The sequence below is a fragment of the Halomonas sp. LES1 genome, assembly GCF_031846005.1.
Classification (GTDB): Bacteria; Pseudomonadota; Gammaproteobacteria; order Pseudomonadales; family Halomonadaceae; genus Halomonas.
On record NZ_JAVRGC010000004.1, the window covers coordinates 170,289 to 227,959 of the forward strand.

The following is a 57,671-nucleotide window of genomic DNA, read 5'->3' on the forward strand; positions in this document are numbered from 1 at the left end:
CGCCAACCGCATCAGTGGCGAGAGGCTGTTCGAGTGGGACCTGATCAGCCGTGATGGTGAGCCGGTAATCGCCTCCAACGGCATGACCCTGAACGTCAGCTACTCGCTTTACGAGGCACCGCTGCTGCCGAGCCTGACGGTATGCGCCAGCTTCGAGCCACAGAGCACCATCGACGACGAGCTGGTTGCCTGGCTTCGCAAGCGCGCGGCGACAGGCTGTGTGCTGGGGGGCATGGATACCGGTTGCTACATCCTGGCCGCCGCCGGCCTGCTCGACGACCAGACGGTGACCCTGCACTGGGAGTGCTTGCCCGACTTCCGCTCCCGCTTTCCCCGGGTCGATGCGGTCGAGTCGATCTACGAGGTGACCACCGAGGGCTTCTCGTGCGCCGGCGGCAGTGCCGCAATCGACATGAGCCTCGACCTGATCCTTCGCCGGCACGGCGAGGACCTGGCAACCCGGGTGCGTGACCAGTTGGTTCACGACCAGGGCCGTCGGCCTGCCAGCCGCCAGCGCGACCCCGTGATCCCCCAGGAGCCGCTGCTGCAACGCGCCATCGCGCTGATGGAGGCCAACCTCGAAACGCCCCTGGGCATCGGCGAGCTGGCCGACGAACTCGATATCTCGTGGCGCCGACTCGACCGGCTGTTCGCGCGTCACCTGGACACCTCCCCCCAGCAAGCCTATCTGGCCCGGCGCCTGGATCATGCCCACCGCCTGCTGCGCGTGACACCGCACAGCGTCATGCAGATCGCCCTGGCCTGCGGATTCGCCTCACCCTCGAGCTTCTCTCGCGCCTTCAGGCGACAGCATGGCCTCACCCCCAGTGAGCTGCGCCGGCAGGAACTGTCGAATCGTGCATAGTCAGTGTCGAACTCCGCCAGGCGTCACGGCCTCCCCACTGGCACTCTAGGCGGCGTTATGAATCCCCCGAGGAGGCCAAGATGACCACCGCACTTCCAGCGACACCCGATTACGACGCCTGGCCGATCGAGGCGCATCTCGAGACGCTAACCTTCTCGCCACGCCTGGTGACCGTGCGCTGGAGCGATGGCCGCGAGAGCCGCTACCACAGCATCTGGCTGCGTGAGAATGCCGCCGATGACTCCACCATCAATCCCGCCACCCGGGAGCGCATCCTCGATCTCTCCGCCCTGCCCGGATGGCCGGAGATCGCCGGCGCCGAGATCGATGCGGCCGGCGCACTATGCGTGGACTTTGCCCCGGAACAACTCCGCCTGCGCTTTCACCCAGGCTGGCTGCGTGCCCACGATTACGACAATGCCGAGGATCCCGAGGCGCCGCTGGTAGCGGTACAGCTCTGGCATGGCGGCCCCGAGGCGGCCCCGGAGAGTCTCGATGCCGGCGGCCTGCTCGACACCACGCCTGACAGCGAGGCCGAGGAGACGATCCTGGCCCCCGCCCTGGAAAGCGTGCTGGGCAAGGGGCTGGTGCGCCTGCGTGGCCTGCCCACCGAACCCGGCTCGCTGGAAGCCATCGCACGGCGCATCGGCCCGGTACGCCCCACCAACTTCGGCCTGCTGTTCGACGTCAAGGCCAAGCCGGACCCAGACTCCAACGCCTATACCTCCATCGCCCTGCCACCCCACACCGATCTGCCGACGCGCGAGTATCATCCGGGCCTGCAGATGCTGCACTGCCTGGAAAACAGCGTCGCCGGCGGCCAGGCGGTAATGCTCGACGGTTTCGCCGTGGCCGAGGCGCTGCGCCAGCGCGATCCCGAGGCCTTTGACACCCTGACCCGGGTTCACTGGTGCTTCGCCAACACCGCCCGGACCACCGACTACGTCTGGTACTCGCCGATGATCCGCCTGGATGATCGCGGCGAGCTGCTCGAGGTACGCATCGCCGACTTCCTGCGCGGCCCGCTACAGGCCGACTTCGATGAGGTCGAGTCCGCCTATGCGGCGCTGATGACCCTGCAGGCGATGCTGCGTGAGCCCGAGTTCGCCATCCGCTTCACCTATGCGCCGGGTGATCTGGTGATCTTCGACAACCGCCGCCTGCTGCATGCCCGCGACGCCTTCGAGGGCTCGAGCGGCCACCGCTGGCTGCAGGGCTGCTATATGGAGCGTGACGAGATCCGTTCGCGCTACCGCATGGTGGAGCGTCGTCGCCGTGAGCGTCGCGTGGCGGCCAAGGGGCAGCAGGAGTCGTGACAGGTCAATGATGCCCTTGGGCATGCCTGCACGACCTCCCGAAAAGCACAGCGCCTGGCAGAAGTTCTGCCAGGCGCTGAAGGATCGACTCGGCGCATAACGCCGTCGAGCTTACTGGTAGAGGGCGCGTACCGCCTCGATGGCGGGCGTGCCTCGACGCCTTCCAGCCAGCCGGCCCGCCAAGTGCGCCCGCTTACAGCAGGTAATAACCGCCATTGAGGGCATCGATCAGCAGCTCGAGATCGCCATGCCGTTCATGGTGAGCAGTGAGGCGCCACAGGGGTTTGCGAACGGTCTCGCAGCGTATCAACTCTAGCCCCGAGGCGCTTCGCCGTTTCAGCCGATGGCGGCGCACCTGCATCACATGCTGGCGCGCCTTGCGCTCGAGGGGTGGAATCTCGAGCTCGGGGGATGGCAGCGTGGCAGCGCTCAGGGGGGTACCGAACTCGACGCCCTCCACCGTCGTACTGACCCCCTGGCAACGATCGACCAGACAGCTCATCAGCTCCTGCCGCGACATGCCCCAGCGTCGAGTGTTCCAGCGATAGAGGCAGAGCAGATACGGGAAGCCGATCGGCTCGACCCTATCGATCGTGAGCTCGGCATCAATGGTAGCGACACGTCGTTCGAGGCCGTCGAGGGGAAGCCTGGCCTTGAGCCAGGCTTCCCGATCATCGGCGACGTCCACCACGGGACTCCCCGAGGGCTCGATCACGCCGGGCGCTCACTGAGCTTGAGCGTCAGCGCCTCATGTGCCATCTCGAAGCTTTGCTGCGCCTTCAGTGGCCTCGGCAGGGGGCGCAGTTCGGCGGTCTCCTCCATCGCCTGCAGGATATGCTCGGGAACGGGATGGCTGGTTTGCGTCAGCAGGCTGGCGACGACCATCGCCAGGCTGGAGAGCACCACACCGGCCAGCATGGGATGCAGGCCGGTCACCCCGTCCAGCGCCAGATACTGCCAGAAGAACGCCACCAGGCTACCGACAATCATCGAGGCCAGGGCACCGGGCGTATTGGCCTTTCGCCACCACACCGCGGCCACATACGCCGGCAGGAAGGCACTGCCCAGTACCGAGGTCGTGAAGACGACGATGGAGAAGATCGCCGGCGGCTCGAAGACGGCCACGACACCGCAGACGGTTCCCAGCAACAGAACGATCAGCTGGGACACTCTCACCATCTGTTTCTCCTCCATGTTCGGATTGATAAACCGCTCATAGAGGTCTCGCGCCGCAATGCTCCCGGTCTGAAGCAGGATCGAGTCGGCCGTGGACATGATGGCCGCCATGATGGCCGCCATCACGATACCCACCACGGCGGCAGGCAGCAGGTTCTGGGCCAGGGCGAAGATGGCCTGCTCTGGGTCGTCGAGATCGGGCAGCACCAGGATGGCCAGGGTGCCGAGAATATAGGGGGCACTGACGAACACCAGGTTCCACAGGGTGGAGTAGACGCCGGCGCGACGCGCATGGAAAGGGTTGCGCATTGCCATGTGACGCGTGACGACGTGGGGCCAACCCATATAGCCGATGGAGAAGATCAACAATGCCCCCAGCACGATCCCCCACTGCCCTTCATGGACGAGATCCCTGCCCCAGATGCTGAGTAGCGTCGGATCAATGGAAGCGATGGCCTGGTTGGCAGCCGTCAGGCCACCGACCTCCTGAAGCGTGGCGACCAGGATCCAGACGATGCCGATGATCATCACGAAGCTCTGCAGCAGGTCGGTGTAGGCCACCGCGCCATAGCCGCCCATCAGGGTATAGGCAAGAATGACGCCCACGGCTATCGCCAGCGCCACCTCGTAGGGCAGTCCTGTCACCAGTTCCAGGCCCTTGCCACCGGCGATGAACTGCGCCAGTACATAGGCGCCCAGCAGGGAGACCGACAGCACCGCCGCGATCAGGCGGACCCACTTGCTGGGATAGCGCTTCTCGAGATACTCGATGGAAGTTAGTGCCCCCATGATCTGGGAGAGCTTTCGCATCCGCCGTCCGAGAACCGAGAGGTTCACCACCCCGCCACCGATATCTCCCGCGGCATACCAGAATCCATAATACCCCTGGGTGTAGCCGAGAGACCCGGCCCCCAGGAACATGTAGCCACTCATGGATGTCGACTGCATCGTCATGGCGGTCACCAGAGGCCCCACATTGCGACCGCTAAGATAGTACCCCTCCATGCTGCTCGAGCCGCCTCGGCGCATGGAGATGACGCCTACGGCCAGCATGCCGATGAAGTACAGGGCAAGAAACAGCAATACCGTCGAGTTCACTCATTTTCTCCTGTCACGCGATTCTTGTTTTCATGACCAGCCGCCTCGACTCAGCGACCGGACTCCGAGTTCTTGAGTCCCGGCCAGCCTCGCGTTACCCAGAGGAAGCCCAGCGTGTAGAGCACCCAGAACACCGGCACACCGATGACCAGCCAGGTGGTGGATACGGGTAATCCGAACATCGTTATCTCCACTGCTTTTTGTTGATATTTTTGGCGTCTCAATCACGATGGCCCCGCCTAGGCGGAGCCACTTAGCCTCAACGAAACCACCGGGGCTCAGGAGGGGAAGGAGAACTGCGCCCCCTCGCGCACGCCGGCGGAAGGCCAGCGCTGGGTCACGGTCTTGCGACGCGTGTAGAAGCGCACTGCATCGGGGCCATAGGCGGAAAGGTCACCGAACAGCGAACGCTTCCAGCCGCCGAAGCTGTGATACGACACGGGCACCGGCAGCGGCACGTTGATTCCTACCATGCCGACCAGGATATTATCGCTGAAGTAGCGTGCCGCCTCACCATCGCGGGTGTAGATGCAGGTGCCATTGCCATACTCATGCTCATCGATCAGACGCATGGCCTCTTCCATGCTGTCGACCCGCATGACCAGCAGCACGGGACCGAAGATCTCTTCCCGATAGCAGGTCATCTCGGGCGTCACATTATCGATCAGGGTGCCGCCGACATAGAAGCCCCCCTCGTAACCCTCCACCTGGGCGTCGCGACCGTCGACCACCAGGGTAGCGCCCTGCTCCGCGGCACTGGCGATATAGCCGCAGACCTTTTCCTGATGCGCCTTAGTGATCACCGGACCGAAGTCGTTGCTCTTGTCGGAGAAGGGGCCGACCTTGAGGGTCGCCATCGACTCCTGCATCTTGGCGATCAGGGTATCGGCGGCCTCATCCCCCACGGCCACCGCCACGGATAGCGCCATGCAGCGCTCGCCGGAGGAACCGAAGGCGGCTCCGGTCAGCGAGTTGACCACATTCTCCATATCGGCATCGGGCATGACGATGGCGTGGTTCTTGGCGCCACCCAGTGCCTGACAACGCTTGCCGTTGGCGCTGGCCCGCGAGTAGATATACTCGGCGATCGGCGTGGAACCGACGAAGCTGACGGCCTGGACGCGCTCGTCGTCGAGCAGGGTGTCCACGGCCTCCTTGTCGCCATTGACCACATTGAGCACGCCCGCGGGCAGGCCCGCCTCCAGCGCCAGCTCGGCGATAAAGAGTGCCGAGGTCGGATCGCGTTCCGAGGGCTTGAGCACGAAGGTGTTACCGCAGGCGATGGCCATGGGGTACATCCACAGCGGCACCATCGCGGGGAAGTTGAACGGCGTGATCCCGGCCACCACCCCCAGAGGTTGATGCTCGCTCCAGGAGTCGATGCCCGGTCCGGTATTCTTGCTGTGCTCCCCCTTGAGCAGCTCGGGCGCGCCGCAGGCGTACTCGACATTCTCGATACCACGAGCCAGCTCCCCCTGGGCGTCGTGGGAAATCTTGCCATGCTCTTCACCGACCAGGCGAACGATCTCCTCGGCATGCTCCTCCAGCAACTGCTTGAAGCGGAACATGACCCGGGCCCGCTTGGCCGGGGGCGTATTGCGCCAGGCGGGGAAGGCCGCCTGAGCCGCGGCGATGGCCTCCTCGACGGTCGCCCTGCTGGCCAGGCTGACCTGGCCCTTCACCTCACCGGTGGAGGGATTGTAAAGATCCTGGCTGCGCCCTTGGCGGTCGACACGAGCGCCGTTGATCAGGTGGCCGAGTGCTGTCATGGATTACCTCTTGCTGTTGCGTTGTTGTGAAAAAAATCTGTCACGGGAAAGGCTCAATCCAGCTCGCCGATGACCTCGCCAAGCACATTGACGACCCGATCGATCTCCTCTTTCTCGACGATAAAGGGCAGGCCCAGCTGGATGGTGTCGGCGCCATAACGCACATAGAAGCCCTTCTCCCAGCACTTCATGGCGATCTCGAAGGGGCGGCGGGCTGGCTCGCCGGGGTAGTGTTCGATCTGCAGGGCACCGGCGAGGCCGTAATTGCGAATATCGCTGATATAGCGAGTCCCCTTGAGGCTATGCAGGGCGTCCTCGAAGAGCGGACTCATCTGGCGCACCCGCTCGACAAGGTTGTCCTGCTCCAGGATATCCAGTGAAGCCATGGCCGCGGCGCAGGCCACTGGATGACCGGAGTAGGTGTAGCCATGGGGCAGCTCGAGCATATAGTCGGGTCCACCCTGCTCCATGAAGGTGTTGTAGATCTCGCCGGTGACCATCACGCCGCCCATGGGCACCGCGCCATTGGTGAGCTGCTTGGCGAAGTTCATCATGTCGGGAACCACCCCGAAGGCGTCGGCACCGGTCATGGCTCCCATGCGCCCGAAGCCGGTGATCACCTCGTCGAAGATCAGCAGGATATCGTTGGCATCGCAGATCTCACGCAGGCGCTGCAGGTACCCCTGGGGAGGTGGAATCACGCCAGCCGAACCGGCCAGCGGCTCGACGATGACCGCGGCGATATTGGAGGCATCATGCAGGGCGATCAGCTCCAGCAGATCCTCGGCCTTCTCGGCGCCGCGCTCGGGCATGCCCCGAGTAAAGGCGTTCTCGGCCATCAGGGTATGGGGCAGGTGATCCGCGTCCACGCCCTGACCGAACAGCGCGCGGTTGGCACCGATGCCACCCAGGCTGATGCCGCCGAAGTTGACCCCGTGATAGCCCTTGGCCCGGCCGATCAACTTGGTCTTGGTGGGCTTGCCCTTCTTGCGCCAGTAGGCACGGGCGATCTTCAGGGAAGTGTCGGCGCTCTCGGAGCCTGAGCCGGTAAAGAAGGCGTGGTCCAGCCCCTCCGGCGTCAGCTCACGCAGGCGATGGGCCAGCTCGAAGGCCTTGGGGTGGCCAAACTGGAAGGCCGGGGCGTAGTCCAGCTCGCGCAGCTGACGGCTGACGGCATCGGCTATCTCGGGCCGCGAGTGACCGGCACCGCTGGTCCATAGTCCGGAAAGGCTATCGAAGACCCGACGGCCATCGGCATCGATCAGGTAGCTACCCTCGGCGCCGACGATGATCCGCGGGTCGCGCTTGAACTGACGGTTGCCGGTGTAGGGCATCCAGTAGGCATCCAGCTGCTCGGCGCTCAAGCCGGCGGCGTGGCGAAACTGCTGTGCGGTCATGATGTTGACCTCCCCTGTTGTAGCGATCTGCTGTAACGATCTGCCGTGCTGCCATGGCGATCTATTGTTGCTATCGGTTGTAAGTATCGGTTGTCGGTGCCGATGTGCATTACCACCCTCAAGCTAGCCCCTGGCTTGCATCAATTAAATCACAAGCTGTTTAATCACATGCAAGCGATCACTTACCTAACTAGGCGCCGAGACATTCGGCACCCGACACCCACGCCAACAAGACAAACAAGAGGAGGCGAGACGCCATGACACGGCGCAGGAGTACGCCCATGGGGCAGCCCGGAGACGCCGACCTGCGTCTGCTGCGGATCTACCGCAAGGTGGTGGAGTGCGGGGGATTTTCCGCCGCCGAGGTGGCACTCGGCATCAGCCGCGCCGCCATCAGCATGGCCATGAACGACCTGGAGACGCGGCTCGGCCTGCGCCTCTGCCAACGCGGACGCAGCGGCTTCGCCCTGACCGACGAGGGAGCCGAGGTCTACGAGTCGACCCTGCAGCTGCTCGCTGCCGTGGAGGGGTTTCGCACCCGGGTCAACGGCCTGCATGCCCAGCTGAAGGGAGAACTCAACATCGGCATCACCGACAACCTGGTGACGATGCCCGAGATGCATATCACCGATGCGCTCAGCGCGCTCAAGGAGCGCGGCCCCGAGGTGCGCATCAATATCCGCATGATTCCCCCCAGCGATATCGAGATGGCGGTGCTCGATGGGCGACTCCACACCGGGGTGATTCCCGACCTCAAGGTGCTACCGGGGCTGCATTACCTCTCTCTCTACGCCGAGGAGTCGCGTCTCTACTGCTCCAATGAGCATGCGCTGTTCGATAGGGAGAGCATCGACGAGGAGGCTCTGGCCGACCACGATGCCGTGGTCCCCGCCTACGCCCAGACCCCCGAGATCAAGGAAGTTCATGAGCCACTGAAAGAAGCAGCCTCGGCCAGCGACCGCGAAGGCATCGCCTTCCTGATCCTCTCCGGCCGCTTTATCGGCTATCTGCCGACCCACTACGCGGAAGGCTGGGTCCGCGAGGGTCGCATGCGCGCCCTGTGCCCCGAGAGGTGGCGTTACTGCACCCACTACAGCGCCATCACGCGCAAGGGCGCACCGCCCAACCTCGTGCTGGAGAGCTATCTCGAGGAGCTGACTCGTCTGGTTCAGACATAAGCGGAGGGCAATGCACTCTTGGGCAGGCAGGGTCACCACCCCATGTTCTGGCCGAGCGCGGCGGCGATGATGCAAGACTCGCCACACCGAGAGCCGACCGTCACGCCTGCAGCTCGGAGTCGGCGGCGGCATCCAGCAGATGGTTGACGAAGTGGCGAACCTTGGCCAGTTCGCCCAGGTGTTCCGGATAGACGAGATAGTAGGCGTTGGGACTGCCGAGTACCGCCGGCCAGGCGGGCACCAGGGCTCCCTGCTCCAGCTCGTTCAGGATCATGAAACGAGGAATCAGCGCCAGGCCGCCGCCGGCCATGACCGTTCCGATCAGGGTTTGAAAGGTCTCAAAGCGGATGCCGTGATAGCTCTTGTCGGTGCTGGTCCCCTGGCCGGCGAACCAGCGGTGCCAGGCGTCGGGGCGAGTCGACAGATGCAGCAGCCGGCAATCGGCCAGGTCGTCGGGGGAGGTCAGCCGTCGACGTGCCAGGTAGCCGGGAGCCCCCACCGCCACCACCTCTTCATCGAACAGCTTGTGACACTCGAGGTTGGGCCAGCTGCCGTGACCATGGAAGATCGCCACATCGATGCCGTCGTTCTCCAGGTCGAAGGTCTCGACGCGTTCGGTCAGGTGCAGGGTAATGCCGGGATGGGCCGTGAAGAAGGCCGGCAGATGCTGTGCCAGCCAGCGGGTGCCGAAGGTGGGCAGGGTGGTGACATTGAGCACCTCGCCATGACCACTGTAGGTCATGATGGCATTGGCCGACATCTCGAGATGCGCCAGAATCTTGCGCACCTCGGTCAGGTAGAGCGAGCCTTCCGGGGTCAGCACCAGGGTGCGCCGCAGTCGCCGGAACAGCTTGTGCTGCAGGAAGTCCTCGAGCTGCGCCACCTGCTTGCTGATGGCACTCTGGGTGATGCTCAGCTCGTCCGCCGCCCGGGTGAAACTCAGATGCCGGGCGGCGGCTTCGAAACACTGCAGAGTGGTGGTCGAGGGTAGATGACGAGCCTTCATGGACGCCGACTCCAGCGCAAAAAAGGTCATTCTACCCCAGACGGTCAACTCGAACAGACGCCCCGCGGCCGTAGCCGCGGGGCGTCTGCATCAGGCCAGTGCGCCGTCCCGGGGCTGCTCCGGGCGGCGTGACTGCCACCAGGCCAGCAGCGCCAGCGCCACCAGCCCCAGGGTGCTGGTGATTGGCTCCGGCGCCACCATGGCCAGGCCGGCCACCAGCAGCACCAGGCGCTCCCAGGCCAGGGTGTCGCGCACGAAGTGGCCCATCAGGGCCGCACTCACCCCGACCAGCCCCACCAAGAGGAAGCCCACCGCCGTCACCAGGCCGAGCGGCGTGGCGTCGATCATTACCAGCGCCGGATTGTAGATCAGCGCATAAGGAATGATGAAGGCGCCGATCGCCAGTTTCAGCGCGGTCACCCCGGTCTTCATCGGATTGGCGCCGGCGATGCCCGCCCCGGCGTAGGCGGCCAGGCATACCGGTGGGGTGATGTCGGCCACGATCCCGAAATAGAACACGAACAGGTGCACGGCCATGGGGGCCAGGCCGAACTCGTTGATCAGGGCCGGCGCTGCGATGGTGGCGGTCACCACGTAGTTGGCGGTGGTCGGCAGCCCCATGCCCAGCACGATGCAGGCCAGCATGGTGAAGATCAGCGCCAGGATCAGGGTGCCGTCGGCCAGGCTGATGATGCCGGCGGCGAACTTGGCGCCCAGCCCGGTCATGCCCACCACGCCAGCGATGATGCCGGCGGTGGCCACGGCGGCGATCACCGGCAGTGCCACCCGGGCGCCCTTGTCGAGCAGCCGCACCAGCTTGGCCGGCGAGGGGCGCGTCTCCTTGCGAATCAGGCTGACCGCCAGGGCGGCGGCGATGCCCAGCAGCGCGGCGCGCTGGGCGGTAAAGCCGACGCTGACCGTGGTCACGATCACCGCCAGTGGCAGCAGCATATAGCCCTGGCGCAGCAACAGCTTGCGCTTGCTGGGCAGCTGATCCTTGGGAATGCCGAGGATGCGGCTGCGCTTGGCCTCGAAGTGAACGCCGATGAAGATCCCGGTGAAGTACATCAATGCCGGAATCAGCGCCGCATACATGATCTCGCGGTAGGAGACGCCAACGTACTCCACCATGATGAAGGCGGCGGCGCCCATCAGCGGCGGCATGATCTGCCCGCCGGTGGAAGCCGAGGCTTCGGTGGCGGCAGCCATCTCGGGGCGGAAGCGGGCGTTCTTCATCATCGGGATGGTGAACGAGCCCGACGCCACGGTATTGCCCACCGAGCTGCCCGAGATCATGCCCTGCAGAGAGCTGGCGATCACCGCAGCCTTGGCGGTGCCCCCGGTGAAGCGGCCGGTGGCGGCGAAGGCCAGCTCGTTGAAGAAGCGACCGACCCCGGTCTGGATCAATACCACGCCGAAGAACAGGAACAGGAAGATGAACTTCGCCGAAATCTGCAGCGGCGTGCCGAATACCCCGCTTTCGCGAAACCACAGATAGGGCATGATATCGTGCAGGGCGAAGCCCGGATGCGACAGCAGCTGCGTGGGAATGTGGTTGCCAAGCAGCGCATAGGCCAGCGCCAGCAGTGCCACGATCACGATCGGCAGGCCCACGGTGCGGCGAGTCGCCTCCAGCACGAACAGCACACCCAGCCCCGCCACGATCAGGTCCAGGGTCGAGTAGCCGGTGATGCGGGCGCGCAGCACCTGATCGTAGAACAGGATCTTGTAGTAAGCGCCGAAGGTGGCGACAAAGGCCAGCACCACATCGTACCAGGGCACCCCCTGACGCGCGCCGGCACCGCGATGGGCGGGAAATAGCAGAAAGATCATCCCGAGCGCCAGGCCCAGATGGACCGCGCCCTGCTTCTGCGAGGGCAGGGTGCCGAAATAGCCGGTATAGAGGTGAAAGGTCGTCAGCGCGATGCCGAGCAGCGAGACCGCCCAGCCCCAGCGGCCGAGCGTCACTCTGACGCTTGACTCGCGGTCGTACTTCTCTAGTAGCGCCTGAGTGTCATCAGGACTTTTTTTTTAACTGCGGCGTCTTGAGTCACGACAGGGTCTCCGATGGCCCCGCGGCACCGCTGAAGGCGGCGCCGCGGCGGCGTGGGTTACTGAGCGAGGTCGTTCAGGTCGGTGATGCCGCTGGCGTCGCGGGTCACGATCTGAATGACTTCCGGATAGATATGGCCGATGAAGGCGACGTTGCCGATGGCGTTACCATCGAACTCGCCGCTGCCGGCCACCGCGTCCTGGGCCGGTGCATGCACGGTCATGCCCAGGTCCATGCGGTCATCTCGGATGCTGACCAGGTTCTCGATCGAGGCGCCTGTCTCGATGTTGGTGAAGTTGGCACCGTCCAGATAGTTGTTCCAGATGGTGGCCATCTCGCCGCCGAGGGGGTAGTAGGTGCCACCCTGGCTGCCGGTGCCCAGAATGAACTCGCCTTTCTCCTCGCTGATGTCGAGCTCGGCCACCGGATTGTCGACCTGAAGCCCCTGCTCCTCGTAGTAGCGCTTGGCGCCCGGATGGATCGGCAGACCCTCGGCGCCGTTCAGTGCATTGTCTAGGGTCATGAACGCGGACTGGGAGTGGGTGTTCTCGGCGGCCTTCTCGTGCATCAGGCGGGCCAGCTCGTAGCCCAGCTCCTCATCGATGCTGTGGGTGTTGCCCACCAGCACCGCGTAGGCGGTTACCGTGGTCACGTCCTCTGCAAGAAACTCATAGCTGTCCTTGGGGATCACGAAACGGCGGTAGGCACTGTTAGCCTCGATGTATTCCACCGCTTCATCATCCAGGCCGATCATGCGCACGTCGCCGGCGGCTGCCTGCAGATTCTCGATGCTGCCGGAAGGCAGGCCGAGAATGCCGATGGAGAGATCGATGTTGCCGTCCTGAACGCCGTCCAGGGCGGCGCCGAAGCCCTCCTGGTAGGCGCTGTAGTCGTCCTCGGTAACACCGTGGGCATCGAGAATCAGGCTGGACACCTGCTGGGTGGTGCTGGCCGGCGGACCGATCGCCACATTGGGGGTGGACGAGCCGGCATCGCTGCAGGCACCGAGCAGGGTCGCGGCGGCGATGGCCACGGCGACCGGCATCAGGGGATAGGGCATGGGGCGCTCCTGTCAGGGGGTTGGGGTGGCCTAAGGGCTCTTATGTGGGTAGTTCATCTATGTGGGTAGTTCATCGGGTGCTGTGCCAAAGCGGCCGGCATTGGTATCACGAGGGGGTGCCTTTGACAAAAGAAATAACGGCATTTACCAATTCTTTTTACTCATCTTGTATTCCAACCTTCCGCCTGAGCGTGCCGGCAGCGACTCGATGTGACATTCCTTCAAGGAATGGAATAAGCGCTTTTTTTCGTTTGCGACCGCCGTCCCACGCTGGTTACATCGGTGACACTCCCCTGATGAACCGACTGGAACCCGTACATGGACCTTCCTCACGTCAGCCGCTCGCTGAGCATCGTTCACCCGCTGTGCGTTGAGCGCGGCCGCAATGCCGAACTGTGGGACGAGCAGGGTCGGCACTATATCGACTTCGTCGGCGGTATCGGCGTGCTCAACCTGGGCCACGGCCACCCGGCGGTCGTCGAGGCGGTCAAGGCTCAGGTCGACAGGCTGATGCACTCGGCCTTCAACGCACTGCCGCACCGCGGTTACCTGGATGTCGTCGAAGCGCTCGACCGGTTCGTGCCGGTCTCCTACCCGCTGTCCTGCATGCTGACCAACAGCGGTGCCGAGGCCACCGAGAATGCGCTCAAGGTGGCCCGCGCCGCCACCGGGCGCCAGGCCGTGATCGCCTTCGATGACGGCTTCCACGGTCGCACCCTGGCGGCACTCAACCTCAACGGCAAGGTCAAGCCCTACAAGAGCGAGCTGGGCAGCCTGCCGGGGCCGGTCTACCACCTGCCATTTCCGAGCCGCGACAGCGGCGTCGACGCCGACGAGGCGATGCGCGCCCTGGACCGCCTGTTCGAGGTGGAGCTCCCCGCCGAGTCGGTGGCGGCAATCATCGTCGAGCCGGTACAGGGCGAGGGCGGTTTCAGGCTGCTCGACGCCGACTTCGCCGCTCGACTGCGCGAACGCTGCGATGCCCAGGGCATCGTGCTGATCTTCGACGAGATCCAGTCGGGCTTCGGCCGCAGCGGAACGCGCTTCGCCCTCACACACCTGGGCGTCGAGCCCGACCTTCTGCTGATGGGCAAGAGCATGGCGGCGGGCCTGCCGCTGGCGGCGGTCGCCGGCCGAGCCGAGCTGATGGACGCCCTGCCCAAGGGCGGGCTGGGCGGCACCTATTCGGGCAACCCGGTTGCCTGTGCCGCGGCACGCACGGTGATGGAGGTCATGAGCGACGCCAGGCTGTCTCGCTGGAGCGAGACGCAGGAGGCGCTGATCCTCGAGGCCCATACCCGCCTGGCGGAGCGCTTCCCGATGGTCGGTGCCCTGACCGGTATCGGCACCATGCGTGGCATCGTCTTCGAGGACACCAGCGGTGCCAGCGGCGGTGAACACCTCGCGGCGCTGCTCGACGCCGCCCGCGAGGCCGGGGTGCTGCTGATGCCCAGCGGACGGCGCCGCAATGTGCTGCGTCTGCTGCCACCCCTGACCGCCGAGCCCGAAGTTCTGCGGGAAGGGTTCAGGCGTCTCGAGCAGGCACTGGAGACGCTGCGCCCATGATCGCTCGGCTGGCACCGAAGGCCCCGCCGCAAGCGTCCTACCTGGGCTTTCTCGAGGCCCTGAAGGCCGCCGGCTTCGCGGGCGAGATCGCTCCGGACTACGCCAACCGTACGGTGCTGGCCACCGACAACTCCCTCTACCAGCGCCTGCCCCAGGCGGTGCTCTACCCCCGCCACGCCGAGGACCTGGTGCGCATCGCCCGGCTCGCCGGCCAGGAAGAACACCGCGGGGTGGTACTCACCCCCCGCGGCGGTGGCACCGGCACCAACGGCCAGTCGCTCACCGACGGCCTGGTGGTCGACGTCTCCCGGCACATGAATGCAATTCTCGAGATCGACGTCGAGCATCGACGGGTCCGCGTCCAGGCCGGGGTGGTCAAGGACCAGCTCAACGCCGCGCTCAAGCCCCACGGGCTCTTCTTCGCCCCGGAGCTCTCCACCTCCAACCGAGCCACGATCGGCGGCATGATCGCTACCGACGCCAGCGGCCAGGGCAGCTGCACCTACGGCAAGACCCGCGATCATGTGCTCGAGCTCGACAGCGTGCTGCTCGGCGGCGAGCGGCTGACCACCCGGCCGGTGGACGAGGCCGAGCTCGAGGTGCTGTGCGCCCGCGACGATGTGACAGGCCGCGCCTATCGCACCGCCCGGGAGATCATCGACACCCAGGACGAGCGGATCAAGGCCACCTTCCCGTCGCTCAACCGCTGCCTGACCGGCTACGACCTGGCGCACTTGAGAACGGCGGAAGGTAAGTTCGACCTCAACAGCCTGCTGTGCGGCGCCGAGGGCTCGCTGGCCTTCACCTGCGAGGCGGTGCTTAACGTCCTGCCGATCCCCAGGCACTCGACCCTGGTCAATGTGCGCTACTCAGGCTTTATGGACGCCCTGCGCGACGCCAGGGCGCTGATGGGCGGAGGCAGCGCTTCACAACAACAGCCCCAGGCCGGACCGACCTCCATCGAGACGGTGGACGACACCGTGCTGGACCTGGCCATGCAGGACTTCGTCTGGGACAGCGTCGCCGAGTTCTTCCACGACTCAGGGGGCACCCCGACCCACGGCATCAACCTGGTGGAGTTCAACGACGACGACCCCGCGCGCCTGGCTCGCCGGGTCGAGGCCTTCTGTCGACATCTGGAGCAGGACGCCAGCGTGCCTCGCCTCGGCTACACCCTGGCCGAGGGCCGCGCGGCGATCCAAAAGGTCTACGCCATGCGCAAGCGCGCCGTGGGCCTGCTCGGCAACGCCCAGGGCGAGCGTCGCCCCCTCCCCTTCGTCGAGGACACCGCGGTGCCGCCGGAGCACCTCGCCGACTTCATCGCCGAGTTCCGCGCCCTGCTCGACGCCCGCGGCCTCGACTACGGCATGTTCGGCCACGTCGACGCCGGGGTACTCCACGTGCGCCCGGCGCTGGACATGAAGGACCCGGCCGACGAACGGCTGGTACGCGAAATCTCCGACGCGGTCGCCGCGCTGACCCGGAAATACGATGGGTTGCTGTGGGGCGAGCACGGCAAGGGGGTGCGCTCGGAGTACGCCCCGGCCTTCTTTGGCGCGCTCTACCCCAGCCTGCAGCGAGTCAAGGCGGCCTTCGATCCCTACAACCAGCTCAATCCGGGCAAGATAGCGACGCCACTCTCCAGCCCGCCCGAAGCCGCGGACAGGGCTATCCCGCCCGATGATGCGGAGCCTTCTATCCCGCCCGAAGCCGCGGACAGGACTACCTCGCCCAATGACGCGGAACCCTTGAGCACGCCCAATAGCGCGGAGCCCTCTGCCTCAGCCGATAGCGACACAGACGAGCAGGCTATGAAATGGGTCGACCCGGGGCTGCTGGCCATCGACGGGGTGCCCACCCGGGGCCAGTACGACCGCTCCATTGACCCGCGGGTGTGGCAGGCCCATGCCGCCACGGTCTACTGCAACGGCAACGGTGCCTGCTACAACTACGACCCCGACGACGCCATGTGTCCGTCGTGGAAGGCCACCCGCGACCGCGTGCACTCGCCCAAGGGCCGCGCCAGCCTGGTACGCGAATGGCTGCGCCTGCAGGGGGCAGCCGGGGTCGATCTGATCGAGGAGGCGCGACGCCGTCGTCGCGAGGGCGTCTGGGGCGGCATCCGGCGCCTTCCTGCCCGCGCCTGGAACACGCTGTGTCGCCGCCGCGAGGCGGACTTCTCCCACGAGGTCTACGACGCCATGGCCGGCTGCCTGGCGTGCAAGTCCTGCGCCGGCCAGTGCCCCATCAAGGTCAATGTACCCGACTCCCGCGCCCAGTTTCTGGAGGTTTACCACGGCCGCTACCTGCGGCCGCTGCGCGACCACCTGGTCGGTAGCCTCGAGTTCCTGCTGCCGGCGCTGTCACGCATCGCCCCGCTCTACAACGCCGCCCTGGGCAACCGCCTGGTGGAGCGGCTGCTGGCCGGCTCGGTCGGTATGGTGGACAGCCCGCGGCTCTCCCGATCACGCCTGCAGAGGCGACTCGACGCCTGGGGCGTGGACGAGGCCACGCCGGCGTCACTGGGCCGACTCACCGCGGATGACAGAGCGCGCAGCGTGGTGCTGGTGCAGGACGCCTTTACCCGCCACTTCGAGGCCAGGCTGGTACTGGACGTCGTCGAGCTGCTCACCCGCCTCGGCGTGCGGGTATTCGTGGCGCCCTATGCCGCCAACGGCAAGCCGCTGCATGTCCAGGGTTTCCTCGGCGCCTTCGAACGTACGGCCGCCAAGCAGGCCAAGCGGCTACGCGCCCTGGCCGAGTTCGGAGTGCCACTGGTGGGCATCGACCCGGCCATGACCCTGACCTACCGCCAGGAGTACGTGAAGGCGCTGGGGCCCGAGGCCGTGCCCGAGGTGCGGCTACTCCAGGAGTGGCTGGCCACCCATGCCGACCGCCTGGCGAACCGGCTTGCCGACGGTCCCGCCCTGGCCGACCCCGGCTTTCGGCTGCTCGCCCACTGCACCGAGGCGACCACCGCCCCCGGCAGCCCCGGGGCCTGGCAGCGGGTGTTCGCCGCCTTCGGTCTCAAGCTGGAGCTGGTCAGCACCGGCTGCTGCGGCATGTCCGGCACCTACGGTCACGAGACCCGCAATCTGGCGACCTCGAGAACCCTCTATGCCCAGTCGTGGCAGCCGCTGGTGGAGGACCCGGCCAACGCCGGCAGGCTACTGGCCAGCGGCTACTCCTGTCGCAGCCAGACCCGACGCTTCTCCGACGCCGCGCTACCTCACCCGCTGCAGGGGCTGCTGGCGGTGCTCAAGCGCAGCGATCGGCGACCACTCCCTGCTGCCACTGCCCCTGTCGATAGCCGCACCCACTCCCCTGATCCACAACTCGAGAGACAGATTCCATGACCCAGGCATCCCTGATTTCCCCCGATGAGATCCGTCACCGTTTCGCCGCCGCCATGTCGGCCATGTACCAGAGCGAGGTGCCGCAGTACACCACCCTACTGGAGCTGGTGGAGCAGGTGAACCGCGAGACGCTGGAGGCGAACCCGGCGCTGGCCGAACGACTGGCCGAGGCCGATGAGCTGGCGCGGCTCGATGTCGAGCGTCACGGCGCCATCCGTGTCGGCAGCGCCGAGGAGCTTGGCATGCTGCGCCGCCTGTTCGCGGTGATGGGCATGCACCCGGTGGGCTACTACGACCTTTCCGAGGCCGGCGTGCCGGTGCACTCCACGGCCTTTCGCCCGGTCGATGATGCGGCCCTTTCGCGCAACCCGTTTCGTATCTTCACCTCGCTGCTGCGCCTGGAGCTGATCGAGAGTCAGGCGCTGCGCGAGCGAGCGGCGGCCATCCTGGCCGAACGTGACATCTTCACCCCCGGCGCACGGGAGCTGATCGCCCTTAGCGAGGCCCAAGGCGGGCTCAACGATGAGCAGGCCGAGCGCTTCGTGGCCGAGGCGCTGGAGACCTTCCGCTGGCACCATGATGCCACCGTGGACCTGGACACCTACGAAGCCCTGCACGCCGAGCACCGGCTGATCGCCGACGTGGTCTGCTTCCGCGGGCCGCATATCAACCATCTGACGCCGCGCACCCTGGATATCGACGAGGTTCAGCGACGCATGCCGGCGGCAGGCATGACGCCCAAGGCCATCATCGAAGGACCGCCGCGCCGCGACTGCCCGATCCTGCTGCGTCAGACCAGCTTTACCGCGCTGGAGGAGACGATTCGCTTCGCCGGGGAGCAGGCCGGTACGCACACCGCCCGCTTCGGTGAGATAGAGCAGCGCGGTGTGGCGCTGACGCCTCGTGGCCGCGAGCTCTACGACCGCCTGCTGACCCATAGCCGCGAGCAAGGTACCGGCGGCGACAACGCGACTCACCAGCAGCGACTGGCGGAGGTGTTCGCCGACTTCCCCGACAGCGAGAGCGCGCTGCGCCGCCAGGGGCTGGCGTTCTTCGAATACCGCCTGACCGACGCCGGCCGTGCCGCGGACAAGGTCGCCGAGGCGGACCTCGAGACGCTGATCGAACGCGGACTGGTCAGCGCACGGCCGATCACCTACGAGGACTTCCTGCCGGTCAGCGCGGCGGGCATCTTCCAGTCCAACCTGGGTGGCGGGGATAACGGTGCCTACGCCGGCAACGCCAACCGTGCGGCCTTCGAGGCGGCACTGGGCGCCCCGGTGGCCGACGAGCTGGCGCTCTACGCCGAGCGGGAACGTGCCAGTCGCGACGCCGTGCTGCAGGCGCTGGCCTACTGAGCCAGGCCCGCCGGCAGCACGACGGTGCCAAGGATCAGCACTCGATGGCACTGACGGCGAGGCCGCCCTTCGAGGTCTCCTTGTACTTCTCCTGCATATCCGCACCGGTATCGCGCATGGTGCGGATCACCTTGTCCAGCGAGATGAAGTGCTCGCCATCGCCGCGCAGTGCCATCTGGGCGGCGTTGATCGCCTTCACCGAGGCGATGGCGTTGCGCTCGATGCAGGGCACCTGTACCAGACCGCCCACCGGGTCGCAGGTCAGTCCCAGGTTGTGCTCCAGGCCGATCTCGGCGGCATTCTCCACCTGGTCGACGCTGCCGCCCATCAATTCGGTGAGGCCGGCGGCGGCCATGGCGCAGGCCGAGCCCACCTCGCCCTGGCAGCCCACCTCGGCACCGGAGATGGAGGCGTTCTTCTTGCACAGGATGCCTACGGCGGCGGCGGCCAGCAGGAAGTCCACCACGTCGCGCTCGCAGGCGCCCTGGCGGAACTGCATATAGTACTGGAGCACCGCCGGGATAATCCCCGCCGCACCGTTGGTGGGCGCGGTGACCATGCGGCCTCCGGCGGCGTTCTCCTCGTTGACCGCCAGCGCATAGAGGTTGACCCAGTCCATGGCCGACATGGTGGAGGCGATCAACGAGTGGTCGTCCTTGCTGGCCAGCATGCGCTGGTGCAGATTCCTGGCGCGACGCTTGACGTTGAGCCCGCCGGGCAGCACGCCCTCGGCTTCCATGCCCTTCTCGATGCACGCCTGCATCGCCTTCCAGATGGTCAGCAGACCCTCACGGATCTCCGCCTCGCTGCGCCACGCCTTCTCGTTTTCAAGCATCAGCTCGCTGATGCGCAGGCCGCTGTCGCGACACATGCGCAGCAGCTCGTCACCGGTCTGGAAGTCGAAGGGGATCTCGGTATGGTCGGTATCCAGCACCCCCTCGGCAGACTGGGCCTCGTCGATGACGAAGCCGCCACCCACCGAGTAGTAGGTATTGCGGTAGAGCTCGCCCTCGTCGCCATAGGCGAGCAGCCGCATGGCGTTGGGGTGCTGGGGCAGGCTCTCCTCGAGCAGCCGCACGTCGCGCTGCCAGTCGAAGGCAACAGCGTGGCGGCTGGCCAGCTGCAGGGTACCCGAGGACTTCAGGGCCTCGATCCGCGGGGCGATGACATCCGGGTCGATCTGGTCGGGCCGCTCGCCCATCAGGCCCATGATCACCGCATGGTCGGTGCCATGGCCGATGCCGGTGGCGGAGAGCGAGCCATAGAGCTCGACCTCGAGGCGCCGGGTGTGCTCAACCAGCTCCCTGGCCTCGAGTTCGGAGACAAAGTTGCAGGCGGCCTGCATCGGGCCCACGGTGTGCGAGCTGGACGGCCCGACGCCGACCTTGAAAAGATCGAAGACACTGATTGGCATGGCTGTTGTCCTTGCAGAGTAATCGTTGTACGTCAGGGCTTATCGCCTCGGAACAGCAGCGTGCGTGGCGGTGCCACGTCGTGCTGCCCCCGGCGCCCTTGCTATGAAGGCCTGCAGTGAACTGACTGGTGACTGGCGGTGTCGTTAACGGTCGAAGACCACGGTGCGCCTGGCGTGCAGGAAGACTCGGCGCTCCACATGCAGGGCCACGGCGCGTGCCAGGGTGAGGCATTCGACGTCGCGCCCCTTGGCCACCAGATCCTCGGGATAGTCGGCGTGGCTCACCGGCTCCACTCCCTGGGTGATGATCGGGCCCTCATCGAGGTCATCGTTGATGTAGTGGGCGGTAGCGCCGACCAGCTTGACGCCCTTCTCATAGGCCTGGTGATAGGGCCTGGCCCCCTTGAAGCCCGGCAGCAGCGAGTGATGGATATTGATGGCGCGGCCGCTGAGCTTCTCGCACAGATCGCTCGAGAGCACTTGCATGTAGCGGGCCAGGATCACCAGTTCCGCCCCCGTCTCCTCGACCACCTGCCACACCTGGGCCTCCTGCTCGGGCTTGGTATCCGGCGTGATCGGGAAGTGGTGGTAGGGAATGCCGTGCCACTCCGCCAGATTGGCCAGATCCGGATGATTGGAGACGATGGCGCGAATATCGATGGGCAACTGGCCGATACGGTAGCGATAAAGCAGATCGTTCAGGCAGTGATCGGCCTTGGAAACCATGATCACTACCGGCATCCGCCGGTCTGGCGGTGTCAGTTCGAACGTCATGCCAAACTCGGCGGCACGCTCGGCAAAGCCGGTCTCGAAGCTTGCGGCCTCGAATCCTTCTGCCTCCGGCCTGAACTCCGTGCGGATAAAGAAGCGTCCGCTCAGCCGATCATCGAAGGAGTGCTGCTCGGTAATGTAGCAAGCATTCTCCTTGAGAAAGCGTGTGACCACGTCCACGGTACCCAACCGACTCGGGCACTGCGCGGTCATGATCCAGTTATCTGAATGACGCCCCATGAGCCTGACTCCTGTGATGGCGAAAAGCCGGGTGGGGGAAACATCCCGCCCCCGGCCTGACCCTGACGAGTAGTACAGCGGCTGGCATCAACCGCCAATACACCGCCATATCAACTCGATGCGAAAGATTGATTCAGGCAAAAACAAAATACTTGCGTACCGTTTCAACCACTTCCCAGGTGCCTTTGAACCCCGGCTCGACGATAAAGATATCACCCGCCTTCAGGTGAATCGGCTCGCCATTTTCCGGGGTGAGAATGCAGTACCCTTCTCGGAAGTCACAGTATTCCCACTTGTCGTAGTTCACTGCCCACCTTCCCGGGGTACAGATCCAGGTGCCCATGGTCTTGGTCCCGTCCTCCGACGCGTAGGCGTTGAGGTTGACGGTATGAGGATCGCCAGAGAGCTTTTCCCAGGAGCCGGTGTCCAGCAGCACATCCGGCTGTGCATCACGCAGTACCTTGATCTTGTCGGTCATTGTTCTTCCTTAACGATATTGTTGATCTTGTTGCATATCATGGTGATATGCCCCTATGCCGCTCCTCCGCTCGTGATGCAGCAAGCTCGAACAACAGGCATCCCTGCAGAACAAGCCTCCTTGCGGAACAAGCCATCCTGCAGAACAAACAAAGAAGCGGCCTTGCTCACCGCCCGGCTCCTAACGCTGCACACCAATGCCATACTCGGCGCCGGCGTCCAGGATCCAGCGATAGAGGTAGTCGGCGAAGCTTCTGCGCAGTACCAGCTCATAGCGCTCTTCGCCGGGACGGCGCAGGACAAGGCTGGACTTGCCGAACACCACACTGACCGCCTTGCCCACCGGGAAGTGGCTCGGGTGGACATCGTAGTTGGTCGACTTCATCAGCAGCTCGCGGACCTTTTCCCCCTCCAGGGAGACCAGGGTCTGACCGCCGCTGACATCGACGATGGCATAGTGGGCATCGCCCAGGGCGTCGCGCAGTCGCTGCTCGACGTCGAGCTCCTCGCCACCGGGCACGATCACCAGCCACTCATCCGGCGACAGCCACTGAACGCTGCGCTCGCCGCTTTCGTCCAGCGCCAGCCCCAGGGGCTGGCCGGGCAGGCTGATGCCCAGCACCTTGCGCACGGCTTCATCGAGAACGATGGCCCCGCCGCGCAGGATCAGATGGCCCAGGAAGGGCTGCTCCTTGAGCAGCACTCGGCTGCCGGATGTCGCGGCCGGCACACTGCCCGTGTTGTACGCCACGGACAGCGGTGACTCCTTGGGAATCGAGGCGTCCGGATGGGTGTTGAAGGTCGCAACCTTGCCGTAAGTGATATCAGACATGCTGACGCTCTCCCTTGGGATCGATGAATACGGGGCTGACGACCTCGACCTCATGGGCCTGACCGTCCGGCATCGGCACATGGAGCTTCTCGCCCATGCGGTCCCGACCGCCCTTGATCACTGCCAGAGCAAAACCGCTCTCCAGGTTCGGGCTGTAATAGCTCGAGGTCACATGACCCAGCATATCCATGGGAATGGGCTGGTCCTTGTCGACGACGATATGGGCGCCCTCCTCCAGCACCACCTTCGGGTCGACGGGCTTGAGCCCCACGAACTGCTTGCGATCCTTGCGCGCCGTATCCGGACGCGTCAGGGCGCGCTTGCCGATCCAGGAGAAGGGCTTGTCATAGCCGATCGCCCAGAACATGCCCAGATCCTCGGGGGTCACCGAGCCATCGGTATCCTGACCGGCGATGATCAGCCCCTTCTCGGCACGCAGCACGTGCATGGTCTCGGTGCCGTAGGGCGTCAGGTCATACTTCTTGCCGTGCTCGAACAGGGTCTTCCAGACATGCATGGCGTAGTTGGCCTGCACGTTGATCTCATAGGCCAGCTCCCCGGTGAAGGAGATGCGGAACACCCGCGCCGGGACATCGGCCACCTTGCCGTTGCGCCAGTCCATGAACTTGAACTGCTCGCGGTCGAGATCGATATCGGTGATCTCGGACAGCAGCTTGCGCGCATCCGGGCCGGTCACGGTCATGGTCGCCCAGTGATCGGTGACCGAGGTGAAGTACACCTGCAGCTCCGGCCACTCGGTCTGGTGCCACAACTCCAGCCACTCCATCACGCCAGCGGCGCCGCCGGTGGTGGTGGTCATCAGGAAGTGGTTCTCGCCCAGGCAGCTGGTGGTACCGTCGTCCATCAGCATGCCGTCGTCCTTGCACATCAGGCCGTAGCGTACCCGGCCAGGCGCCAGCTTGGCCCACTTGTTGGTATAGACGCGACCGAGGAACTCCCGGGCATCCGGCCCCTGGATATCGATCTTGCCCAGGGTGGAAGCATCGAGGATGCCGACGCCGGTACGCACCGCCAGGCTCTCGCGTGCCACGGCTTCATCCAGGGTCTCGAGCTTGCCGTTGACCTTGCGTGGGAAGTACCAGGGGCGCTTCCACTGGCCGACGTCCTCGAACTCGGCACCGTGCTCCACATGCCACTGATGCAGGGCGGTGTAGCGCTCGGGATCGAACAGCTCACGGCAGTGACGTCCGACGATGGCGCCGAAGGTGACCGGTGTGTAGTTGGGCCGGAACACCGTGGTACCCACCTCGGGAATCGACCTGCCGAGACAGCGCGCGGCGATGGCCATGCCGTTGATGTTGCCCAGCTTGCCCTGGTCGGTGCCGAAGCCCATGGCGGTGTAGCGCTTGACGTGCTCGATGGACTCGAAGCCCTCGCGGGTGGCCAGCTCGATGGCCGCCGCGGTGACGTCGTTCTGCATGTCGACGAACTGCTTGGGCGCACGCAGGGTCGGCTTCTCGTGGGGCACCTGATAGAGGGCACAGGCCTCGCCTTCGCGAATGGTCTCGGCTCGGGGCGGCTCGATGGCGCTGGCAGACTTGCCCAGCGCGGCAAGCGCCTCACTCGCCTTGGCCGCACCATCGACCAGGCCCTCGGCCAGGTCATGCACGCCGCGGGCGCTGCCGGCGGCGTGCACCCCCTTCACCAGGTTGGGCACGAAACCGAGGATCTCGTCGTCCCAGGTGGGCCGCGCACCGGTATGAGAGGCCAGGTGAATCACCGGGCTGTAGCCGCCGGAGCTGGCGATGGTGTCGCACTCCAAAAGCTCGGCCTGACCGGTGACCTTGAAGGCCGCGGCATCGATGGTCGCCACACGGGCGCCGCTGACACGCTTGTCGCCCTTGGCCTCGAGCACCGCCGAGCCTTCGATGATGCGGATGCCACGGGCCCGGGCCTGCTCGACCAGCTCACCATCCGGATGACGGCGCGCATCGACGATGGCCACCACGTCACGACCGGCTTCATCCCAGTCCAGGGCGGCACGATAGGCATGATCGTTGCTGACGGAGAGCACCAGCTTGTTGCCCGGTACCACGCCGTAGCGGCGGATATAGGTGGAGACCGCACCGGCCACCAGGTTGCCCGGCACATCATTGTTGCCATAGACCAGTGGGCGCTCATGGGCCCCCGTGGCCAGCAGCACCTGCCCCGCCCGCACGCGATGCATGCGTGAGCGCGAGAGCCGGTATCCATCGACCGTCGGCGCGGCTTCACCGAGATGCTCGGTGCACCGCTCGTGCAGGGTCACGAAGTGATGGTCATGGTAGCCGTTGGCCGTGGTGCGCGGCAGCAGGGTGACATTGTCGTTCTCGGCCAGCTCGCCGATCACCTGTTCGGCCCACTGGGCGGCCGGCTGATCGTCGAGCAGCTCACGGCTGGCAAGCAGCGAGCCACCCATCTCCTCCTGCTCATCGCAGAGGATCACGCGAGCGCCGGCACGGGCGGCGGTAAGCGCGGCTGCCAGACCCGCGGGGCCGGCACCGACCACCAGCAGGTCACAATGCTGGTTGAGATGGTCGTAGCGATCGGGGTCGTTCTCCATCGGGCTGCGACCCAGGCCCGCTCCCTTGCGGATGTATTTCTCATAGGTCATCCACATGGAGGCCGGTGCCATGAAGGTCTTGTAGTAGAAGCCCGGCGGCATGAAGCGCCCGCCCAGCTTGCCGACCAGGCTCATGACATCACGCTGCACGTTGGGCCAGCCGTTGGTGCTCTGTGCCGTGAGGCCCTCGAACAGCGCCTGCTGGGTGGCACGCACGTTGGGCACCTGGGCCGCCTCGGTGCTGCCCAGCTGGACCAGCGCATTGGGCTCCTCGGCACCGGCGGCGACGATGCCGCGCGGACGCGAGTACTTGAAGCTGCGGTTGACGAGATCCACCCCATTGGCCAGCAGTGCCGAAGCCAGGGTGTCACCGGCATGGCCCTGATAGCGCTTGCCGTTGAAGGTGAAGCTCAGGGTGCGGGCGCGATCGATGCGTCCCCCCTGGCGAAGACGATTCGGCTGACTCATGCCTTGACTCCTTCCTGACCTGCGACCATTCCCGCCTCGTCGGCGACGTTTACGGCAGCCCCCTGCTCGGCGGGCTTGCCCTCGGGGTGCTCGGCGCTGAAGCGAGGCTGCTCACCCATTCGATAGGTCTCGAGGATCTCGTAGCTCGCCGAATTACGTGTGATGTTGAAGAACTTGCGGCAGCCGATCGCATGCACCCACAGCTCGTGGTGGATACCTCGCGGGTTGTTACGAAAGAACAGGTAAGCACCCCACTGTTCATCGGTGCAGGACTCGGGGTCCTCGGGACGGGCGATATGCGCCTGGCCCTTGGGGGCGAACTCCTCTTCGTCGCGGCATTCGTCGCAGTAAGGGCAATGGATATAGAACATGTTGTTATCTCCTTAGTGCGCGACGCCGGCGGCGCCATGTTCGTCGACCAGGGCACCGGTGTTGAAGCGGTCGATGGAGAACGGCGCGGCGATTGGGTGCATCTCCCCCTTGGCGAGGCTCGCCGCAAAGACATGACCGGAACCCGGAGTGGCCTTGAAGCCGCCGGTGCCCCAGCCGCAGTTGAAGAACAGCCCCTTGACCTTGGTCTTCGAGAGGATCGGACAGGCATCCGCACAGGTGTCGACGATGCCGCCCCACTGACGGTTCATGCGCACCCGCGAGAAGATCGGGAACATCTCGACGATGGCCTGCAGGGTATGCTCCACGGTGGAGTAGCTGCCGCGCTGGCCGTAGCCCAGATAGCCGTCGATACCGGCGCCGATGACCAGATCACCCTTGTCGGTCTGGCTGATATAGCCATGCACGTGATTGGACATCACCACGGTGTCGAGCACCGGCTTGAGCGGCTCGGAGACCAGCGCCTGTAGTGGGTGCGACTCCAGCGGCAGCGTGAGGCCGGCCATCTTGGCCACCACGCCGGAGTTGCCCGCCGTGACGCAACCGATGGTCTTGGACTCGATATCGCCGCGATTGGTATGCACGCCATACACCTGGCCATCGCGAATCTTGAAGCCGGTGACCTCGGTGTTCTGCAAGATATCCACCCCCAGGGCGTCCGCGGCCCGGGCGAAGCCCCAGGCCACCGCGTCGTGGCGCGCGACGCCGGCGGTCTTCTGCCAGGAGGCGCCGAGGATCGGATAGCGGGCGCGCTTGGAGGTGTCGATGACCGGCACGATCTCCTTGATCTGATCGGGGGTGATCACCTCGCTGTCGACGCCGTTCAGCCGGTTGGCATGTACCCGGCGCTGGATATCGCGCATGTCCTGCAGGGTATGCCCCAGGTTCATCACGCCACGCTGGGAGAACATCACGTTGTAGTTGAGGTCCTGGGACAGCCCCTTCCACAGGTCCAGCGAGTGGTCATAGAGGCGTGCCGACTCGTCCCACAGATAGTTGGAGCGCACGATGGTGGTATTACGCGCGGTATTGCCACCCCCCAGCCAGCCCTTCTCCAGCACTGCCACGTTGGTGATGCCGTGGTTCTTGGCCAGGTAGTAGGCGGTGGCCAGGCCATGGCCGCCGCCGCCGACGACGATGACGTCGTACTTTTTCTTGGGGGTCGGGTTGCGCCACTGGCGCTGCCAGTTCTCGTGGTGGCTGAGCGCGTGCTTGGCCAGCCCGAAGCCTGAATAGCGTTGCATGTCTCTCTCCTGAATCCGCTGCTGATTCGTTAAGGCGATCAGACCGCTGACGCGGCATCGGCCTGGGTGGGAGTCTGGTGACCCGTGGCGGCAGCGTCGCCATAGACCGGGTGACGCCCACAGAGCTTGGCCACCCTCTCGCGCACCTGGGCCTCCACGGACTCCGTCGACTCCTGGTCGGCCAGCACGTCGAGGATGTCGCAGATCCAGCCGGCCAGTTCGGCGCACTCGGTCTCGTCGAAACCACGGCTGGTCACCGCCGGGGTGCCGATGCGCAGGCCGGAGGTAACGAAGGGGCTCTGGGGGTCGTTGGGCACGGCGTTCTTGTTGACGGTGATGTGGGCACGGCCGAGTGCCGCATCGGCGTCCTTGCCGGTGACGCCCTGCTTGATCAGCGAGACCAGGAAGAGGTGGTCATCGGTGCCGCCGGAGACGACGTCATAGCCACGCTCCAGGAACACGCCGGCCATGGCGCGGGCGTTGTCGATGACGCGCTGCTGGTACTGCACGAACTCCTGGCTCATGGCCTCCTTGAAGGCCACCGCCTTGGCGGCGATGACATGCATCAGCGGGCCGCCCTGCTGGCCCGGGAAGACCGCCCCGTTGAGCTTCTTGTAGAGATCCGCATCGCCGGTGGCGGAGAGGATCAGGCCACCGCGCGGGCCGCGGAGGGTCTTGTGGGTGGTGGTGGTGACCACATGGGCGTGGGGAACCGGGCTCGGATAATGACCCGCGGCAATCAGGCCGGCCACGTGGGCCATGTCGACCATGAACCAGGCGCCCACCTCGTCGGCGATGGCGCGGAAGCGGCGCCAGTCGACGACGCGCGCATAGGCGGAGAAGCCGGCGATGATCAGCTTGGGCTTGTGGCTGCGTGCCAGGCGCTCGACCTCCTCGTAGTCGATCTCGCCGGTCTCCGGATTCAGGCCATACTGCACGGCATGGTAGTGCTTGCCCGAGAAGTTCGGCGCGGCGCCGTGGGTGAGGTGGCCACCGTGGGCCAGGCTCATGCCGAGGATGGTGTCGCCCGGCTTGACCATCGCCATGAACGCCGCGGCATTGGCCTGGGCACCGGAGTGTGGCTGAACGTTGGCATAGTCGGCGCCGAACAGGTCACAGGCGCGGTCGATGGCCAGCTGCTCGACCACATCGACATGCTCGCAGCCGCCGTAGTAGCGCTTGCCGGGATAGCCTTCGGCATACTTGTTGGTCAGCTGGGTGCCCTGGGCTTCCATTACCGCACGGCTGGCATAGTTCTCGGAGGCGATCAGTTCGACATGAGCCTCCTGGCGGGCCACCTCATCGGCGATGGCGGCGGCGATCTGGGAATCGAAGTTGGCGAGACCTACCTGGTTCATGACTGGCTCCTGTTGTTATCGATGTCGGGCAGGGTGTACCTCGAATCTATCGCCTACCCATCAGAAGGAAAAATTTGAAATCCTTATGCGTGGATAACCACCACGCTGCGTGTCTGGCATACCACTCGATTAAAGACGACTGCGGCGAGGAGGGATTGAACAGATGCGACAGAATTCCTGAACGCCGAGGCAGACTGGCCACCGCTTGAGCGGCGGGAAACGGCAGGCTGCGGTGTGCTTACCGAAAGCGTGAGGGGGCGAAAAACCGGGAGGGTGGCCGAGGGCTCAAGGCACGGGCCGGCCGTCGATATGCAGGAAGAAGGGGTCGACCCGGTCACTACCCGGCTCACCGGCACGTTTGCGCATCTCCGATGGCGTCGCGTCGAAGGCGGTGCGGAAGTGGCGCGAGAAGTGGGCGGTATCGGCAAAGCCGCAGCGCTCGCCGATCTCGGTGATGCTCTTGCCGGTGTAGTGCAGCAGCCAGAGGCCGTAACGCAGACGCAGGTCTCGGGAGAATTTGAGCGGGCTGACGCCGAGCGTATCGCGAAACCGCCGCTCCAGGTTACGGCGCGAGGTGCCCACCCGCTCGGCCAGCGCCTCCATCGACAGCGCCTCCCCCAGGTGCTGCTCGAGCACCGCAATGGCGCGGCGAACCAGGCGATCCTCGATCTTGCCGAACACCACCGGCTGAGGCTGAGGGTGGGTCCCGGCTCGCGCCTCGTCGAGGAGCATGATATTCAGGCTCTTCATGGCCCAGGCCTTGCCCTGGTGACGCTCGATCAGATAGGCCGCCAGGTCGGCCGCCGCCGCACCGCCGGCACAGGTGAGCCGGTCTCCGTCATCGATGAACAGTCGGTCGGCCACCGGCTCGATGGCCGGAAAGCGCTGGACCAGGTCGCGGTGGTGATACCAGCTGACGCAGCAGCGCCGTCCCTTCATGAGGCCAGCCTGGATCAGCGCGAACACCCCGGTACACAGCCCCACCAGCGGAACCCCGGCACCGGCCGCCTCACGCAGGTAGGCCAGGGCAGCACTATCCTGCCGGTCGCCCTCCGCCTGAACGCCCCCCACGACCACGATATAGTCGAACTCTCTCGGGTCGCTGAAAGGCTCACAGGGCGAAATGGCCGCACCACTGCTGGAGAGCACCGCCTCGCTGTTGCTGGCCATGAAGGTCCAGCGACAGCGCAGCTGCCGGCTGCGGTCGCCCTCGTCGGCGGCCAGGCGAAGGCAGTCGACGAAGGCGGCGAAGGGCATCAGTGTAAAGCGGTGCAGCAGGACGAAGCCGATGGTGAGGGGCTCGCCTGCCAGGTGTGTGCTCATTGGCTGTGTCCAGGTCTGGGGGGCGAAACAAGCCGCCAGGATGATCAAGGCCCAGGCTCCACTCTACCCCGCCAGATCACGAGGCAACCATCCAGGCAGCCTTACCCGCATCTACATCACGAATACACCACAAACAGCGGCGCCCGCAGAATCTGCGGGCGCCGCCAGGACATGGGACAAACACGCTTAGATGCGAGCCATCGAACCATTCAGCCGGGCACGAGGCGTTATCAGCGACACACCCACGTAGCAGATCGAGGAGACCACGCAGCCCGTCAGCGGCCCGATCAGCCAGCCCACATCGGCGAACAGCATCATGTAGCCGCTGGTACCGAAGCCAGCCAGCATGGCGACCAGTGCGCCCCAGGCAGAGCCCTGCCAGAAGGTGGAGATGAACACCGGACCGATCATGCTCGCCAGCAGCGTGCCGGTGCCGAGGATCCCCAGCCAGGAGAGCATGAAGGGCGGCGCGTAGAGCATCATCAGCAGGGCGACGACACCGAGAGCCACGACGGCCAGGCGATTGACCCACAGCACCAGCCGCTGGCTATGGACAAGATCCTTGAACAGGGCAAGTCGCAGGTCATGGGAGGTCGCCGAGGCCACGGTATGCAGCAGCGAGTTCGCGGTGGACTTCATGGCGAACAGGATAAACAGGGTGATAAAGCCCTGAAGTGCCGGATGCATGAAGTGTTCGAGATAGGCCGGCATGGCATTGTCAGGATCGGCCAGTTCCGGCATCTGCGCCCGCATATAGAGACCCACGATTGGCACCAGGCTCAGCAGGGCCCCGATGATCGCCACATACACACCCGCCTTGTGCAGCTTGACCTCCGGCTTGAAGGCCAGGAAGCGTATCGCCATGAACGGGAGGACCGCGGCAAACAGGAAGGCATAGGGCAGTACCAGGAACACCGTCGCCGGGCTGTCGCCATAATGGGCCCCGGTGCTAGGATTCAGAAGCTCGGGGTCGATCGCATCGAGCGAGGCCTCCCAGGCGCCCAGGTCTATCGAGGTGAAGATCTGTATCATGATGATGACGGCGGCGACCGACATGCCGCAGACCATCACGGTATCGGTCCAGGCCACCGCGGCGAGGCCGCCCAGCATGGTGTAGAGGATGATGACGCCGACCATCAGCAGGGCGCTCTGGGTCAGCTCGATGCCCAGCCAGCTGGCTCCCAGCAGGCCAACGGCCTTGATCTGACTGGTCAGGAACACCAGCAGCAGCAGGATGGTGATAAGCGCCGCAACCCCCTGCACGAGCCGGCCCATGGTGCCGCCGCCGTGAATCTGGGCGATATACTCGGGAATGGTGTTGCTGCCCATGTCGATGGCCTTGCGCTGCAAAAAGCTCGCGAAATAGAGTACGGCGATCATCATCGCCGGGGCGAAGAAGAAGTTCCCCAGCACCTCGATGGCGCCGAACTGATAGGTAACACCCGGTGAACCCATGAATCCCCAGCCACTGAAGCCGGTGGCGACGATGGTACTGGCGCCGACGAAGGCCCCCAGTGAACGCCCGGCAACGAGAAAGCCTCCTTCATCGCCCTTCTTCATCATCCTGGACGAGAGAAACCCCAGGTAGATCATCAGGCCGAAGGTGAGGAACAGAAGTCCCCAGTTGAACAGCTTGTAGGAATCCATGATTACCGCCTCGCTGATCCATTGGTGGACTTTCTTTTCAGCTCTCTCCGCAGATAGGCGGCGCCGGCATGGACCAGCATGTAGAGTGTCAGTATCAGGAAGGTGGTCAACACCCAGGAATCCATATGCTTGTACCTCTTGTTGTTGGTGTGGCAGCAGCGTTGCGGTGTTTTCGTTTTTGCACCTTCAAGGTATTTTCCGTACATGGAAGGCGCCAATTTGTATACTCAATACACACATCAGATATCGAAATGGGCCAATAATGACTAATATACCCACCGACCTGTTGAGGACCTTCGTCACCATCAAGGATCTCGGTGGCTTTACCAGCGCTGGCGAGCTACTGGGCCGATCACAACCCGCCATCAGCCTCCAGATCAAGAAGCTGGAGGAGATCCTCGGCACCAAGATCTTCCTCAGAGGTTCCAGCCTGGAGCTCACCGAGGATGGGGAGTATCTCTACAAGGCAGCCAGGCAGATACTGGAGATAAATGACCAGGTCATCGCCAAGGTGAGGGGCGAGAATATCTCGGGCAAGGTCCGCCTGGGGATTCCCAACGACTTCGAGCTGGCCTTCCTGCCCAAGGCGCTACGAAAACTGTCGCGCGTCTATCCCAATATCATCGTCGAGGTCGACTGCGAGATCAGCAAGGTCATCCTCCAGCGCTACCAGAAGGGGCACTACGATATCGCCATGGCCATGGAGCGCGAGAAGGAGAATGAAGACAGGGATTCTCGTGACTACCGCCTGGAAAAGCTCGAGTGGGTCTTCAGGGAGGATCATCTGGTCAGCGGCGCCGATAGCCCTCTCCCCCTGATTGCCTACCCCCAAGGGTGCGTCTATCGCTCGATCATGGAAGAGTCACTGCAGAGCCAGGCACACCCCTATCGTTTCATGTATACCAGCACCAGCCTGCTGGGCATCTTCTCTGCCGTGGAGGAGGGACTCGGCATCACCGCGATGGCAAGCTCCGTCATTCCCGACCACCTCAAGCATGCCGTCAACACGGATTCGCTCCCTGACCTGGAGCGCGTCTGCATCGGCCTTTACTACAAGGAACCGGAGTTGAATATCGCCTCCCGCCATGTACTCGATTTCCTGAGGACGGGAATCGCCAATATCTAGTCCGCCACGAAACCACAGAAGGCAGGCGGCCCGACAGGCGATCGTTATCGCTGTCGGGCCACCTGCCTTCTGCTAAAGGCTACCCACCACCCTATCGCCAAGCGAGCTTATTGAGAGGTGTGATGGGTAGTCGGGTATCAGGAGCTCGACACCCCGGGTTTCATTTCGCCGGCGGATACCGTTCGGACATTCCCCTCCTCGCTGACCTTGAGCTCCACATTGGGATCGGGGTCGTTGACCACCTTCTCCAGCTCCCTGGTCGCCCTGTCGCGACTGCGCAGGCGACGTATGGTGTTCACGATCATCAGGATGATCACGATGGAGAAGGGGAAGGCACCGATGATGGTTCCGGTCTGGACCGTATCGACCACCCCACTGCCCCCGAGGGTGAGCAGTACCGTCGCCACCGCGCCAATGCTGAGCACCAGGACCACGCGAAACCAGGCGCCTGCACGCTTCGGTGCGGAAACGAAGTCCGCCAGAGCATAGGTGCCGGCATCCAGCGATGTCACGTAGTAGGTCGCCACCAGTACCGTCGCCACCACCAGCAGCAAGCTGCCGATCACCGGTATGGATTCCAGCATCGCGAACAGCCCGCTGGCGACATCCGCATTCACCGCATCGGAGATGCCACGGCCACTCTTGTCGTCGTAATAGATCGCTGCGGAACCGAGAACGCCGATCCAGAGCATGACGATAAAGGAGGGAATGATGGTGACACCGATGACGAACTCACGCAGCGTACGACCCCGCGAGATCCTGGCGATAAAGCCGGCCACGAAGGGGGAGAAGGCAATCACCCAGCACCAGATGAAGACGGTCCACCAGCCATTCCAGCTCTGCTGCCAGGAGGTCAGCGGCTCGGCCGTGCTCGGCGCATCGGTCCAGAAGCTCATGGAAACGAAGTTCGCGAAGTAGGAGCCGAAGGTCTGGGTGATATTGGAGATGATGAACAGCGTCGGGCCGAAGATGAAGGCGGCCACCACCAGCACGACACTCAGGATCGAGTTCGTCTCACTGATCAGGCGCATCCCCTTGCTGATGCCGAAGAAGGCCGAGATCGCCGCGGCGGTACCCAGGCCCACGATGACAAACAGCCAGATGGTGGGCCCCGAGGTCACACCGGTGAATGACGTGAGACCCGCGGTGAACTGCATTGCCGCAAAGGCAAAGGAGGTAGAGAGCCCCAGGATGGTTGCCATGATCGCCAGCAGCTCGACGACCACGCCGGCACCGCCACGCGCCCAGCGCGGCAGCAGATCCACCGTCGCCTCGCGGAAGGTCAGGGTCTTGCCCAGATTGTGGTGCGAGTAGGCGAGACATACCGCCACGACGCAGTACATGGCCCAGGCGGTGAAGCCCCAGTGGAAATAGGCCCAGACGATACCACCGCCCGCCACATTGCCTTCCATTGCCTCGAAGACGGGGCTGGAGTCACGCAGCATGATGGGCTCGGCCACCGACCAGAAGATCAGGCCGATCCCCTGACCACAGGCAAACAGCATCGAGTACCAGGCGAAGTTACTGTATTCGGGCTTTGCCTTGGGGCCGCCCAGCCTGACCCGGCTTCCGACCTTGCTGAACACCAGCCAGCCGCATACCGCGACGGCAAAGAGCGAATAGAGGATAAACAGCCAGGTGAAGCCACCCGTGACATAGGTCCTCATGTCGAAGATGACCGAAGCCACGCCATCGGGGTTACCCAGCACCATCAGGATCAACGCAATGATGGCGATGGGAGGCGCAAACTGGATGACCAGTCGCCCGAAGGGGGGAAGGTCTCGTCCCGTGAACCGTGGGATCGTGACCGGTTCTTTATCTGACATCTTGATACCTCGCTATTATTGTACTTGGCATCATCCCTGACATCTCAGGGCCCCGAGGGTAATTCGAAGCCCATGACAGTGAATCAGTTCAAGTGAGATACGATTCCCGATATACACTCCTCAAGGATCATTTCTCCCTTCTCCGGCGTCGAATTGAGCGGAGAAGACAGGGTCCCGGATGGTGCAACCCAGGAAGGGTCGGGGGGGAAGACATCGTAGGGAGGGAAGGTGGCCGGCTCCACGTCGACGGCCTTCGACATGTCGACGAGCTCGGGGTGAAGCTTGAGCATGATCGACGTCTCCAGCACACCGCCATGCTCAACGGCCCAGCCTGTGAAGCCGTCAGGGAACACCTTCTCGATGGTCTCCTCGCTGATGAAGTCCCAGTAGGAGAGCAGATAGATCTTGATCGAAATACCTTCGCCCTTGCACTTGTTGACCAGCCTGTCGGCGGCCTCGCAGAGGTACATGGAGTTCTCGAAGTGGCCATTTATCAGGATGAATTCTCGATTTCCATGGTTGACATAGGCCTGAAGCACATCGAAAACATAATTCTCAAGCGAAGCGCCCGACACGCAGGTCGTGCCGGGAAAAAAGTTGCCTCCCCCGGATTTCACCTGTGACTTGTATCCATAGCTGATGGCGGGCGCTACCAGCATATTGTTGCTTCTTTCCGCCACTTTCTCGCCAATATGACTGGGAATCAGCACATCGGGATTGAGCGACATATGAGGCCCATGCTGCTCGATGGCCCCCACCGGGAGAATGATTCTGCACTGACCATTTTCCGTCAGCGACTTGTAGGTTACCCAGTCAAGGTTCTCTATCTTGACACTGCTCATCTCGTCTCTCCCCGCACGCTATCGTCAAGAAGGGGGAGCAGAGCTCCCCCTTTTCGTTAAAACTTTACTTGATGATATTGTGCTCCGGGCCATACGGGAAGCCGGTAATATTGTCGGCCCCATGCTCGTTGACCACCAGGATGTCGTGCTCGCGATAGCCACCGGCACCCGGCAGACCCTCCGGTACGGTGATCATCGGCTCCATGGAGACCACCATGTTGGGCTCGATCACGGTCTCGATGTCCTCGCGCAGCTCCAGACCCGCCTCGCGGCCGTAGTAGTGGCTCAGGGTGCCGAAGGAGTGGCCGTAACCGAAGGTGCGGTACTTGAGCAGGTCGTGCTTGGCGAAGATCTCGTTGAGCTCATGGGCGATGTCACAGCAACGCACGCCGGGCTTGATCAGCTCCTGACCACGGCGATGAACCTCGCAGTTCACCTCCCACAGTCGCAGGTGCTCGTCGGAGGCATGGCCGAGGAACATGGTGCGCTCCAGGGCGGTGTAATAGCCGGAGATCATCGGGAAGGTGTTCAGGCTGAGGATATCGCCGGGCTGCACGCGGCGGCTGGTCACCGGGTTGTGGGCACCGTCGGTGTTGATACCGGACTGGAACCACACCCAGGTATCCATCAGCTCGCTGTTGGGATAGGTCTTGGCGATCTCGCGCACCATGGCGGCCTGACCGGCCAGCGACACCTCGTACTCCGGCACGCCGGCGTAGATGGCATCGCGCACGGCAACGCCGCCCACGTCGGCGACACGAGCGCCCTGGCGAATCAGCGCGATCTCCTCGTCGGACTTGACCATGCGCATCTGCATGGTGGGCACGCCGGCATCGACCAGCTCGACATCACCCAGCGCATCGACCAGCTTCTGCTTGTTCTGCAGCGTCATGTGATCGTACTCGACGCCGACGCGACGCTTGCCTTCGCAGAGCTGCTTGACGGCCTTGAAGAAGTTGTCCTTCTGCCAGTCGGTATAGACGATGTTGTCGCCCAGACGATTGCGGCGATAGGGTTGGCCACCGTCGATGTTGGCGGTCACGGTGGTGAAGCTGTCCTGGGTCACCACCAGGCCGTAGTCACGGCCGAACTTGCAGTAGACGAAGTCACTGAAGTAGTTGATGTTGTGATAGGAGGTCAGCACGACAGCCTCGACCTCGTTCTTCGCCATGTACTCGCGCAGGCGAGCGAGGCGCCCCTTCATCTCGTTATCGGAGAACGTCGGTACCACCTTCTCGCCGTTGGGGATCTCGATCAGTGACGGCAGTTGCATCTTGTTATCTCCTCTTGTGTCAACGGAATCGTCATACCAGCCAGGCGTTTCCGGCCTCTGATGCCGGTATCGGGACGCCCCTCGCTTGCCATGTAGTACGGGTTACTGCTGGTAGGAATGACTATGGCCAGACACCTTCCGTTGCACCAATGACTAGTGCAAATGCCCCCATTGGCGAGCGAAATACGTTTTATATTCAGATAGTTGACGAAAGAAAAGGGATCAGGGAACTGCTATTGAGAGCCCTGCCGGCGTGCCTCCCGCGGGGAGTGGCCATAGCGCTCGCTGAACGCCCGCGAAAAGCTGGATGCGGAGGAGAAGCCACAGGCCAGACCGATGGCGAGTACATCCATGTCGGTCTCGATCAGCAGGTGCTGGGCACGCTCCAGGCGCAGGCCCAGGTACCAGCTCCGCGGCGTGGTGGCGAGGTGGCGTTCGAAGAGGCGCTGCAGCTGTCGCAAGGAGACACCGCAGCGGTGGGCGATATCCGCCACCGACAGGGGAGCTTCCAGGTGACGCTCCATCAGCGCTACCGCCTCCACCAGGCGACGGTTATGGGTCCCCAGGCGTCGCGCCAGGGTCATCCGCTGCTGATCGCCGCGACTGCGCAACCGTTCGTGGATCAGCTGCTCGGAGACATCGATGGCCAGCCGCGTACCGTGGCGCCGGGCGATCACCGCCAGGGCCATGTCCATGGCCGCGGCCCCGCCGGCACAGGAGAAGCGCCGCTCGCCGAGCTCGAACAACTCATCGGAGGTGGGGATGGCGGGGAAGCGCTCATGGAAGACGGGCAGGCTCTCCCAGTGCAGGGTGACCCGCTCGCCCTTCAGCAGGCCGGCGGCGGCGAGCAGGAAACAGCCGGTATCCAGCCCCCCCAGGGCACCCCCGGCCTGGTCGAGCCGATGCAGCCATGCCATCAACGGACGACCGAGGTAGGCCTCGGGCTCGAAGCCGCTACATACCGCCAGGGAGGGAAGATGGTGAACCTCGTCGATGGCGCAGTCGACGAGCAGGGTCATGTCGTTACTGGCGGTGACCGGCTCGCCATCGACGCTGATCAGCGTCCAGTCGAACAGTGGCCGACCGCTGATGCGGTTGGCGATACGCAGCGGCTCCACCGCGGCGAAGAACGCCATCATCGAGAACTGCGGCAGCAGCAGAAACCCCACCTGCTCGGGCAACGGGCCCGTGTACTCCAGTCGCACGCTCTCCCCTCTCGTCAGCCGCCGATTCTCTCATTCGCCACCCCTCTCACCTGCCGCAATGCCTAGCCGCCCTTCTGGATTGGGCTTACTCGTCGACCACCATCAGATCGCGCATCTTCTGCTCATCGAGCACGGTCAGCCGCTGACGATCGATATTGATGGCGCCGCTGTCGCGCAGCTTGCCCAGCAGCCGAGAGAGGGTTTCCGGGGTCACCGCCAGCTGGGCGGCCAGCCAGCGCTTGGGAATGGTCAGGCGGACCACCCGCGGCTCATTGCTTCGCCCCGATGGTAGCTGGCGCAGGATATAGCTGACCAGCCGCGACATGGCATCGCCCTGGGTCAGCAGCGCCATGTCCTCGAGGCGGTCGGTAAGCTCCAGCGCCAGGCGACTCATGAACTCGGCGCGACATTCGGGGTGGCGATCCATGGCCTCGCGGCAGCGCTCGGCGGGGATCGACAGCACATGGGTTCGGCGCAGTGCCTCGGAGGAGTAGAGATAGACGCCCTCTCGGGAGACCATGCTCAGCTCACCCAGGGTGCCCCCTCGCTCCACGCAGCGGATGGTGGCCAACCGACCGTCGCCGGCACCGCGCACCAGCCGTACCGCCCCGCTGATCACGATATGCAGCCACTCGGCAGGGGTGTCCTGGCGAAACAGCCACTCGCGGCTGGCCAGGGTACGCGGCTCGCAATCCTCGAGCAGCGCCTCGACCTCCGCGTCGGAGAGCGCACCGAGCCACGGCACACCGCGGACCAGATCACGCAGCTGGCGCGGCTTGAACAGCAGGTCAGCGGCCGAACTGGGCGGCTGGGCAGTATCCATAGGCATGGTGTTCCTCCACATCGGTATCCGCGTCGACCAGCAGGTAGCCATGGGCCTGGCTGGCGGCACTCAGCATATGCGACCCCTGCCCACCGGCCAGCTGCGCCACCGGTGTGCCGGAACTCCAGTCGATCACGACACGCAGCAATTCGCGGCGCCCGCACGGGCCACGTCGTGTAAAGCCGGCCTTGACCGGGAAGCGTTGCAGCGGCGGCGGCGTCATGCCCTGGCGCCCCTGCAGCAGCGGCAGGGCGAGGAATTGCCACCCCACCAGCGAGGCCACGGGATTGCCCGGCAGGGCGACCAGCGGTGTGCCGGCGTCGAGAGATTCGCCAAGAAAGCCCAGGGCGAAGGGCTTGCCAGGCTTGATCCCCACCCCATGAAAGACGATGCCCCCCAGCCGCTCGATGGCCGGGCGCACATGATCCTCCTCGCCCACCGATACACCACCGCTACAGACTACCAGATCGGCCTCGTCGCGGGCCCGCTCCAGGGCTCGATGCAGCTCATGAGGATCATCCAGAACCACCCCGATATCGATCAGCTCGATGCCCTGGTGGGCCATCAGCGCCTTGAGCATCGCGCGGTTGCTGTCGAAGACCTGGCCCGGGGCACGCGGCTGGCCCGGCTCGATCAGCTCGTCGCCGGTGGAGAGCAGCGCGACCCTCACCCGGCGCCTCACCGTTACCTCGGCGATGCCATGACTGGCCAGCAGGGCTATCGCGGCGGCCTCGAGACGAGTGTTCGAGGCGAGCAGCGGTGTGCCGACACGACTCTCCTCGCCCTGGCGGCGGATATTGCCCCCCGGAGAGAGGCCTCCCTCGACATGCACCCGGCCCTCGGCATCCAGACGCACCTTCTCCTGTGGCACCACGGCATCGGCACCGATGGGTACCGGGGCGCCGGTGAAGATACGCGCGCAGCCTCCCTCGGGGAGGTGCATCACGCCGGCACCGGCGGGGACGCGCTGGATGACCGGCAGGCCACGGGGGGTCAGCTCGGCCAGCCGCAGGGCATAGCCGTCCATGGCGCTGTTATCGACGCCGGGCAGATCCTGGGCGGCGGCGACCGCCTCACCCAACACACGCCCCTCGGCCTCCTCCAGTGCCACCCGCTCGAGCCCTGCCACCGGACGGGCCGCGGCGGCCATGCGCTCACGCGCGTCGAACAGGTCCACCAGCCCCGGGGTGATCACCTCCGCACAGCCGCAGTTCATGCGCCAATCTCCTCGCCGCTTTGCGTCTCGCTCAGCGCCTCGCCAGGCGCCGTCTCGGGCTGGCGGCTGGCACAACTCGAAGCACGTGGCAGCACCATGGCCACGAAGTTGCAGGGCCGGGTACGGGCATCGAGCTGTTCGAGCAGGATGCCGTCCCAGGCGGTGGCACAGGCCCTGGGCGAACCGGGCATGGCAAACACCAGGGTGCGGTCGATCAGCCCCGCCACGGCGCGGGACTGAATGGTGGAGGTGCCGATCGTGGCCAGCGACAGATGGCGGAACAGCTCGCCGTAGCCATCGACCGCCTTGTCGAACAGCGGGGCCAGTGCCTCGGGGGTGGTATCGCGGGTGGTAAAACCGGTGCCGCCGTTGACCAGCACCACCTGAATGTCATCGCGTACCACCCACTTCGAGACCACTGCCCGAATGCGGTAGATATTGTCGGACACGATGCAGCGCTCCACCAGGGTATGGCCGGCATCGGTCAGGCGCGCGGAAAGCAGATCACCGCTGCCATCCTCCGCGAAGCCGCGGGTGTCCGAGACGGTCAGCACGGCGATGCCGAGAGGGGCAAAGGGTGTATTGGCAGAAACATGGGACATGAGGGCCTCCTTTCCGGCCATGGTGCGGCGGAGCGGGGTGGGGGGGAAGTGACGGGCATCAAGAAAGCGCAAGATCCTGCCGCCCGGTGGAGCGACAGGATCTCGAGGGAGGGGTTTACTGCATCAGGGCGCTGCCGCTCTCGTCGTCGAGGCTGACGCCTTCGACGCCGATCTCCGCCTTAAGCGCCATCAGATAGTGGCGCAGGGCGCGGCGGGTGGACTGCTCGCGCAGGCTGTGGCGCACATGCTCGGCCACCTCTTCATAGGGGCGCTCTCGCCCCCCCTGGCGAGCATCGATGCTGACCACATGCCAGCCGTAGCGCGAGGCGAGCGGCCGATCATGGAGCCCTTCGGGCAGGCGATGCAGGGCATCGTCGAGCTCGGCCACGGTCTGGCCCGGGGCCAGCCAGCCCAGCTCGCCGCCCTCCTCCTTCGAGGGACAGGCGGAGTGACGCTGGGCAAACTCGGTAAAGCGCTCGGGATGCTCGCCCAGCTCCTTGACGAGCTTCTCGCCCAGACGATAGCCGGCATCCCGGGCCTCGGCATCATCCGGCGCCGCAGCCAGCAGGATATGGCGAACCTGCAGCCGCGTCGGCTCACTGAAGCGCTCGGCGTGGGTGGCGTGGAAGCGCCGGCAGTCCTCCTCCGAGGGCTCGGGCACGTCCAGCTCCTGCTCCAGCAGGGCGGCGATGATGGCATCATCCTCGTCGAGGTCCGTACCGTCGGCATCGGCCAGGCCCAGGGCGGCGGCGCGCTGGCGGAGCAGCTCGCGCACCACCAGGGCACGGGCGGCCTTGAGCTGGGCGGTACCGGCGCTGTCCGCCGGGTGGTACTGCATCTCCTGGGCGATGTCGGCCTCCGCGATGGTGGCCTCGCCGACCCGGATGGGAGGGGGGCTCGCGCCCCCGGGAATCATCTCGATATCGATCTTTTGCATGCTTTTTTTCCTCGAAACCGTTTCAGCCCCGCTTGCGCACCAGCTGGTAACGACGGGTCACGTAGCCGAAGGGCACGCTCCACACATGGACCAGGCGCGAGAAGGGGAACAGCAGAATGATGGTCATCCCCAGGAAGATATGAATCTTGTAGATCCAGGAGACCTCGGCCATGTAGTCCGCCGCGCCGCCGCTGAAGAAGATGATCGACTGTGCCCAGCTGGAGAGAGTCAGCATCATCGCGCCATCCAGATGACCCAACGAGAAGATGACGGTGACCAGGCCCAGGAACGCCTGGAAGACGATCAGGCCGAGAATCACGGTGTCCATGAGGCTCGAGGAGGCCTTGACCCGCGGATTGGTGATCCGGCGATGCAGCAGCATGGCCCCACCCACGAGGCAGGCGATGCCTGCTGCCCCGCCGACGATGATGGCGATCAGCTGCTTGGTGCCGGCGTGCAGGAAGGGCGCGTAGACCCAGTGCGGGGTCAGCATGCCGAACAGGTGGCCGAAGAAGATCACGATGATGCCGACATGGAAGAGATTGCTGGCCAGACGCATGTTCTTCGAGGTGAGCATCTGGCTCGAGCCGGTCTTCCAGGTGTATTGCCCATGGTCGTAACGCAGCAGGCTGCCGACCAGGAACACCGTACCGGCCAGATACGGATAGTAGCCGTAGATCAGGTGTTGCAGATATTCGGAAAACATGGTGATTCTCCTTAACGGTCGGTCGGGCCGCGGTCGGCGGCGCTACTCGCGGCACTGCCGGGCAGGATTCGAACGGGGTCGCTGGGCACAGCCTTCTTGCGCTCGGCCAGCCGGCGCCCCTCGGCGGACTGCAGGGCACAATCCTGGTCGGAATCGGCGGTGAAGCGTACCGCCTCCTCTTCCCACACCTCGTCCAGGGCCTCGGCGGTGTAGTCGGGCGCCTCCTCCTTCGCCGTCTGGCGATGGGCGGCGACGTCATCATCGGCACCGATCAGCGCCAGCAGCGCCAGGGGCACCAGGGCATAATCGGCCTCACGCTCCTCGAGACGCGCGGTCAGCAGCGCCAGGATATGGCGGATCTCGCCCAGCCAGCGGCCGATCTCGGCCTCGGATCGGGTGGAGAGATACTCCAGAAACAGCGGCAGATAGTCCGGCAGCTCATGGGCGTCGAGCTCGAAGCCCGCGGCCCGGTACTCGGCCATCAGATCGACCATCGCCTGGCCGCGGTCGCGGGACTCGCCATGCACATGCTCGAAGAGCAGCAGCGAGGTATTGCGACCGCGATCGAACAGCGCCACATACTCCGCCTGGAGCTCCATGATGTCGGCCTCCAGGAGACGCTGGCACCAATCCATCAGGGCGGTGCGTCGCGCCGCCGACAGGCGGCGCTCGGCATCGAGGATCTCGATCATCTCCGGGGCGGCGGCCTGGAGCTCCTCGGTGGGGTAGTCCAGCAGCCGGGCCAGCACGCGCAGGCTCAGCATGTCTGCCACCGGCTCCATCTGTTGTACGGCTTCAGCCATGACGGGCCTCCTCGGTTTGCTTGTCGCTCCGGCCACCGCTCTGTGCTTTTTCTTGAGAGCCGGGATCGAAGGTGTCGACCGGTTTCACCAGGGTGGCGGTGGTCTTGCGCCCGCCGAACAGGCTCTCGCTGCTGTCGCCGTGGCAGCCATCGCCGAAGCTGAAGCCGCAGCCGCCACGCTCCGGGAAGGCCTCGGTCGCCATCTCGCGATGGCTGGTGGGGATCACGAAGCGATCCTCGTAGTTGGCGATGGCCAGGTAGCGGTACATCTCTTCCACCTGCTGCACGGTCAGGCCGACGCCCTCCAGCACTTCGGTGTTGGCCTGGCCCTCCACATGCTTGCCGCGCATATAGAGGCGCATGGCCATCAGGCGCTTGAGCGCCAGCACCACGGGTTCCTCCTCACCGGCGGTCAGCATGTTGGCCAGGTACTTCACCGGAATGCGCAGCGACTCGATCCTGGGCATCACACCGTCGAACTCGACCTTGCCGGCCTCGGCGGCGGACTGGATCGGTGACAGCGGCGGCACGTACCAGACCATCGGCAGGGTGCGATACTCGGGGTGCAGCGGCAGCGCCAGCCCCCAGTCCATGGCCATCTTGTAGACGGGCGAGGCCTGGGCGGCCTTGATCACGTTATCGGTGATGCCATCCTTCCTCGCCTGGGCGATCACTTCCGGGTCGTTGGGATCCAGGAAGATCTCGCACTGACGATGATAGAGGTCGCGCACGTCCGGCGAACTGGCGACCTCCTCGATGCGGTCGGCATCGTAGAGCAGCACGCCGAGGTAGCGAATGCGGCCCACACAGGTCTCGGAGCAGACCGTCGGCTGGCCGGCCTCGATGCGTGGGTAGCAGAAGATGCACTTCTCGGACTTGCCGGTCTTCCAGTTGTAGTAGATCTTCTTGTAGGGACAGCCGGAGATGCACATCCGCCAGCCCCGGCACTTGTCCTGGTCGATCAGGACGATGCCGTCCTCCTCGCGCTTGTAGATGGCCCCGGAGGGGCAGCTCGCCACGCAGGTCGGATTCAGGCAGTGCTCGCACAGGCGCGGCAGATACATCATGAAGGTGTTCTCGAACTGGCCGTAGATATCGGCCTGCACCTTCTCGAAGTTCATGTCCTTGCGCCGCTTGGCGAACTCGGTGCCGAGTATCTCCTCCCAGTTGGGCCCCCATTCGATCTTGTTCATGCGCTGGCCGGAGATCAGCGAGCGCGGACGCGCGGTGGGCTGGTGCTCACCCTGCTTGGCGGTGTGCAGATGCTCGTAGTCGAAGGTGAACGGCTCGTAGTAGTCGTCGATCTCCGGCAGGTCGGGGTTGGCGAAGATATTCGCCAGCACCCGCCACTTGCCGCCGATGCGCGGCTCGATCTTGCCGTCCTTGCGGCGCATCCAGCCGCCCTTCCACTTGCCCTGGTTCTCCCACTCCTTGGGATAACCGATGCCGGGCTTGGTCTCGACGTTGTTGAACCAGGCGTACTCCACCCCTTCGCGACTGGTCCAGACGTTCTTGCAGGTCACCGAGCAGGTGTGGCAGCCGATGCACTTGTCGAGGTTGAGGACCATGCCTACCTGGGAACGAATCTTCATTTCACGGCCTCCTGCTCGTAATCGTTGCCTTCACCGTCCAGCCAGTCGATCTTCTTCATCTTGCGCACGATAACGAACTCATCGCGGTTGGAACCGACGGTGCCGTAGTAGTTGAAGCTGTAGGAGAGCTGCGCGTAGCCACCGATCATATGGGTCGGCTTGGGACACACGCGCGTCACCGAGTTGTGGATGCCGCCGCGGGTGCCGGTCATCTCGGAGCCCGGCATGTTCAGGATCCGCTCCTGGGCGTGGTACATCATCGCCATGCCGTTCTTGACTCGCTGGCTGACCACCGCCCGGGCCGAGATGGCGCCGTTGGCGTTGTAGAGCTCGATCCAGTCGTTGTCCTCGACGCCGATGGATTTCGCATCGTCCTCGGACATCCAGACGATCGGGCCGCCCCGCGACAGGGTCTGCATCAGCAGGTTGTCGCTGTAGGTGGAGTGGATGCCCCACTTCTGGTGCGGGGTGATCCAGTTCAGCGCGATCTCCGGGTTACCGTTGCTCTTGTTTTCTGCAAAACCGTGCTCGGCCACGCTTACCGCCGCCTTGGTGTCGATGGGCGGACGATAGACCAGCAGGCTCTCGCCGAAGGCGCGCATCCAGGGGTGGTCCTGGTAGAACTGCTGGCGACCGCTCACCGTGCGCCACGGGATCAGCTCATGCACGTTGGTGTAACCGGCGTTGTAGGAGACGTGCTCGTCCTCCAGTCCGGACCAGGTGGGGCTTGAGATGATCTTGCGCGGCTGGGCGACGATGTCGCGGAAGCGGATCTTCTCGTCCTCCTTGGGATGCGCCAGGTGGGTATGATTCCGCCCGGTGATCCTGGAGAGCGCGTCCCAGGCCTTCACCGCCACCTGGCCGTTGGTCTCCGGCGCCAGGGTCAGGATCATCTCGGCGGCATCGACGGCGCTGTCTAGGCGCGGACGGCCCTTGTGCGGCCCCTCGGTCTTGCGGTGGTTGAGCTTGCCGAGCAGGTCCACTTCGGACTCGGTCTTCCAGCTGATCCCCTTGCCGCCGTTGCCGATGCTCTCGAGCAGCGGGCCGATGGAGGTGAAGCGCTCATAGGTCTCGGGGTAGTTGCGCTTGACCTCGATCAGCGCCGGCATGGTCTTGCCGGGGATGGGCTCGCACTCGCCCTTCTTCCAGTCCTTCACATCGACCTGAGCCAGCTCGGCCGGGGAGTCGTGCTGATGCGGCAGGGTGACCAGGTCGGTCTCCTCGCCCAGATGCCCCTCGGCGGCCGCGGAGAAGGACCTGGCGATGCCCTTGAATATCTCCCAGTCGCTGCGCGACTCCCACGCCGGGTCGGTGGCCGCGGTCAGCGGGTGGATGAAGGGGTGCATGTCGGAGGTGTTGAGGTCGTCCTTCTCGTACCAGGTCGCCGTGGGCAGCACGACATCCGAGTAGAGGCAGGTGGTGGACATGCGGAAGTCCAGGGTCACCAGCAGGTCGACCTTGCCCTCGGGGGCATCGTCATGCCACTTGACCTCTTCCGGCTTCTGGCCGCCGAAGTCGCCCAGGTCCTTGCCCTGGATACCGTGACGGGTGCCCAGCAGGTACTTGAGCATGTACTCGTGGCCCTTGCCGGAGCTGCCCAGCAGGTTGGAGCGCCAGATGAACATGTTGCGCGGGAAGTTCTGGGGGTTGTCCGGATCCTCAGCGGCGAAGGCGAGCTTGCCCTCCTTGAGCTGCTGGACGGCGTAGTCCTGGGTGGACATGCCGGCGGCCTCGGCGGCCGCGGCCAGGCGCAGCGGGTTGGTGCCCAGCTGAGGCGCGGAAGGCAGCCAGCCCATGCGCTCGGCGCGCACGTTGAAGTCGATCAGGCTGCCGGGGTAGTCCTCGGCCTTGGCCAGCGGCGACAGGATCTCCTTGATCTCGAGCTTCTCGTAGCGCCACTGGGAGGAGTGGTTGTAAAAGAAGGAGGTACCGTTCATGTGCCGCGGCGGACGCTGCCAGTCGAGGCCGAAGGCCAGCGGGGTCCAGCCGGTCTGCGGGCGCAGCTTCTCCTGCCCGACATAGTGGGACCAGCCACCGCCGCTCTGCCCGATGCAGCCACACATGACCAACATGTTGATCAGGCCACGGTAGTTCATGTCCATGTGGTACCAGTGGTTCATGCCGGCACCGACGATGATCATGCTGCGACCCTGGGTCTTGTCGGCATTCTCGGCGAACTCACGGGCGATACGAGTGGCCTGCTCGGCGGGCACGCCGGTGATCTTCTCCTGCCAGGCCGGGGTGTAGGGCTTCACCTCGTCCAGGGAGGTGGCGCCGTCATCCTCGCCAAACCCGCGGTCGATGCCGTAGTTGGCACACATCAGGTCGAACACGGTGACCGCCAGCGCCTCGGAGCCGTCGGCCTTCTTCAGGCGCTTGACGGGCAGGCTGTGGAACAGCAGCTCGTCGCTGGCGCCGCCGCTCTTGACGTGATCGAAGTGTTCGTGAGCGATGCCGCCGAAGTAGGGGAAGGCGACCTTCGCCACCTCGTCATGCCTGTCGGCCAGGGTCAGCAGCGGCTTGATCTCGGTGCCTTCGGCGTCCAGCGGCTCGAGGTTCCACTTGCCCACCTCGTCGCCGGTCTCGCCCCAGCGGAAGCCGATGGAGCCCCGCGGGACCACCAGCTGGTCGCGAGCCTCGTCCCACGCCACGGTCTTCCACTCGGGGTTGTTGTCCTGGCCCAGGCTCGCCTCGAAGTCGCTGGCGCGCATCTGGCGGCCCGGCGCATAGCTGCCGTCCTCGCGAGCCTCGAGCTCGACCAGGAACGGCATGTCGGTATAGCGCCGTACATAGTCGGTGAAGTAGCTGCTGCTCTTCTCGAGGTGGAACTCCTTGAGGATCACATGGCCCATGGCCATGGCCAGGGCGGCATCGGTGCCCTGCTTGGCGGAGAGCCACTCATCGGTGAGCTTGGAGACCTCGGCGTAGTCCGGGGTGACCGAGACGGTCTTGGTCCCCTTGTAGCGCACCTCGGTGAAGAAGTGGGCGTCCGGGGTCCGCGTCTGCGGCACGTTGGAGCCCCAGGCGATGATGTAGCCGGAGTTGTACCAGTCGGCAGATTCGGGCACGTCGGTCTGCTCGCCCCAGGTCTGGGGGCTGGCCGGGGGCAGGTCGCAGTACCAGTCATAGAACGACAGGCAGACACCGCCGATCAGCGACAGGTAGCGGGCACCGGAGGCGTAGCTGACCATGGACATGGCGGGAATCGGCGAGAAGCCGATGATGCGATCCGGGCCGTACTGCTTGGTGGTATAGACGTTGGAGGCGCCGATCAGCTGGTTAAGCTCGTTCCAGTCGGCGCGCACGAAGCCGCCCATGCCGCGGGCACGCTTGTACTGCTTGGCCTTGGCCGGGTCCTCGACGATGGAGGCCCAGGCCTCGACCGGGTCCTTCTTCTCCTCCAGCGCCTGGCGCCACAGCTTGAGCAGCGGCTTGCGGATCAGCGGATACTTGAGACGGTTGGCGCTGTACATGTACCAGGAGTAGCTGGCACCGCGCGGACAGCCCCGCGGCTCGTGGTTGGGCAGATCGGGCCGGGTGCGCGGATAGTCGGTCTGCTGGGTCTCCCAGGTGACCAGGCCATTCTTGACGTAGATCTTCCAGCTGCAGGATCCGGTGCAGTTCACGCCGTGGGTGGAGCGCACGATCTTGTCGTGCTGCCAGCGCTGCCGGTAGCCGTTCTCCCAGCCGCGGGACTCGTCGCGCAGCTCGCCGTGATCATTGGCGAAGGGCTCGCGGGCCTTGCGGAAGAAGTTCAGCCGATCGATGAAGTGACTCATGGTCGCTCTCCAGGCTCCTGAAAAAGAGGTGTGACCTCGCGGGGCCACTCGGTCAGCCTGGATCGAGTGCGCCTCATGCGCGGACCAGGCCGGTGACATGCAGGCAATTCTGGGTGATCGACGCGACGATTACTGCCCGGTTACCTCCATATACCGCCTCCCTACCACCAAGGAGATAGAGGCCCGTCATGGGCGAGGTATCGCCTTTATCGGGTCCCTTTTCGCCCCGCGCCGCTGACGTGATCCCAGAGCATCACCAGCATGCACACCACCAGCGACGCGTAGAGAAACATGAACCCCGCGGTGCGGATGCCTACCCAGTGATTGCCCAGGGCGAACATCAGCGGCAGCAGAGCGCCAAACAGACCGCCCAGGGTCAGTGCCAGCCCACCCACCAGCGCCAGCTGACTGCCGTGGTCGCGGTGAATCATGCGCATCAGACTGCCCTGGCCCACCCCCATGATCAGCCCCATGGCGACCAGCAGCGTCAGAAAGCCCCATAACGGCGCGGCATAGTGCAGCGTCAGCACCCGTCCCACCCCCTCGATCTGCATGGTGAAGGGGGGGTAGGAGAGCAGGAACAGGCAGACCAGCACGAAGGCGCTGACCCACCAGCGCAGGGCGCGAAAGTCGTGGGCATCCCCCCAGGCGCCGCCTGCCACCTGACCCAGCCCCACCGCCAGCGGGAAGGGCAGTGCCAGCAGCGCGGCACTCCGCAACTCCAGGCCGTACTGGGCACCGAGGTAGCCCGGCAGCCACAGCGACAGCGCCACGAAGGCGCCATAGAAGAAGCTGTAGACCACCGCCAGTCGCCAGGGTCGCCAGTGTCGCAGGGCCTCGAGCCAGCCCGGCCGCGCGCTCCTCGTCATGACGTCATCATCGATCTCGCCCGAATCGGCCGGGGGATCCGGATCATCGGCGAACAGCCACAACAGCGCCGCCACCGCCAGCACCGGCAGCAGATAGAGCAGGGGAGCACTGCGCCAGCCATAGGCCTGGCTGATCAGCGGCAGCAGCAGATAGCTGAGCCCGGCCCCCACCATCCCGGCACCATAGAGCCCCAGCGCCAGGCCGGCATGCCGCCGCGGTGACAGCTCGGCCACATAGACCAGTCCCGCCGCCAGCGAGCCGGCCCCCAGCCCCAGTCCGGCGCCGGCGAGCAGGAAGTGCAGATAGGTGCTGGAGTGGGCCACCGCCCACAGGAAGGGACAGATCAGCAGCAGGCAGGCGATCATCACTCGCCGCCCCCCGTGACGCCGGGCCAGGGCTGCCATGGGGAGCGCCGCGAGCGCCCCGGTCAGCATGGGGGTGGCCAGCATGAGCGCGAAGCCGAGCTCGCCCAGCCCCAGCATGGCGCGCAGCTCCAGCCCCAGCACCGCGAAGATGGTCCAGCTGGCGAACACCAGCGCAAAGGCCAGCGGCGACAGCAGGACCACCACCAGGGGGCGGTAGCCGACGACGGCATCGCGCTCGGAGACGTGGGGCATCACAGGGCCAGGGGGCGATGGAGTGTGATCAAAGTCTGTGTAGAGCCGCCCCCGGGGTCAAAGGGGCAGTGGAGGTACCTGCCCTACCCCCTTGGGTGTAGTAGACTCGAGCCAGCACCATGCAATGTGCCACTCCCCGACGGCCAGTGGAGACTATGAGACTGCTGCAACACTCCCTGGTGGCCCGCATCGTCGCCTCCCTGCTCGCCATCAGCGCCATGGCCCTGGTCAGCATCGTGGTCACCATGACGGTGGCCAACGACAGCCGTGGTGACGCCGCCGCCATCAACGTGGCCGGCTCGCTGCGCATGAACACCTACCAGATCGTCGCGGCCCTGCAACGTTACGAGCGCCACCCCGAACCGGCGCAACGCGAGCGAGTGGAAGCGTTGATGTCACGCCTGGAGACCCGCCTGGCCAGCCCACGACTGACCGCCACGCTGCCCAAGGCCGAGGACCACCCCCTGCGGGAGCATTACCGGCTGCTGGTGGCGAACTGGCACACGGCGCTGGCCCCCCAGGTGACCCAGGCCATCGACGAGGCAAGGGTGCAGATCGACCCGCTGCGTCAGACGCTGGACAGCCTGGTGGCGGACATCGATCGGCTGGTCAGCCTCCTCGAACAGAACAGCGAGTCGAAGATCCAGCTGCTCAGCGTGCTGCAGGTCCTGTTCCTGGTGCTGACCGCGGTCGTGGTGGCCATCGCCCTCTATGATATTCGTCACAACCTGGTGGCGCCTCTGCGCCAGCTGGTGGTACTGGCCCGCGAAGCCGCCCGACGCAACTTCGACTACCGTACGCACCTGACCGGCAACGACGAACTCGCCCTGCTCGGGCGCACCCTCGACGGCATGGCGACGGAGCTCGGTGCCAGCTACGCCGAGCTGGAGGCGCGCGCCTCGCGCAAGCAGCGGGAGCTCGAGCGCAGCAATCGGGCCATGGAGGTGATGCACGATGGCAGCCGCGCCCTCTACGGCGGTGGCAACGATCTCTGCGCCAGCGCCGCGCCCATGCTGCGCGAGCTGGAGCAGCTGCTCGAGGTCGGTCCGATTCGGCTATCGCTGAACGACCCCTACGATGATCGCCAGATCCCGATACTCGCCACTCACTCGCCGCGCCGCCCGGAGTACTGCCGCGACCACGACTGCCACGCCTGCCTGATCGACCCCGCGCCCCTCAGGCTGGAGCAGACCGAACAGGGGGAGTGCCTGCTGCTGCCGGTGAGCGTCGGCGAGCTGATGCTCGGCACCCTGGAGGTATGGCACTCCAGGAGCCAGCCGCTCTCCGCCAGCGTGCGCCGCCTGCTCAATGCCCTGGCCGACCAGCTGGCCAATGCGATCTATCTGCAGCGGCGTATCGAGGAGCAGCAGCAGGTGTCGCTGATGAACGAGCGCGCCATCATCGCCCGGGAGCTGCACGACTCCCTGGCCCAGTCGCTCTCCTATCTCAAGATGCAGGTGGCAAGGCTCGAGCGCATGCAGCAGAAGGATGCCTCGCGGGAGAGCCAGGCGGCGGTGTTCGACGAGCTGCGCACCGGACTCGACAGCGCCTACCGTCAGCTGCGCGAGCTGCTCACCACCTTCCGCCTCAAGCTGGAGGCTCCGGGTCTGGCCAGCGCCCTGCGTCAGACGGCCCGGGAGTTCGGCGAGCGTCTCGGTTTCGCCGTCCACCTGGAGATCGACGTCCCACCCCACCTGCTCAGCCCCAATGAAGATATCCACGTGCTGCAGGTGGTGCGCGAGGCGCTGGCCAACGTGCTCAAGCATGCCAACGCCCACTGGACCGCCGTTACCGTCAACTTCCAGGCGGCCCGTCTGCACGTTGTCATCGAGGACGACGGCATCGGCCTGGCCGACGACGGCTCGCCACCGATGCACTACGGGCTGGTGATCATGCGCGACCGTGCCGACTCCCTGGGCGGCCGCCTGAGTCTGCATAATCGCCCCGACGGCGGTACGCGGGTCGAGCTGATCTTCACACCCAAGACCGCCCGTCTGATCCACCAGCAGGTGGCCCTCCACCCAGACGACGCCGCCCCCACGGCCGACGAGGCGACCGATCCCCCCCATGGCTACAGGAGTCGAGGATGACCGCTACCACGACCGATCACCCCGCCACCATCCTGATCATCGACGATCATCCGCTACTGCGCCGCGGCGTCTCCCAGCTGCTGGAGCTGGAGGATGACCTGCTGCTCGCCGGCGAGGCCGGCGAGCCCGAGGAGGGGATCCGCCTGGCTCGGGAGCTCGACCCCGACATGGTGCTGCTCGACCTCAACATGCCGGGAATCGACGGCATCGAGACGCTCAGGCGGCTACGCGGCAACGGCTTCGCCGGTCGGGTGGTGATGTTCACGGTCTCGGACCATGAAGAGGATGTGGTCAACGCCCTGCAGTCGGGCGCCGATGGCTACCTGCTCAAGGACATGGACCCCGACGAGATGATTCGTCAGCTGCGTCAGGCGGCACTGGGCCGCATGGTGCTCAGCGAGAGCCTGACGTCGCTGCTCGCCGATGCACTGCGCAAGCAGCGCAGCCAGCCGGCGGCACCGGATATCCACAGCCTGACCCAGCGGGAGCGCGAGATCCTGCGCGAGCTGGCCGCGGGGCTCTCCAACAAGATGATCGCCCGCAAGCTGGAGATCACCGAGGGCACGGTGAAGGTCCACGTCAAGCACCTGCTCAAGAAGCTCAACCTGCGCTCGCGGGTCGAGGCGGCGGTATGGGCCGTGCAGGAGGGCATCGAGCGCTAGCCGAAGCGGGCTCTGTGTGGATACCTCCAAATACCCCCGGGGCGTCGACGCGCCCCTTACCCTTACCTCTGAAATAAAAATAACTCAATAAAAACAGCAAATTAAAAACAGCCCTCTCCTACCCCCCTGGAGGTATGCCACCGCCAGGGGGAGCCGCATGCCACGTTTCCCGATGCCGCCGCGCGGCGTATCTTTTCCTCATCTTCGCGCGCCTTGATATTGATCAACCCGATCATGGCCGATGCGAACACCGCTAGACCTCAAGGGGGAAACGTCATGACCGGAAGGAATGCCGACATCGAACGGTGGGATGTCGAGAACGAGGAGTTCTGGGAGTCGCAGGGCAAGCGGGTTGCCAACCGCAACCTGTGGGCCTCCATTCCCAGCCTGCTGCTGGGCTTCGCCGTCTGGCTGATGTGGGGCATGATCACCACTCAGATGCAGAACCTGGGCTTTCCGTTCTCGGTGGAGCAGCTGTTCACCCTGACCGCGATCGCCGGCCTGGCCGGTGCCACCCTGCGCATCCCGGCCTCCTTCATGATCCGTATCGCCGGCGGTCGCAATACCATCTTCCTGACCACCGCCCTGCTGATGCTCCCCGCGATGGGAACCGGCATCGCGCTGATGAATCCCGGGACGCCGTTCTGGGTGTTCCAGGCCCTGGCGCTGCTCTCGGGCATCGGCGGCGGCAACTTCGCCAACTCGATGAGCAACATCTCCAACTTCTTCCCCAGGAAGCAGCAGGGCTATGCCCTGGGCATGAACGCCGGGCTCGGCAACTTCGGCGTCACCACCATGCAGATCCTGATCCCGCTGGTGATGACGTTGGGCCTGTTCGGCGCCCTGGGTGGCGAGCCGATGGCGCTTGAGAAGGCCAGCGGCACCCTGATCGGGCGCATCGAGGCGGGCACCGATACCTGGATCCAGAACGCCGGCTTCGTGTGGATGCTGCTGCTGATTCCACTGGCCTTCGCGGGCTGGTTCGGCATGAACAACCTGCGCACCATCACCCCGAACCCGGGCTCCCCGCTGCAGGCCTTCGGCAAGATTCTCGGCCTCTACGGAGTCGGCATCGTGACCTCCATCGCCGGTGTGGTGGCGCTGGGCTATCTCAACATGTGGATCGCCCTGCCGCTGACCATCGTGCTGACCGTGGTGCTGCTGCGCCTGATCCCGGGTGATATCAAGCCCGCCATCAAGAAGCAGTTCGAGATCTTCTCCAACAAGCACACCTGGTCGATGACGGTGCTCTATATCGCCACCTTCGGCTCCTTCATCGGCTTCTCAGCGGCCCTGCCGCTCTCCATCTCGGTGATCTTCGGCAACATGATGGAGGTGGCCGCCGATGGCAGCATGGTCCGTGTCGCCAACCCGGACGCCCCCAGCGCCCTGACCTGGGCCTGGATGGGTCCCTTCGTCGGCGCCCTGATTCGCCCGGTGGGCGGCTGGATCTCCGACAAGCTGGGCGGCTCCATCGTCACCCAGGTGATCACCGCCATCATGGTGGTGGGCTCCGTGGGCGCCGGCTACGTGATGATGCTGGCCTACAACGCCACCGACCCCAACCAGTACTTCTGGATGTTCCTGCTGCTGTTCATCCTGCTGTTTGCCGCCAGCGGCATCGGCAACGGCTCGACCTTCCGTAGCATCGGCTTCATCTTCGACCCCCAGCAGAAGGGCCCGGCGCTGGGCTGGACCTCCGCCGTCGCCGCCTATGGCTCCTTTATCGCGCCACGGGTGATGGGTGAGCAGATCAAGGCCGGCACGCCGGAGCTCGCCATGTACGGCTTCGCGGTCTTCTACGCCGTCTGCCTGGTGGTCAACTGGTGGTTCTACCTGCGTTCCGGCGCCTATGTGAAGAACCCCTGATCCCTTACCGAACCCGATATCGTCCCTTAACCCGATAGACTCGGAGGGTCCCATGGCCTCTGAACGCTTCAAGCAGACCTCGGTGCTGATCGCCAACACCTTCGCCTTCACCATGTGCTTCATGGTGTGGACCATGTTCGGCGAGATCGGCGTGCCGATCGCCGAGGAGCTCAGCCTCAACGGTACCCAGTTCGGTATCCTCACCGCGGTTCCCATCCTGACCGGCGCCCTGTCGCGCCTGCCCCTGGGCTCGCTGACCGACCGCCACGGTGGCCGGCCGGTGTTCTTCATCATCCTGCTGCTGATCGTGCCGGCCATCTGGCTGGTGCAGTTCGCCACCGAATACTGGCAGCTGCTGGTACTGGGCGCCTTCGTCGGCCTGGCCGGCGGCTCCTTCTCGGTGGGCATCACCTACACCGCCAAGTGGTTCGAGAAGGATCGCCAGGGCCTGGCCATGGGCATCTTCGGCGCCGGCAACGCCGGTGCCGCGGTCACCAAGTTCATCGCCCCCACCGTGATCGTGGTGCTGGGCTGGCAGGCGGTGCCCAATATCTACGCGGGCATCATGCTGGTCACCGCCGTGCTGTTCTGGTGCTTCACCTACTCCAACCAGGCCCACCGCTCAACCAGCCGTGTCTCGCTGCGTGACCAGCTCAAGGTGCTCAACGACCCCAAGGTGTGGAAGTACTGCCAGTACTACTCCGTGGTGTTCGGCGGCTATGTCGGCGTCTCCCTGTGGCTGACCCGCTACTACATGGGGGAGTACGGCCTCGGCATTCAGGTCGCCGCCCTGATCGCCACCATCTTCGTGCTGCCCTCCGGCGTGATCCGTGCCTTCGGCGGCTGGCTCTCCGACCGCTTCGGGGCGCATACCGTCACCTGGGCCTGCATGTGGGCCAGCCTGATCGCCCTGTTCATCATGTCCTACCCCGAGACCCAGTACCGTGTGGCCGGCGCCGGCGGCGAAGGGGTGGTGGAGTTTGGCTTCGGCATCCCGGTATGGCTGTTCACCAGTGCGCTGTTCGTGGTGGGCATTGCCTGGGGCATCGGCAAGGCCTCGGTCTTCAAGTACCTCTCCAACGAGTATCATGAGAACCTCGGCCTGGTCTCGGGCATCGTCGGCCTGGCCGGCGGGGTGGGTGGCTTCCTGCTGCCGATCATGTTCGGCGCCCTGGTGGACCTCACCGGCGTGGCCACCACCGTATGGATGCTCTGCTTCGGTGTGACCCTGGTCTCGATCATCTGGATGTGGTGGACCGAGCGCCGTGCCCCGATGCTGACCCGCGACGCCAAGCATCCCGAAAAGCCGGCCGTGAGTTGATCCAGGCCAAGGCTATGCACAGGGCCTCACACTATAATAGTATTCTGAATACATCATTAGACCGGCTCGCCAGGGCCGGTCGCCTGTCACGCGAGGACCCGCCATGTCCACCCCTCAGGCCATACCCACCAACGCTCGCCATATGAACGAAGCCCCTGCCGGCAAGCAGTCCCGGGGGCGCGGCGCCGCCATCATCGTCTACATGCTCTTCCTGGGCAGCGTGCTGGCGGTGGTAACGGCGCCTGTCGGCGTGCTGATCGCCCACGTCAAGCAGCGCGGCGCCGAGCCCTGGGTGAAGAGCCATCTGCAGTTCCAGATTCGCACCTTCTGGCTGGGCGTTCTGGGCGGCGCTCTCTTCACCGCCGCCTGGCAGCTGCTCGGCCTGGTCGGCACGCCGCCCATGGCCCCCTGGGCCCTGGGTTACCTCTACTTCACCGCCTGCCTGATCTGGATGGTAGGCCGCTGTGCCGTGGGCATCGCCCGGCTGACCTCCAACCGCCCGTTGGATAACCCGCGCAGCCTGGCCTTCGGCGGCGCCCGGGTCACCCTGAGCGACGCATGAGGGAGCAGGAGCTTCCCAACCCCGGCTGGGGGCCGCTCTCTGCCCTGCCCGGCAACCCGCTGATATGGGTGCTGATCCTCAGCGAGCTGCTGGTGTTCATGGCGTTCTTCGCCCTCTACTCCTCGGAGCGCGCCGCCCAGGTGGCGCTGTTCGACGCCTCCCAGCAGCAGCTCGATCCGCTGCTGGGAGGGCTCAACACCCTGGTGCTGCTGACCAGCGGGCTCTGTGTGGCATTGGCGGTGGAGGCCACCGCCAGCGAGCGCATCCGGCGTGCCCGCCAGTGGCTGGCCGCCTCCATGGGACTCGGCGTGCTGTTCGGCGTGATCAAGGTGGTCGAGTATTCGAGCAAGTTCGCCATCGGCATCACCCCGGACACCAACACCTTCTTCGGCTTCTACTATGGGCTGACCGCCTTTCATTTCGCCCATGTGCTGTTCGGCCTGGCGCTGCTGGGACTGGTCAGCTGGCGTACCAGCCTGGAGAACGTGGAGACCGCCGCCGCCTTCTGGCATATGGTCGACCTGATCTGGATCCTGCTCTACCCGCTGCTCTATTTATTGCGCTGACGGCATTTATTGGGCTGAAGGCTCCCTGCTGCGCTGAAAACGGAGGTCGCATGACATCGCTGCCCGGCACCCGCCGCCTGCTGACCACCTGGGCCGTGTTGATGGGCCTGACGGTGGTGTCGATGGTCTCAGCGCTGCTCGACGCCAGTGACTGGCAGACGCTGCCGCTATGGTCGGCGGCGCTGGTCATCCTGGCCACCGGCTTCAAGGCCCAGCGCCTGCTGATGGTCTATCTCAACCTGCGCAGGGCCACCCCGGCCTGGAAGGGGGCCTTCGTGGGCCTGGTGATCCTCACCCTGGCGCTGATCGGTGCCGGTTATCTGGTAGGCCGGATGGCCTGAGGCCTGAGCGGCATACGGCAAGGGGCCTGCATCAGCAGGCCCTTTGCGTGAATCCGGTAGCGCACAGGACGACGAAGGCTTCACTCTAGTGTCGCTGGGGATGCTCCGGCGGCGCACTC

The 57,671-nt window shown here is 64.9% G+C and carries 46 protein-coding genes (2 of these 46 cut by a window edge); 14 read left to right on the plus strand and 32 right to left on the minus strand.

Going from position 1 to position 57,671, the window contains the following annotated elements:
* Positions 1–865, plus strand: the 3' portion of a protein-coding gene (locus RM463_RS11135; RefSeq protein ID WP_311430064.1) for a GlxA family transcriptional regulator. The gene continues 104 nt to the left of window position 1, outside the view; only the last 865 of its 969 coding nucleotides appear in the window; the start codon falls outside the window, past its left edge; its stop codon occupies positions 863–865.
* Between the two features lie 80 nt (positions 866–945).
* Positions 946–2,181 (plus strand): TauD/TfdA family dioxygenase, encoded by a 1,236-nt coding sequence (locus RM463_RS11140; RefSeq protein ID WP_311430065.1) that lies wholly within the window; start codon positions 946–948, stop codon positions 2,179–2,181.
* A gap of 193 nt (positions 2,182–2,374) precedes the next feature.
* On the opposite strand, the gene RM463_RS11145 is transcribed toward RM463_RS11140, so the two are convergent.
* From RM463_RS11145 to RM463_RS11165, 5 genes are all read right to left on the minus strand, one after another.
* On the minus strand, positions 2,375–2,896 hold the full coding sequence (locus tag RM463_RS11145; protein WP_311430066.1) for a hypothetical protein: 522 nt from the start codon (positions 2,894–2,896) through the stop codon (positions 2,375–2,377).
* Complete coding sequence (locus RM463_RS11150) at positions 2,893–4,455, minus strand: sodium/proline symporter (protein ID WP_311430067.1); 1,563 nt, start codon at positions 4,453–4,455, stop codon at positions 2,893–2,895. Before RM463_RS11150 ends, RM463_RS11145 begins: the two co-directional genes overlap by 4 nt.
* Before the next feature lie 50 nt (positions 4,456–4,505).
* Complete coding sequence (locus tag RM463_RS11155; RefSeq protein WP_267491317.1) at positions 4,506–4,637, minus strand: hypothetical protein; 132 nt, start codon at positions 4,635–4,637, stop codon at positions 4,506–4,508.
* A 96-nt stretch (positions 4,638–4,733) separates the two neighbouring features.
* Positions 4,734–6,224 carry a CoA-acylating methylmalonate-semialdehyde dehydrogenase gene (locus RM463_RS11160; protein ID WP_311430068.1) on the minus strand — a complete coding sequence of 497 codons (1,491 nt, stop codon included), beginning with the start codon at positions 6,222–6,224 and terminating at the stop codon, positions 4,734–4,736.
* A gap of 53 nt (positions 6,225–6,277) precedes the next feature.
* On the minus strand, positions 6,278–7,621 hold the full coding sequence (locus RM463_RS11165) for an aspartate aminotransferase family protein (RefSeq protein ID WP_311430069.1): 1,344 nt from the start codon (positions 7,619–7,621) through the stop codon (positions 6,278–6,280).
* A gap of 281 nt (positions 7,622–7,902) precedes the next feature.
* Here RM463_RS11165 and RM463_RS11170 point away from each other — a divergent pair, with 281 nt between their 5' ends.
* Positions 7,903–8,799: a LysR family transcriptional regulator gene (locus tag RM463_RS11170; RefSeq protein ID WP_311430070.1), complete on the plus strand. Its 897-nt coding sequence runs from the start codon at positions 7,903–7,905 to the stop codon at positions 8,797–8,799.
* Between the two features lie 100 nt (positions 8,800–8,899).
* On the opposite strand, the gene RM463_RS11175 is transcribed toward RM463_RS11170, so the two are convergent.
* The 3 genes from RM463_RS11175 to RM463_RS11185 form a co-directional block, all read right to left on the minus strand.
* The gene (locus tag RM463_RS11175) at positions 8,900–9,805 is read right to left on the minus strand and encodes a LysR substrate-binding domain-containing protein (protein WP_311430071.1); all 906 of its coding nucleotides are present in this window, start codon (positions 9,803–9,805) and stop codon (positions 8,900–8,902) included.
* A 90-nt stretch (positions 9,806–9,895) separates the two neighbouring features.
* Positions 9,896–11,773 carry a TRAP transporter permease gene (locus RM463_RS11180; protein ID WP_195689559.1) on the minus strand — a complete coding sequence of 626 codons (1,878 nt, stop codon included), beginning with the start codon at positions 11,771–11,773 and terminating at the stop codon, positions 9,896–9,898.
* A 143-nt stretch (positions 11,774–11,916) separates the two neighbouring features.
* The gene (locus tag RM463_RS11185) at positions 11,917–12,918 is read right to left on the minus strand and encodes a TAXI family TRAP transporter solute-binding subunit (protein WP_229333168.1); all 1,002 of its coding nucleotides are present in this window, start codon (positions 12,916–12,918) and stop codon (positions 11,917–11,919) included.
* A gap of 318 nt (positions 12,919–13,236) precedes the next feature.
* On the opposite strand from RM463_RS11185, the gene RM463_RS11190 reads away from it, so the two are divergent.
* The 3 genes from RM463_RS11190 to RM463_RS11200 are packed head-to-tail and all read left to right on the plus strand — an operon-like array spanning position 13,237 to position 19,198.
* Positions 13,237–14,484 (plus strand): aspartate aminotransferase family protein, encoded by a 1,248-nt coding sequence (locus RM463_RS11190; RefSeq protein WP_195689560.1) that lies wholly within the window; start codon positions 13,237–13,239, stop codon positions 14,482–14,484.
* Positions 14,481–17,840: an FAD-binding and (Fe-S)-binding domain-containing protein gene (locus RM463_RS11195; RefSeq protein WP_311430072.1), complete on the plus strand. Its 3,360-nt coding sequence runs from the start codon at positions 14,481–14,483 to the stop codon at positions 17,838–17,840. Before RM463_RS11190 ends, RM463_RS11195 begins: the two co-directional genes overlap by 4 nt.
* A complete protein-coding gene (locus RM463_RS11200; RefSeq protein ID WP_311430073.1) occupies positions 17,837–19,198 on the plus strand; it encodes a VOC family protein in 1,362 nt (453 codons plus the stop codon). Before RM463_RS11195 ends, RM463_RS11200 begins: the two co-directional genes overlap by 4 nt.
* 34 nt (positions 19,199–19,232) lie before the next feature.
* Here RM463_RS11200 and RM463_RS11205 read toward each other — a convergent pair whose 3' ends face one another.
* From RM463_RS11205 to RM463_RS11250, 10 genes are all read right to left on the minus strand, one after another.
* Entirely contained in the window at positions 19,233–20,612 is a 1,380-nt protein-coding gene (locus tag RM463_RS11205) for an L-serine ammonia-lyase (protein WP_311430074.1), read from the minus strand.
* Between the two features lie 144 nt (positions 20,613–20,756).
* Positions 20,757–21,623 (minus strand): formyltetrahydrofolate deformylase, encoded by an 867-nt coding sequence (gene purU, locus RM463_RS11210; protein ID WP_311430075.1) that lies wholly within the window; start codon positions 21,621–21,623, stop codon positions 20,757–20,759.
* Between the two features lie 133 nt (positions 21,624–21,756).
* Positions 21,757–22,101 carry a cupin domain-containing protein gene (locus RM463_RS11215; RefSeq protein ID WP_311430076.1) on the minus strand — a complete coding sequence of 115 codons (345 nt, stop codon included), beginning with the start codon at positions 22,099–22,101 and terminating at the stop codon, positions 21,757–21,759.
* Positions 22,102–22,281: 180 nt separating this feature from the next.
* On the minus strand, positions 22,282–22,932 hold the full coding sequence (locus RM463_RS11220) for a sarcosine oxidase subunit gamma family protein (RefSeq protein WP_311430077.1): 651 nt from the start codon (positions 22,930–22,932) through the stop codon (positions 22,282–22,284).
* Positions 22,925–25,963 (minus strand): sarcosine oxidase subunit alpha family protein, encoded by a 3,039-nt coding sequence (locus RM463_RS11225; RefSeq protein ID WP_311430078.1) that lies wholly within the window; start codon positions 25,961–25,963, stop codon positions 22,925–22,927. The genes RM463_RS11220 and RM463_RS11225 overlap by 8 nt, the downstream gene beginning before the upstream one ends.
* Complete coding sequence (locus RM463_RS11230) at positions 25,960–26,334, minus strand: sarcosine oxidase subunit delta (RefSeq protein WP_311430079.1); 375 nt, start codon at positions 26,332–26,334, stop codon at positions 25,960–25,962. The genes RM463_RS11225 and RM463_RS11230 overlap by 4 nt, the downstream gene beginning before the upstream one ends.
* A 12-nt stretch (positions 26,335–26,346) precedes the next feature.
* A complete protein-coding gene (locus RM463_RS11235) occupies positions 26,347–27,597 on the minus strand; it encodes a sarcosine oxidase subunit beta family protein (RefSeq protein ID WP_311430080.1) in 1,251 nt (416 codons plus the stop codon).
* Positions 27,598–27,635: 38 nt separating this feature from the next.
* A complete protein-coding gene (gene glyA, locus RM463_RS11240; RefSeq protein ID WP_311430081.1) occupies positions 27,636–28,955 on the minus strand; it encodes a serine hydroxymethyltransferase in 1,320 nt (439 codons plus the stop codon).
* 285 nt (positions 28,956–29,240) lie between these two features.
* Positions 29,241–30,278 (minus strand): GlxA family transcriptional regulator, encoded by a 1,038-nt coding sequence (locus RM463_RS11245; protein WP_311430082.1) that lies wholly within the window; start codon positions 30,276–30,278, stop codon positions 29,241–29,243.
* A gap of 186 nt (positions 30,279–30,464) precedes the next feature.
* A complete protein-coding gene (locus RM463_RS11250) occupies positions 30,465–31,925 on the minus strand; it encodes a sodium:solute symporter family transporter (RefSeq protein WP_311430083.1) in 1,461 nt (486 codons plus the stop codon).
* Positions 31,926–32,187: 262 nt separating this feature from the next.
* Between RM463_RS11250 and RM463_RS11255 the strand changes: the two genes are divergently transcribed.
* A complete protein-coding gene (locus tag RM463_RS11255; protein ID WP_311430084.1) occupies positions 32,188–33,051 on the plus strand; it encodes a LysR family transcriptional regulator in 864 nt (287 codons plus the stop codon).
* A gap of 137 nt (positions 33,052–33,188) precedes the next feature.
* On the opposite strand, the gene RM463_RS11260 is transcribed toward RM463_RS11255, so the two are convergent.
* The 13 genes from RM463_RS11260 to RM463_RS11320 form a co-directional block, all read right to left on the minus strand.
* The gene (locus RM463_RS11260; protein WP_311430085.1) at positions 33,189–34,877 is read right to left on the minus strand and encodes a BCCT family transporter; all 1,689 of its coding nucleotides are present in this window, start codon (positions 34,875–34,877) and stop codon (positions 33,189–33,191) included.
* 83 nt (positions 34,878–34,960) lie between these two features.
* A complete protein-coding gene (locus RM463_RS11265) occupies positions 34,961–35,719 on the minus strand; it encodes a creatininase (RefSeq protein WP_311430086.1) in 759 nt (252 codons plus the stop codon).
* 64 nt (positions 35,720–35,783) lie between these two features.
* Positions 35,784–36,992: a M24 family metallopeptidase gene (locus RM463_RS11270; RefSeq protein ID WP_311430087.1), complete on the minus strand. Its 1,209-nt coding sequence runs from the start codon at positions 36,990–36,992 to the stop codon at positions 35,784–35,786.
* A 233-nt stretch (positions 36,993–37,225) separates the two neighbouring features.
* A complete protein-coding gene (locus tag RM463_RS11275; protein WP_311430088.1) occupies positions 37,226–38,197 on the minus strand; it encodes a GlxA family transcriptional regulator in 972 nt (323 codons plus the stop codon).
* Between the two features lie 85 nt (positions 38,198–38,282).
* A complete protein-coding gene (locus RM463_RS11280; RefSeq protein ID WP_311430089.1) occupies positions 38,283–39,026 on the minus strand; it encodes a Crp/Fnr family transcriptional regulator in 744 nt (247 codons plus the stop codon).
* Positions 38,986–40,236: a gephyrin-like molybdotransferase Glp gene (gene glp, locus RM463_RS11285; protein ID WP_311430090.1), complete on the minus strand. Its 1,251-nt coding sequence runs from the start codon at positions 40,234–40,236 to the stop codon at positions 38,986–38,988. The genes RM463_RS11280 and glp overlap by 41 nt, the downstream gene beginning before the upstream one ends.
* Positions 40,233–40,838: a molybdenum cofactor biosynthesis protein B gene (gene moaB / locus RM463_RS11290; protein ID WP_311430091.1), complete on the minus strand. Its 606-nt coding sequence runs from the start codon at positions 40,836–40,838 to the stop codon at positions 40,233–40,235. The genes glp and moaB overlap by 4 nt, the downstream gene beginning before the upstream one ends.
* A 115-nt stretch (positions 40,839–40,953) precedes the next feature.
* The gene (locus RM463_RS11295) at positions 40,954–41,775 is read right to left on the minus strand and encodes a peptidylprolyl isomerase (RefSeq protein ID WP_311430092.1); all 822 of its coding nucleotides are present in this window, start codon (positions 41,773–41,775) and stop codon (positions 40,954–40,956) included.
* 22 nt (positions 41,776–41,797) lie between these two features.
* On the minus strand, positions 41,798–42,481 hold the full coding sequence (narI, locus tag RM463_RS11300) for a respiratory nitrate reductase subunit gamma (RefSeq protein WP_299234582.1): 684 nt from the start codon (positions 42,479–42,481) through the stop codon (positions 41,798–41,800).
* Between the two features lie 11 nt (positions 42,482–42,492).
* Positions 42,493–43,284, minus strand: a complete 792-nt coding sequence (gene narJ, locus RM463_RS11305; protein WP_311430093.1) for a nitrate reductase molybdenum cofactor assembly chaperone — start codon at positions 43,282–43,284, stop codon at positions 42,493–42,495.
* A complete protein-coding gene (gene narH / locus RM463_RS11310) occupies positions 43,277–44,875 on the minus strand; it encodes a nitrate reductase subunit beta (RefSeq protein WP_311430094.1) in 1,599 nt (532 codons plus the stop codon). The genes narJ and narH overlap by 8 nt, the downstream gene beginning before the upstream one ends.
* Positions 44,872–48,654 (minus strand): nitrate reductase subunit alpha, encoded by a 3,783-nt coding sequence (locus tag RM463_RS11315; RefSeq protein WP_311430095.1) that lies wholly within the window; start codon positions 48,652–48,654, stop codon positions 44,872–44,874. The genes narH and RM463_RS11315 overlap by 4 nt, the downstream gene beginning before the upstream one ends.
* 206 nt (positions 48,655–48,860) lie before the next feature.
* Positions 48,861–50,141, minus strand: a complete 1,281-nt coding sequence (locus RM463_RS11320; RefSeq protein ID WP_311430096.1) for an MFS transporter — start codon at positions 50,139–50,141, stop codon at positions 48,861–48,863.
* A 155-nt stretch (positions 50,142–50,296) separates the two neighbouring features.
* Between RM463_RS11320 and RM463_RS11325 the strand changes: the two genes are divergently transcribed.
* The 7 genes from RM463_RS11325 (at position 50,297) to RM463_RS11355 (ending at position 57,552) form a co-directional block, all read left to right on the plus strand.
* Positions 50,297–52,231, plus strand: a complete 1,935-nt coding sequence (locus RM463_RS11325; RefSeq protein ID WP_311430097.1) for a type IV pili methyl-accepting chemotaxis transducer N-terminal domain-containing protein — start codon at positions 50,297–50,299, stop codon at positions 52,229–52,231.
* Positions 52,228–52,893, plus strand: a complete 666-nt coding sequence (narL, locus tag RM463_RS11330; RefSeq protein ID WP_195689625.1) for a two-component system response regulator NarL — start codon at positions 52,228–52,230, stop codon at positions 52,891–52,893. Before RM463_RS11325 ends, narL begins: the two co-directional genes overlap by 4 nt.
* A 276-nt stretch (positions 52,894–53,169) precedes the next feature.
* Positions 53,170–54,762 (plus strand): antiporter, encoded by a 1,593-nt coding sequence (locus RM463_RS11335; RefSeq protein WP_311430098.1) that lies wholly within the window; start codon positions 53,170–53,172, stop codon positions 54,760–54,762.
* A gap of 52 nt (positions 54,763–54,814) precedes the next feature.
* Entirely contained in the window at positions 54,815–56,083 is a 1,269-nt protein-coding gene (locus tag RM463_RS11340) for a nitrate/nitrite transporter (protein WP_311430099.1), read from the plus strand.
* 103 nt (positions 56,084–56,186) lie between these two features.
* Positions 56,187–56,645 carry a hypothetical protein gene (locus tag RM463_RS11345; RefSeq protein WP_311430100.1) on the plus strand — a complete coding sequence of 153 codons (459 nt, stop codon included), beginning with the start codon at positions 56,187–56,189 and terminating at the stop codon, positions 56,643–56,645.
* Positions 56,642–57,211 (plus strand): cytochrome c oxidase subunit 3 family protein, encoded by a 570-nt coding sequence (locus RM463_RS11350; RefSeq protein WP_195689628.1) that lies wholly within the window; start codon positions 56,642–56,644, stop codon positions 57,209–57,211. Before RM463_RS11345 ends, RM463_RS11350 begins: the two co-directional genes overlap by 4 nt.
* 50 nt (positions 57,212–57,261) lie before the next feature.
* The gene (locus tag RM463_RS11355; RefSeq protein ID WP_311430101.1) at positions 57,262–57,552 is read left to right on the plus strand and encodes a cytochrome C oxidase subunit IV family protein; all 291 of its coding nucleotides are present in this window, start codon (positions 57,262–57,264) and stop codon (positions 57,550–57,552) included.
* 85 nt (positions 57,553–57,637) lie between these two features.
* Here RM463_RS11355 and RM463_RS11360 read toward each other — a convergent pair whose 3' ends face one another.
* Positions 57,638–57,671 carry the 3' end of a hypothetical protein gene (locus RM463_RS11360; RefSeq protein WP_311430102.1) on the minus strand. It continues 185 nt past the right edge of the window, so only the last 34 of its 219 coding nucleotides appear in the window; the start codon falls outside the window, past its right edge; its stop codon occupies positions 57,638–57,640.

What these genes read in the sequence shown, in the direction of transcription:
- RM463_RS11265 (WP_311430086.1), bottom strand. Translation starts at nt 35,719, where the DNA reads ATGAGCAGTGTCAAGATAGAGAACCTTGACTGGGTAACCTACAAGTCG.
- narL (WP_195689625.1), top strand. Translation starts at nt 52,228, where the DNA reads ATGACCGCTACCACGACCGATCACCCCGCCACCATCCTGATCATCGAC.
- RM463_RS11200 (WP_311430073.1), top strand. Translation starts at nt 17,837, where the DNA reads ATGACCCAGGCATCCCTGATTTCCCCCGATGAGATCCGTCACCGTTTC.
- RM463_RS11175 (WP_311430071.1), bottom strand. Translation starts at nt 9,805, where the DNA reads ATGAAGGCTCGTCATCTACCCTCGACCACCACTCTGCAGTGTTTCGAA.
- RM463_RS11220 (WP_311430077.1), bottom strand. Translation starts at nt 22,932, where the DNA reads ATGTCTGATATCACTTACGGCAAGGTTGCGACCTTCAACACCCATCCG.
- RM463_RS11225 (WP_311430078.1), bottom strand. Translation starts at nt 25,963, where the DNA reads ATGAGTCAGCCGAATCGTCTTCGCCAGGGGGGACGCATCGATCGCGCC.
- RM463_RS11170 (WP_311430070.1), top strand. Translation starts at nt 7,903, where the DNA reads ATGGGGCAGCCCGGAGACGCCGACCTGCGTCTGCTGCGGATCTACCGC.
- RM463_RS11345 (WP_311430100.1), top strand. Translation starts at nt 56,187, where the DNA reads ATGTCCACCCCTCAGGCCATACCCACCAACGCTCGCCATATGAACGAA.
- RM463_RS11320 (WP_311430096.1), bottom strand. Translation starts at nt 50,141, where the DNA reads ATGCCCCACGTCTCCGAGCGCGATGCCGTCGTCGGCTACCGCCCCCTG.
- RM463_RS11195 (WP_311430072.1), top strand. Translation starts at nt 14,481, where the DNA reads ATGATCGCTCGGCTGGCACCGAAGGCCCCGCCGCAAGCGTCCTACCTG.
- RM463_RS11325 (WP_311430097.1), top strand. Translation starts at nt 50,297, where the DNA reads ATGAGACTGCTGCAACACTCCCTGGTGGCCCGCATCGTCGCCTCCCTG.
- purU (WP_311430075.1), bottom strand. Translation starts at nt 21,623, where the DNA reads ATGGGGCGTCATTCAGATAACTGGATCATGACCGCGCAGTGCCCGAGT.
- RM463_RS11155 (WP_267491317.1), bottom strand. Translation starts at nt 4,637, where the DNA reads ATGTTCGGATTACCCGTATCCACCACCTGGCTGGTCATCGGTGTGCCG.
- RM463_RS11160 (WP_311430068.1), bottom strand. Translation starts at nt 6,224, where the DNA reads ATGACAGCACTCGGCCACCTGATCAACGGCGCTCGTGTCGACCGCCAA.
- RM463_RS11185 (WP_229333168.1), bottom strand. Translation starts at nt 12,918, where the DNA reads ATGCCCTATCCCCTGATGCCGGTCGCCGTGGCCATCGCCGCCGCGACC.
- moaB (WP_311430091.1), bottom strand. Translation starts at nt 40,838, where the DNA reads ATGTCCCATGTTTCTGCCAATACACCCTTTGCCCCTCTCGGCATCGCC.
- narJ (WP_311430093.1), bottom strand. Translation starts at nt 43,284, where the DNA reads ATGGCTGAAGCCGTACAACAGATGGAGCCGGTGGCAGACATGCTGAGC.
- narI (WP_299234582.1), bottom strand. Translation starts at nt 42,481, where the DNA reads ATGTTTTCCGAATATCTGCAACACCTGATCTACGGCTACTATCCGTAT.
- RM463_RS11260 (WP_311430085.1), bottom strand. Translation starts at nt 34,877, where the DNA reads ATGTCAGATAAAGAACCGGTCACGATCCCACGGTTCACGGGACGAGAC.
- RM463_RS11335 (WP_311430098.1), top strand. Translation starts at nt 53,170, where the DNA reads ATGACCGGAAGGAATGCCGACATCGAACGGTGGGATGTCGAGAACGAG.
- RM463_RS11205 (WP_311430074.1), bottom strand. Translation starts at nt 20,612, where the DNA reads ATGCCAATCAGTGTCTTCGATCTTTTCAAGGTCGGCGTCGGGCCGTCC.
- RM463_RS11245 (WP_311430082.1), bottom strand. Translation starts at nt 30,278, where the DNA reads ATGAGCACACACCTGGCAGGCGAGCCCCTCACCATCGGCTTCGTCCTG.
- RM463_RS11250 (WP_311430083.1), bottom strand. Translation starts at nt 31,925, where the DNA reads ATGGATTCCTACAAGCTGTTCAACTGGGGACTTCTGTTCCTCACCTTC.
- narH (WP_311430094.1), bottom strand. Translation starts at nt 44,875, where the DNA reads ATGAAGATTCGTTCCCAGGTAGGCATGGTCCTCAACCTCGACAAGTGC.
- glp (WP_311430090.1), bottom strand. Translation starts at nt 40,236, where the DNA reads ATGAACTGCGGCTGTGCGGAGGTGATCACCCCGGGGCTGGTGGACCTG.
- RM463_RS11165 (WP_311430069.1), bottom strand. Translation starts at nt 7,621, where the DNA reads ATGACCGCACAGCAGTTTCGCCACGCCGCCGGCTTGAGCGCCGAGCAG.
- RM463_RS11215 (WP_311430076.1), bottom strand. Translation starts at nt 22,101, where the DNA reads ATGACCGACAAGATCAAGGTACTGCGTGATGCACAGCCGGATGTGCTG.
- RM463_RS11280 (WP_311430089.1), bottom strand. Translation starts at nt 39,026, where the DNA reads ATGCCTATGGATACTGCCCAGCCGCCCAGTTCGGCCGCTGACCTGCTG.
- RM463_RS11340 (WP_311430099.1), top strand. Translation starts at nt 54,815, where the DNA reads ATGGCCTCTGAACGCTTCAAGCAGACCTCGGTGCTGATCGCCAACACC.
- RM463_RS11140 (WP_311430065.1), top strand. Translation starts at nt 946, where the DNA reads ATGACCACCGCACTTCCAGCGACACCCGATTACGACGCCTGGCCGATC.
- RM463_RS11235 (WP_311430080.1), bottom strand. Translation starts at nt 27,597, where the DNA reads ATGCAACGCTATTCAGGCTTCGGGCTGGCCAAGCACGCGCTCAGCCAC.
- RM463_RS11355 (WP_311430101.1), top strand. Translation starts at nt 57,262, where the DNA reads ATGACATCGCTGCCCGGCACCCGCCGCCTGCTGACCACCTGGGCCGTG.
- RM463_RS11190 (WP_195689560.1), top strand. Translation starts at nt 13,237, where the DNA reads ATGGACCTTCCTCACGTCAGCCGCTCGCTGAGCATCGTTCACCCGCTG.
- RM463_RS11295 (WP_311430092.1), bottom strand. Translation starts at nt 41,775, where the DNA reads ATGCAAAAGATCGATATCGAGATGATTCCCGGGGGCGCGAGCCCCCCT.
- RM463_RS11350 (WP_195689628.1), top strand. Translation starts at nt 56,642, where the DNA reads ATGAGGGAGCAGGAGCTTCCCAACCCCGGCTGGGGGCCGCTCTCTGCC.
- RM463_RS11315 (WP_311430095.1), bottom strand. Translation starts at nt 48,654, where the DNA reads ATGAGTCACTTCATCGATCGGCTGAACTTCTTCCGCAAGGCCCGCGAG.
- RM463_RS11270 (WP_311430087.1), bottom strand. Translation starts at nt 36,992, where the DNA reads ATGCAACTGCCGTCACTGATCGAGATCCCCAACGGCGAGAAGGTGGTA.
- RM463_RS11255 (WP_311430084.1), top strand. Translation starts at nt 32,188, where the DNA reads ATGACTAATATACCCACCGACCTGTTGAGGACCTTCGTCACCATCAAG.
- RM463_RS11230 (WP_311430079.1), bottom strand. Translation starts at nt 26,334, where the DNA reads ATGTTCTATATCCATTGCCCTTACTGCGACGAATGCCGCGACGAAGAG.
- glyA (WP_311430081.1), bottom strand. Translation starts at nt 28,955, where the DNA reads ATGAACCAGGTAGGTCTCGCCAACTTCGATTCCCAGATCGCCGCCGCC.